Origin of the sequence: Stenotrophomonas sp. As-7 (assembly GCF_030291015.1) — a bacterium.
Lineage (GTDB): Bacteria > Pseudomonadota > Gammaproteobacteria > Xanthomonadales > Xanthomonadaceae > Stenotrophomonas > Stenotrophomonas lactitubi.
The window spans coordinates 1,830,807-1,885,308 of the sequence record NZ_CP127405.1; the positions used below are offsets into that span (position 1 = coordinate 1,830,807).

The window sequence follows — 54,502 nt, forward strand, 5'->3', positions numbered from 1 at the left end:
CCTCGCGGTGTGCGGTTGGTTTCTTGGGGTTGGCCGGGCGGATGGGCTGCGCAGGGGACGCTGCAAGTACGTCCCTGTAAGCTCGGTCGCCGCATCCATGCGGCTCACGCCCCTGCGCAACCCATCCGCCCGGCCACGGACAGGTTCCGTGCACCGCAACCGCGGAATGAAGAAGGAAGAGCAGGAGCGGGTCGCGCGCTGTGCGCGCTCGTAGACTGGGGTCGGATCCCTTTCCCGGCGGGAAAGGGCTCTGACCCCGTAGTGCATCAGTGGCCGCGTACGCGCTTGACGATCTTCGCGGCCTGCGCCGCGCTCTCGCGCACCTTGTCCCACTGGCCGGCGTCGATCCAGTTGCCCGGCACCATCCACGAGCCGCCGATGCAGACCACGTTCTTCTGCTCGAGGTATTCGGCCGCCGTGTTCTCGGTGATGCCGCCGGTCGGGCACAGCTTGAGATCGGCAATCGGGCCGGCCACGCCCTTGATCATGGCCAGGCCACCCACGGCCGTGGCCGGGAACAGCTTGCAGACACGGAAGCCGCGCGCGTAGAGCGACAGCAGTTCGGTCGGCGTTGCCGCACCCGGTACTACCGGCAGCGGTGCCGCAGCCAGTGCATCGGCCAGCACCGGCGGCGTACCCGGGGTCACCAGGAAATCCGCGCCCGCATCGATGGACTGCTGCATCTGCTCCACCGTCAGCACCGTACCGGCGCCGACCACCACATCCGGCAGTTCGCGCTTGAGCATCGCCAGCGCTTTCATCGCCACCGGCGTCCGCAGGGTCAGCTCGATGGCCGGCAATCCGCCTTCCAGCAACGCCGCACTGACCGCACGCGCCTGGTCCAGCGTATGAATCGTCACCACCGGCAGGATGCCGGCCGCATGCAGCAACTCCGCCGCCCGCACCTGATGTTGTTCGATACCCATAGCTCTGCTTCTGCCTTTGCTTTCGCTCTTGTTGTGCTTTCAATGATCACTTCGCGGCGTTGAAGCGCCGGAGAGTGTCAGGAGGGCGCGGTCAGCCCCAGACGGGACCGTGAGCGGCATGGATGCCGCGACCGAGCCCCCATGGATGGGTTTACGGCGTGTCCCGGCTGGGGCTGACCGCGCCCTCAGCCAGGAAATCTACCGCTGCGACAAACCCGCAACGCTCTTCAATCCCTCAAGCGTCCTTCGCCTCATGCGGCGCCGCCGCCGCCGCCGCATCGTGCCCCAGCTCATACTCCGCGTCGTAATCCCACGGCCCACCGTCAGCCGCCGCCGGACCGCACGAAATCGAGATCGCACCCTGATCCGCCGGACCTACCACGCGCCGGTTGATCGCGAACAGGTTGCGGCCCAGGTCATTGGCGGCCGGCGCCGTATTCGGCGCATGCGTACGCGCCGCCCATTCGGCCGCGTCCACCAGCACTTCCAGCGTGCCGGCTTCGCCATCCAGGCGGATGATGTCGCCCTCGCGCACCTTGCCCAGCGGACCACCGCGCGCGGCTTCCGGGGTCACGTGGATTGCCGCCGGAATCTTGCCCGACGCGCCGGACAGGCGACCATCGGTGACCAGTGCCACGCGCCGGCCCTGGTTCTGCAGCAGGCCCAGCAGCGGTGCCAGCGAATGCAGTTCCGGCATACCGTTCGCACGCGGGCCCTGATAACGCACCACGGCTACGAAATGCTCGGGCAGCAGGCCGCCGGCGTGCAGCTTGTTCAATACCTGCGGTGCATCAACCACCACGGCCGGGGCTTCGATGGTGCGGTACTGCGGCTTCACCGCTGACAGCTTGATCAGCGACTTGCCCAGGTTGCCGCGCAGCAGGCGCAGGCCGCCCTGGCTCTCGAACGGGTTGTCGACACCGCGCACCACTTCTTCATCGGCACTGCGTTCCAGGCCCGGCAGATAGACCAGCTTGCCCTCGCGCAGCTGCGGTTCGAGGGCGTAGTCGGCCATGCCGCCACGGGCCACGCTGACCAGATCGCCATGCATCAGGCCGGCCTTGATCAGCTCGCCGAACACGAACGCCGGGCCGCCCGCTGCAGCGAAGCGGTTCACGTCGGCTTCGCCGTTCGGATAGACGCGGGCCAGCAGCGGAATCAGCTGCGACAGCTCGTCGAAGTCGTCCCACGTCAGCACAATGCCGGCCGCACGCGCCACCGCGATCCAGTGGATGGTGTGGTTGGTCGAGCCACCGGTGGCCATCAGCGCGATGACCGCGTTGATGATCGCGCGCTCGTCGATGATCCGGCCCAGCGGGCGGAAGTCGTCGCCCAGCGCAGTGATGTCCAGCGCACGCTCGGTGGCTTCGCGGGTCAGCGCATCGCGCAGCGCGGTGTCCGGGTTGACGAACGATGCGCCCGGCAGCTGCACGCCCATCGCTTCCAGCAATACCTGGTTGGAATTGGCGGTGCCGTAGAAGGTGCAGGTGCCCGCGCCGTGGTAGGAGGCCGATTCGGCTTCCAGCAGTTCTTCGCGGGTGGCTTCGCCGGCAGCATAGCGCTCGCGCACTTCGGCCTTCTGCTTGTTGGGAATGCCCGGCGTCATCGGGCCGGCTGGCACGAACACGGCGGGTAGGTGGCCAAAGGCCAGGGCGCCAATCAGCAGGCCCGGAACGATCTTGTCGCACACGCCGAGGTACACGGTGGTATCGAACATGTCGTGGCTGAGCCCGATCGCCGTGGCCTGCGCGATCACATCACGCGAAAACAGCGACAGCTCCATGCCGCCACGGCCCTGGGTGACGCCGTCGCACATCGCCGGCACCGCGCCGGCCACCTGTGCGGTCGCGCCGAGTTCACGGGCTACCGCGCGGATCTGTTCGGGATAGGTCTCGAACGGCTGGTGTGCCGACAGCATGTCGTTGTAGGCAGTGATGATGCCCAGATTGGCCGTCACGCCACCGCGTAGGCGGCTCTTGTCGGTGCCACCGCAGGCGGCGAAACCGTGGGCGAGATTGCCGCAGCTGAGGCGGCTGCGGAACGGGCCATCGCGCAGGGAGGCGTCGATTGCTGCCAGATAGGCGGCGCGCGAGGCGGCGCTGCGGCGGATGACGCGCTCAGTGATGGCTTGCAGTTGCGGATGGAGGCTCATTGGCTACCGGCGTTCGAGGTGGCGAGAGGCGGGCGGCGGCAGGCCGCCGCCACCGACATCAATCAGCCCAGTGGACGCGCAGGCGCGCGCCGTCCAGGTTGATCGCGTTGAGGATCGGATACTGCTGGGGATCGTTGCTGTCCAATGCCTGGCGCAGCACCTGCAGCTTCTGCTTGCCGCGCAGCAGCAGCAGGCGCTGGCGGCACTGGCCGAGGCCGCGCGGCGTCAGGGTGATGCGCAGCGGCCACTGGTTGGCACCGGGGCAGCCGGTGGCATCCAGCGCGGCATACGGCAGGGTGCTTTCCAGCGCGCGGGTCAGGTCCTTCGAGCCCGGGAACAACGAGGCGGTATGGCCGTCATTGCCCATGCCCAGTGCGACCAGGCTTGGCCGCTGGCTGTGCTGGGCCTGCAGGTTGGCGGTGTACACGCACTCGGGCAGCGGCTTGCCGATCCGCACCAGCGGATCGAAGTGCGCGCCTTCGGCACGCGTGAGCAGGTTCTCGCGTACCAGCCATGCATTGCTGTCGCGATCCTGCGGCGACAACCAGCGCTCGTCGGCCAGGCTCACTTCAACGCGGTCCCAATGCACGTCCAACTCGGCCAGCGCCTGGTACACCGGTGCCGGCGTGGTACCGCCGGACAACAGGATGCGTGCGCGGCCCAGCTCGTTGATGTCGTGGTTGATCGCCTGTGCCATTTCGGCAGCGACCGCTTCGATCCAGCCATCGGCATCGCCATGGTTGATGAACTCGATACGGTCGTCGAAGGTGGGGCTCATGCGGCAACTCCTGGTGCGTCACGTTCGGCGTCGGCAGCATAGGCAGCGGCGCCCAGCAGTCCGGCGTGGGGATGCATCACGGCCAGCGACGGCACCCGCGCCATGATCGAAGAGAACCGGCCCTTGTGTTCGAAGCGCTGGCGGAAACCGGAGTGCTGCAATGAATCGAGCATTTTCGGAGTCAGCCCGCCGGTCAGGAACACGCCGTCCCAGGCGCCCTGGGTCAGCACCAGATCACCGGCAATGGCGCCGAACACCGCGCAGAACACATCCACGGTACGCATCGCCTGTGGATCGCCGTGCAGGGCGCGGGCGGTCACGTCCACCGGTTGCAGTTGGCCCGGGTCGATACCCGCCATCTCGCAGATTGCGCGATGGATGTTGACCAGGCCGGGGCCGCAGATCAGCCGCTCGTTGGAGACGCGCCCGAACTGCTCGGACAGGATCTCCAGGATGCGGATCTCTTCTGGCGTTCCCGGTGGGAAGCTGACATGGCCGCCTTCGGTTTCCAGCGGGTAACAGCGGCCGTGGCGAAGGATCAGGCCGCCGACGCCGAGGCCGGTACCCGGCCCGATCACTGCGTAGTTGCGCGGCTGGCCCGGCTTGCCTGGGACCCAGGCGGCACCGCCGACCTGGACCACGTCATCGGGTTGCAGCAGCGAGATCGCCATCGCCTGCGCGGCGAAGTCGTTGATCAGGTGCAGTTCGTTGAAACCCAGCATCGCGGCTGTGCGGCTGCGCGAGATCACCCACGGGTGGTTGGTGATGCGGGCTTCGTCACCATCGACACGACCGGCGACTGCGAACACGCCACGGCCTGCGGTGGCGCCGATCTGTTCCAGATGGTGGCGCGCGGCATCACCCAGCGACGGGAACTCCGCCACCGCGTATTCGCGGATGCTCTCTTTCAGCAGCGGGGCGTCCTGCGAGGTGTCGGCAAGGGCGAAGCGGGCATTGGTGCCACCGATGTCGGCGACCAGCACCGGCTGCGAGCTGGCACTCATTCCGACGCTCCGCTATCCGGCGCATCCACGCCCTGCGGCAGGAAGTCGACCGCGTTGGCCGGGCCCCACTGGCCGGCAGGGTAGGGTTCCAGCGGCAGGTCGGCCGCCTTCCAGGCATCGGCGACGCTGTCGATCCAGGCCCAGGCGGCGCGCACTTCGTCATCGCGCACGAACAGGGTGTGGTTGCCGTTGAAGGCGTCCAGGAACAGGCGTTCGTAGGCGATACGGCGATGCAGGCCAGTCGGCACCGACAGTTCCAGTTCCAGCGGCTGCAGTTCCAGCGCGCCCCATTCCGGGCCGGCCAGGCTGCTCATCAGGCCCAGCTCGATGTTCTCCTGCGGCTGCAGCTGGAACACCAGACGGTTCGGTGCGGCCTGCGCACGCTGCGGACGCTCGAACAACCAGTGCGTGACCGGCTTGAGGGTCACCACCACGCGGGTGGTGCGCTCGGGCAGGCGCTTGCCGGTGACCAGGTGGAACGGCACGCCGCTCCAGCGCCAGTTGTCGATGTGCGCGGTGACGCCTGCGAAGGTTTCCACATCGCTACCTTCCGGTGGCTGATAGGCCTGTGCGGGCTGGCCGTTGATGCTGCCGGCGGTATAGCGGCCACGCACGCTGTCACGCGCTGCGTGCTTGGCATCCAGCGGGCGCAGCGCACGCAGCACCTTGACCTTCTCGTCGCGGATGCGGTCGGCTTCCAACGACGCCGGCGGCTCCATCGCCACCATGCACAGCAGCTGCAGAATGTGGCTCTGCACCATGTCGCGCAGGGCGCCGGAGCGCGCGTAGTAGGCATCGCGGCCATCCACGCCTTCGCTCTCGGCGACCAGGATGTGCACCGATTCGATGTAGTTGCGGTTCCATACCGCTTCCAGCAGCGTGTTGCCGAAGCGCAGCGCGATCAGGTTCTGTACCGCCGCCTTGCCCAGGTAGTGGTCGAGGCGGAATACGCGGTCTTCGTCGATCCACTGGCCGATGGTGGTGATGATCTCCTCGGCGCTTTCGCTGTCGCTGCCGATCGGCTTTTCCAGCATCAGGCGCGCCGGTGCGGCCAGTGCGCCGCCCTTGGCCAGGCCTTCGCAGGTGGAGATGTACAGGCCCGGCGGGATCGCCAGGTAGCTCACGCAGCGGCGGTCGACGAGGTCGGATACCGCGGCGGCGACCGAGTCGACGTCGCGCAGGTCGACCGAGCGGTAGTCGATGCGACGCAGCAGGGAGGCAATGTCCTCCTGGCTGGCCATCGGCATCGCCTGCTGCAGTCGTGGCCGCAGGATGTCATGGAAGGCTTCGGTGTCGTGGCCCGACAGGGCCAGCGCACGGATGCGGAAATCCTCCGGCAGCAGGCCGTCGCCGAGCAGGCGCAGCAGCGAAGGGAACAGGTAGCGCTGGGCCAGATCACCTGTGGCACCAAACAGGAAGAGTGTGTCGTGCATCGCTCGAGTTTCAGATCCGGGTGACATCGTTGTCAATCGCTTCATGGCTGGGTTCGGGGGACATCCGCGCAACTGCCTGTCCGAGGCTCATCTGGATCGGCTTTCCGGGTTGCCGGAGCACCGTTCCAATCGAAACCACTACAGCGGCAACCCTTCGTTCGGTCGACGATGCAGGTCGGCGCGCACCGACGTTCGGATAGTGCCACGTGAAAACGTTTACATGGCAGAATGGGCAACTGTATTCGATTGCAGTGGTCGCCGTCATGCGGCGACCGCGCAATCATCACTGCCATCGGGAGGGCCGAGGCAGTCCCAAAAGACAGCCCGGCGTCGGGCGGACTGGATGAGTGAAATGGCAAAAGTGCAGTTGCAGGGTGTGCGCAAGGTCTACGACAACGGCCAGGTCGCGGTGAAGGACGCCACCTTCGAGGTCGCCGACGGCGAACTGATGGTGCTGGTCGGCCCGTCCGGGTGTGGCAAGTCGACCCTGCTGCGGATGGTGGCGGGTTTGGAAGAGATCAGCGGTGGCACGTTGACCATCGGTGATCGCGTGGTCAACGACGTGGCACCCAAAGATCGCGACATCGCGATGGTGTTCCAGAGTTACGCGTTGTACCCGCACATGACCGTGGCCGAGAACCTGGCCTTTGGCCTGAAGCTGCGCGGGCATGACAAGGCGACCATCGACAAGCGCATCAGCGAAGCCGCGCAGACGTTGGGTCTGACCGAGATGATGGACAAGCTGCCCAAGGCGATGTCCGGCGGCCAGCGCCAGCGTGTTGCACTGGGCCGTGCGCTGGTGCGTGAGCCGGCGGTGTTCCTGCTCGACGAGCCGCTGTCCAACCTTGACGCCAAGCTGCGCCACAGCGTGCGCACCGAGATCGCGCAGCTGCACCGCAAGCTGGGCACCACCATGATCTACGTGACCCACGATCAGGTTGAAGCGATGACCCTGGGCCAGCGCATCGTGGTGCTGAAGGACGGTGTCATCCAGCAGATCGATACGCCGATGGCGCTGTATGACCGTCCGGCCAACCTGTTCGTGGCCGGTTTCCTCGGCAGCCCGGCGATGAACGTGCTGCGCGGCACGCTGCAGGGCGACGCCGGTGGCGTGACCGTGGTTGATGGCGCGTGGCAGGCTCCGCTGGGGCAGGCGACGATCGATCCGGCGTGGCTGCAGAAGCCGATCGCGGTGGGCGTGCGTCCCGAACACCTGCAACCGGCAGACAGCGAAGACACCCATGCGTTCACCGCGCGCGTCGAAGGCATCGAGCCGGTCGGCAACGAGATCTTCGTCAACATGAGCAGCGGCCAGCACGCGCTGACCATGCGCGTGGCGCCGCAGTCGCTGCCGGGCGTGGGCGAGGACATCCGGGTGGCGATCCACCCGCAGGGCCTGCATTTCTTCAACCCGGAAACCGGCGAGCGCCTGTAAACGGTGGTGCCGGCCAGCGGCCGGCACTACCTTTCCCTAAGGGTTCAGTAGATCCACGTCATGCGTGGATGACGTGCCGGATAGACGCCTCAGCGCGCCAACCCGTCCAGCAGCGGCATCCGCTGTGCGGGCGCATCACCCACCTGCAATTCGCTGTCGCCGGTCTCCAGCGGCAGCACGGCCAGCGCCAGGTCGCCGGCCACGCTGGCCAGGGTGCCGAGCGCGACCCCGTCCTGCTGCACGCCATCGCCGGCCTGCGCCGGTGCTGCGGTGTGCAGCAGCTGCACCGCGCGTTTGGCCTTGCCGAGGAAATGGGTGCGCGCGACGATTTCCTGACCGGGGTAGCAGCCCTTCTTCACGCTGTAGCCGTTGAGGCGGTCCAGGCCCAGCTGCTGCGGGGTCCACACCTCGCGCTGGCTCGCTTCCAGTCGCGGCAGGCCAAAGCGCAGGTCGGCCTGGCGCCAGGCCAGAGCAAAGGCGGCGTCCCCGGCTTCGTCGCTGGCCTCGAAGGCCTCGACCGGACCGATGCGCAGCGTGCGGGGAAGTGCGTCGCTGCCCAGGTCCAGCTCCCAGTCGTGGCTGCCGGCCTGCGCGATGGCGGCGCCGGTGGCGGCTTCCGGCGCAGTAAAGGCCCCGGCCACTGCCAGGTCGGCATGCACCTGCAATTTCACTTTGCGGCGGAACACGAACCGCTGCAGTTGCGACGCAATCGCATCGGTATCGCCGTCGGCGAGCACCAGCAGCACATGGTCATCGGCCAGCCGCAACAGCTGAAACACTGCCAGGGTGCGGCCTTTGGCGCTCAGCCACGCGCTCCACTGCCAGTGCAGCAGGGGCAGGGCGGTCACGTCGCTGCTGAACTGGGCATGGGCAAAAGCCGCTGCATCCACGCCCTGCAGGCTCAGCAATTGATGACCGGGCAGGCGCGGATATGCGACGAAAGCAGGGGGAAGGTTGTCAGGCACGTGAACGAGGTCTAAAATTTGTGCGTTGCGAGACCCATCATGATAGGCCAAACAACCCCCACTCCCGACGCCGAAGCTGAAGCCCCGCTGGTTCCCCCGGTCCCTGTGCCCGTGGAACAACCAGAGGTGGAAGAAGAATTCGGTGGCCGCGGCGGACTCGATCCGGTGCGGTATGGCGATTGGGAAAAAAACGGACGCTGCATCGATTTTTGATCAGCATTGAGCCAACGCGGCCTTATGCCGCCCAGCCGAGACAACGAGCCCAGCGAATGGCGACCAGACAACGTCCCCTTTCTCCGCACCTTCAGGTGTATCGCTGGCAGATTCAGATGGCCACCTCGATCCTGCATCGAGCCACTGGCGTCTTTCTGTCTGTTGGTGCCCTCATCATCGCCGGAGGCCTGTTGGCTCTGATGATGGGGCCCGAATCCTGGAACTGCTTCACCGGCCATGCCGGGGCCTGGTATGGCCGCGTGTTCCTGTTCGCGTGGACATGGTCGTTCGCCTATCACCTGTGCAATGGCATCCGCCATATCGTGCAGGACTTCGCGATCGGATTCCGCATTGCCACCTTCATCCGCAGCAGCTGGATGTCGGTGATCGGCAGCCTGCTGATCACCCTGGCGGTGTGGGCCTATGTGATGTTCGGAGGTGCCGCGTGAGCAAGTTCCGTACCCCGTTGAAGGGCGTGCGCGGTCTCGGTTCGGCCAAGACCGGCACCGAGCACTTCGTGCATCAGCGCCTGACCGCCGCCGCACTGGTGGTGCTGGGCATCTGGTTCCTGGTGTTCGTGCTGGGCCTGCTGGGCTCGGATTACGTGACCGCCACTGCCGCGATCGCCAAGCCGTGGAACGCCGTTCCGCTGATCGGCCTGCTGATCGCCATGTTCTGGCACGCCCAGCTCGGCCTGCAGGTCGTGCTGGAGGACTACATCCACGAATCGCTGCTGGCCCTGGTGCTGCAGACCGCGGTGAAGTTCGTCGCCGTGCTCGGCATGATCGTCAGCGTGTTTGCGGTGGGCCGCATCGCCCTCGGCGTTGCCTGAGCCCAGGCGCCAAGACAGGAATCCAGACTAGATGTCCGCTTACAAGATTACCGAACACAAGTACGACATGGTCGTGGTGGGCGCCGGCGGCGCCGGCCTGCGTGCCACGTTCGGCCTGGCCGCCAAGGGCCTGCAGACCGTGTGCCTGACCAAGGTCTTCCCGACCCGGTCGCACACCGTCGCCGCCCAGGGCGGTATCTCCGCTGCGCTCGGCAACATGGGCGAGGACGACTGGCGTTACCACTTCTTCGACACCATCAAGGGGTCGGACTGGCTGGGCGACCAGGACGCCATCGAGTACATGTGCCGTGAAGCGATTCCGGCGATCATCGAGCTCGAGCACTACGGCGTGCCGTTCAGCCGCACCGCCGAAGGCAAGATCTACCAGCGTCCGTTCGGTGGCATGACCACCCAGTACGGCGAAGGCCCGGCGGCGCAGCGTACCTGCGCGGCGGCCGACCGTACCGGCCACGCGATGCTGCACACGCTGTACCAGCAGTCGCTGAAGCACGACGCACGCTTCATGATCGAGTACTTCGCACTCGACCTGATCTTCGATGACGAAGGTGCCTGCCGCGGCGTGCTGGCGTTGGACATGTCCGACGGCACGCTGCACCTGTTCCGCGCCCAGGGCGTGGTGCTGGCGACCGGCGGCTACGGCCGTGCCTACTTCAGCGCCACCTCGGCGCACACCTGCACCGGCGACGGTGGCGGCCTGGCCATGCGCGCCGGCATCGCCATGCAGGACATGGAGTTCGTGCAGTTCCATCCGACCGGCATCTACGGCGCCGGCTGCCTGATCACCGAGGGTGTCCGCGGTGAAGGTGGCATCCTGCGCAACAGCAGCGGCGAGCGCTTCATGGAGCGCTACGCACCGCACTACAAGGATCTGGCGTCGCGTGACGTGGTCAGCCGTTCGATGACCATCGAAATCCGCGAAGGCCGCGGCGTCGGCGAGCACAAGGACCACATCCTGCTCGACCTGACCCACCTCGGCCCGGGCGTGATCGACGACAAGCTGCCGGGCATCGCCGAGAGCGCCCGCATCTTCGCTGGTGTCGACGTGCACAAGCAGCCGATCCCGGTGATCCCGACCGTGCACTACAACATGGGCGGCATTCCGACCAACTACCACGGCGAAGTGGTGCGCAAGGACGGCGAGAACCCCGACGCGGTCGTGCCGGGCCTGTACGCCATCGGCGAAGCGGCCTGCGTTTCGGTGCACGGTGCCAACCGCCTGGGCTCGAACTCGCTGCTGGATCTGGTGGTGTTCGGGCGTGCGGTGGCCAATCGTTGCGCTGCGACGATCACCCCGGGCGCGGCGCACAAGACCCTGCCGTCCGACGCCTGCGACAAGGCGCTGGGCCTGCTGGACAAGTTGCGCCACGCCAACGGCGATACCCCGACGTCGGTCATCCGCGATCGCATGCAGCGCACCATGCAGGCCGACGCGGCCGTCTTCCGTACCAGCCAGACGCTGAAGGAAGGCTGCGAGAAGATGGACAAGATCTTCGACTCGTTCCAGGACGTGAAGGTCTCCGACCGTTCGCTGGTCTGGAACTCGGACCTGATCGAGACCTACGAGCTGAACAACCTGCTGCTGAATGCGGTGGCGACGATCAACTCGGCCGAGCAGCGCAAGGAAAGCCGCGGCGCACACGCGCACGAGGACTTCCCGGACCGCGACGACGTCAATTGGCAGAAGCACACCCTGGTCAGCGTGGACGAGAAGGGCAAGTGCAGCTTCGACTACCGTCCGGTGCACATGTACACGTTGACTGATGACGTGTCCGTGGTGCCGCCGAAGCCGCGCGTGTACTGATCCGACCCCGCCTAACATGCAATCCGCGCCCTCGGGCGCGGGCCGCCTGAGCCAACGAGAGCAGCCATGGCCGAGTTTTCACTCCCCAAGAATTCCAAGATCACGAAGGGCAAGCACTTCCCCGCCAAGACCGGCGGCAAGAACGTGCGCACCTTCAAGATCTACCGCTGGAGTCCGGACGACGACAGCAATCCGCGCACCGACACCTATGACGTTGATCTGGACGCCTGCGGCCCGATGGTCCTGGACGCGCTGATCAAGATCAAGAACGAGATCGACCCGACCCTGACCTTCCGCCGCTCGTGCCGCGAAGGCATCTGTGGTTCGTGCGCGATGAACATCGACGGCACCAACACCCTGGCCTGCACTCGAGCCATCTCGGACTGCGGCAAGAAGGAAGTGCCGATCTACCCGCTGCCGCACATGAACGTGGTCAAGGATCTGGTTCCGGACCTGACCCACTTCTATGCGCAGTACGCCTCGATCAAGCCGTGGATCCGCACACAGACCCCGGCACCGCCGGACCGTGAGCGCCTGCAGTCGCCGGAAGACCGCAAGAAGCTGGACGGTCTGTACGAGTGCATCCTGTGCGCGTGCTGCTCGACCAGCTGCCCGAGCTACTGGTGGAACGGCGAGCGTTACCTGGGCCCGGCGATCCTGCTGCAGGCCTACCGCTGGATCATCGATTCGCGCGACGAGGACACCGGTGCGCGCCTGGACGATCTGGAAGATCCGTTCAAGCTGTACCGCTGCCACACCATCATGAACTGTGCCCGGACCTGCCCGAAGGGCCTGAACCCGGCACTGGCGATCGCCGAGATCAAGAAGCTGATGATGGAACGCCGCGCCTGATACGGCGCCGGGTAGCTGCATGACCCCAGCAAAGCCACGCCATGCGTGGCTTTGCTGTATCTGGAGAAACACGATGGAAGAAGATGTTCTGCTGAAGAAGCTGCGTTGGCGTTGCCGGCGCGGCATGCGCGAACTGGACCAGTTGTTCGGTCGCTACCTGGACCGCGAATGGAGCAGTGCGCCGACCGAAGAGCGCGAGGTTTTCCTGTTCCTGCTCGACTGCGAGGACGATAAGCTGTGGCGCTGGTTCATGGGCTACGAGGCCTGCCCGCATGCGCACGCCATCCCCCTCATGCACAAGATCCTCGCCCTCAAGCCTTGAGTGGCGCCCGTCGCGGCTGCAGGCCGGTGCTCAGTTGGCCGTAATGCTCGCCGCGCCGTGGCTGCTGCGCGCTTCGGATCTGCCGTCCGTGCATCTGGTTCCCGTACTGATCGGGGTCTGGGTGCTGGGCCTGGCCGAACTGGCCTGGCGCCTGCGGCGGCCCCGCGCGTTGCTGCAGCTGCCGCCCCTGCCTGAGCCGCTGCGCGTGGACGGGCAGGACATTGCCGAGCCGCGACTGGTGGTGCGCGGGCCCTGGCTGCTGCTGCAGTGGCGCGAAGGCTGGCGCCGTCGACGGCTGTTGTTCTGGCCGGACGTGCTCGATCGCGGGCAGCGACGTGAACTGCGACTGGCCGTATCCGCACGCGGCGTTTCCCGTCAGCCCCGGTCGGTGGCACCATAGGCTGAATCGACTGGCGTGCCTGCATGTTCAAACCCATTCCCGTGGCCATTGGCCTGCGCTACCTGCGCGCCAAGCGCCGCAACGGCTTCATCTCCTTCATTTCGATGGCATCGATCCTGGGCATCGCGCTCGGGGTGACGGTGCTGATCACCACACTGGCGGTAATGAGCGGTTTCCAGAAGGAGATCCGCAGCCGCCTGCTGCAGATGACCGCACATACCACCATCAGCCGCGACGGCGAACCGATGCCGGACTGGATGCGCGTGGTCGATGTGGCCAGCAAGGATCCGCGCGTGGCCGGTGCTGCGCCGTATATCGAGATCCAGTCGATGATCAGCGGCCCGCGTGTGCAGGGTGCAATCATCCAGGGTATCGACCCGGCGCTGGAGCCGAAGGTGTCGGTGATCGACAAGAAGGTCACCAAAGGCAGCTACGGCAGCCTGACCCCGGGCAGCTTCAACCTGCTGCTGGGCAAGGAACTGGCCGTCTGGCTGGGCGTGGACGTCGGTGACCAGGTACTGGTGACCTTCGCGGAAGTGCAGGGCACGCCGGCCGGCGCGGTGCCGCGGATGAAACGCTTCACCGTCAGCGGCATCTTCGAGGCGGGTTACAACGAAGTCGATCGCGGTGTGGGTTTTGCCAACATGAAGGACCTGGAGCGCGTACTGCGTTCCGATGGCGCCACCGGCGTCCGCCTGAAACTGCATGACATGGACCGCTCGCTGGAGGTGGGCGTGGACCTGGCGCAGAACCTCGGCGGCGCGTATCGGGTCAGCGACTGGACCCAGCAGAACGCCAACCTGTATCACTCGCTGCGCATGGAAAAAGTGGTGATGGGCATCCTGCTCTCGCTGATCATCGCCATGGGCGCGTTCAACCTGGTGTCCTCGCAGGTGATGCTGGTGACCGACAAGCAGGCCGACATCGCGATCCTGCGCACCCTCGGCCTGACCCCGGGCGGAGTGATGCAGGTGTTCATGGTGCAGGGCTCGCTGATCGGCATCTTCGGCACCCTCGCAGGCCTGATCGGCGGCATTACCTTGACCTTGAACCTGGAGCGCATCCTCGGCGCGATCGAAGCGGTGTTCAAGATCAAGCTGCTGCCGGAGGATGTGTACTACATCACCGGCCTGCCTACCGACATGCAGACCAGCGACATCGTGGTGATCACCCTGATCGCGCTGCTGATGAGCTTCCTGGCCACTTTGTACCCCGCTTGGCGGGCAGCACGCACCCAGCCGGCGGAGGCCCTGCGTTATGAATAAGGTCTTCAATCGCGGTGATGAAGTGATCCGTGCAGAAGCGTTGGGCAAGACCTACGCCGAAGGACGCATGCAGACCCCGGTGTTCGATGGCCTGGACCTGACGGTGACCGCCGGCGAGACGGTTGCGATCATCGGTGCCTCCGGTGCCGGCAAGAGCACGCTGCTGCACCTGCTGGGCGGGCTGGATACGCCCACCGCAGGCGAGGTCTATGTCACCGGCCAGCGCATGTCGGCGCTGTCGGACACTTCGCGCGGCCTGCTGCGCAACCAGGCGCTGGGCTTTGTCTACCAGTTCCATCACCTGCTGCCGGAATTCACCGCGCTGGAAAACGTGATGATGCCGGTGATGCTGGCCGGTACCGCAGTGGCGGAGGCCAGCACGCGTGCGACTGCGCTGCTGGAATCGGTCGGCCTCGGCCATCGCCTGGATCACAAGCCCGGCGAATTGTCCGGTGGCGAACGCCAGCGTGCTGCAGTGGCGCGCGCGTTGGTCAATCACCCGGCCTGCGTGCTGGGTGACGAGCCGACCGGCAACCTGGATGACCGCACGGCGGCGACCGTGTTCGAGTTGATGCTCGAGCTCAACCGTGCCCGCCACACCAGCCTGGTGCTGGTCACCCATGACCGCTCGCTGGCGCGGCGCCTGGACAGGGTGCTGGAACTGCGCGAAGGGCGCCTGCACGCGCTGGCCCACGCCGACGTCTGAGCGCCAACCAAGGTTGGGGACTACCGGATTTCGGCGCGGGACCTGCTTTGGTAGATGCCGACCTTGGTCGGCTGCGGATGGCCCACGCAGGCCAAGCGCCAACCAAGGTTGGCGATTACCGGAGTCCGGCGCGGGACCTGCTTTGGTAGATGCCGACCTTGGTTGGCTGCGGATGGCCCACGCAGTCCAAGCGCCAACCAAGGTTGGCGACTACCGGAGTCCGGCGCGGGACCTGCTTTGGTAGATGCCGACCTTGGTTGGCTGCGGATGGCCCACGCAGTCCAAGCGCCAACCAAGGTTGGCGATTACCGGAGTCCGGCGCGGGATCTGCTTTGGTAGATGCCGACCTTGGTTGGCTGAAGATGGCCCACGCAGGCCGAGCGCCAACCAAGGTTGGCGGCTACCGAATTGGATGCCGGCCCTGGTCGGTTGGGATGCCGCCGACCAACGGCTGAACTGGGCTGCCGGCCGTTGCGCCGGCACCACCCCGGCGGGTGCATGATCGGCACAGTTCCCCCGTGGAGATCGCCATGAAGACCCCGTTGTTGATCGCCGGGCTGTGCCTGGCCCTGGCTGGCTGTGCAACCACTGGCCGCTTGGGTAGTGCCGAGAAGCTGGAGCTGTATCGTGCCCACGCCGGCGCACCGCAGAAGGACATGCAGTTCTTCGGCAGCCTCAATGGCTGGACCGAACTGGGCGACAGCGCGCTGGCGGTCTGGACCAAGCCCAGCGAGGCCTACCTGCTGGAGCTGAGCGGGCCGTGCCCGGATCTGTCCTACGCGCCAGCGATCGGCTTGACCAGCCACATGGGCCGCGTTTCCGCACCGTTCGACAAGGTGCTGGTGCGCGACCCGACCGGTGGCCCGCGCATGCCGTGCTTCATCAAGACCATCCGCAAGCTGGACGTGAAGTCGCTGCGGGCGGAGGAGAAGGAGATGCGTCAGGCGCAGGTGCAGGAGCGCGAAGAATCCACGAAATAGGCCGGTAGCGCCGGGCCATGCCCGGCGGATGCGGAAACGCCGGGCATGGCCCGGCGCTACCTCCAGATCAGGCTTCCGGGGTGAAACCAGCAGGCTTCTCCGCGTCCTTCTCGAACAGGAACTTCACCAGTTCCGTTTCCAGCAATGCGCGATGCTCCGGCTTGCGCGGGGAGAGGCGATTCTCGTTGATCAGCATGGTCTGGTGTGCCAGCCATGCGGTCCACGCCGGCTTGCCGATGTGGTTGAACACGCGCTGGCCCAGCTCACCCGGGTAAGGCACGAAGTCCAGGCCCTCGGCATCGCGTTGTTCGTACTGGCAGAAGACGGTTCGGGGCATGGCACTCACTCGTGGTTGCGGGATTTTGCGGAGGTTCGCTTCGGGGCCTTGATGGGCGTGCCATCAAGCAGTTTTCGGATGGGGGCTGGCAAGCCCAGTGCAGACAGTTCGGCGTCGTCGACCCAGCGCAGCGTGGGTTCTTCCACGCGCAGGCCGTGCACCTGCCGTGACAATACCTGCAGATGCAGCTTGTAGTGGCTGAAGGTGTGCTGCAGCACCGGTAGTTCCTCGGCATCTTCCAGTGAACCATCGACGTGCACGTCGAACCAGTCCTGCAGCTCGCTGCCCGCATCGGCCTGCGGAAGCGTCCACAGCTGCGCCCAGATGCCGGTATCCGGCCGCTTCTGCAGCAGCACGCGCTGCTGCTTGTCGCGCAGCAGCAGGGCCACCGCCTCGCGTTCGGGCAGCACCTTGCTCGGCTTTGCTGTTGGCAGCTCGGCCGTGCGGCCTTCGCGACGGGCTACGCAATCGGCCTGCAGCGGGCAGATCACGCAGGCCGGTCTGGACCGGCTGCAGACCGTCGCACCGAGGTCCATCTGCGCCTGGGTGTAGTCCGCCATGCGCCCGGCCGGTACCTGGGCGACCTGCGCTTCGGCGATGGCCCACAGCTGCTTTTCGACGGCGGGCAGGCCGGGGAAGCCTTCGACGCCGTGATAGCGGCTGAGCACGCGCTTGACGTTGCCGTCGAGGATCGCGAACGGGTCGTTCCAGGCCTGGCTGAGGATCGCGCCGGCGGTGCTGCGGCCGATGCCGGGCAGGTCGTGCAGGGCATCGAAATCACGCGGCAGGTCGCCCCCGTGTTCGCTCACGCAGCGCTTGGCGGCCGCATGCAGATTGCGCGCACGGGCGTAGTAACCCAGCCCGGCCCACTGCGCCATCACCGCGTCGTTGCTGGCGGCGGCAAGGTCGGGCAGGGTGGGGAAGTGCTGCAGGAAACGGTGGAAGTACGGAATGACCGTTGCCACCTGGGTCTGCTGCAGCATGATCTCGGACAACCAGACCCGATACGGGCTGCGCGGATGCTGCCAGGGCAGATCGTGGCGGCCGTGGTCGTCGAACCAGTGCAGCAGGCGGGCGACGAAGCCGTGCTCAGGAGCGGGCGTGGCGCTGGCGTTCGGCTGGCGGGGCATCGGTACTCCAGGAGGCAGCCACCCATGGGGTGGCTCTACTACGGCAGCGGCCGGTCACCCATGGGGTGGCTCTACCGGGTTGCAGTAGAGCCACGCCATGCGTGGCTGCGCGGTGTATCAGGCACCCAGCGCTTCGGGCAACAGTGCGTCGACGAAAGCTTCCGGATCGAACACGCGCAGGTCTTCCGGACGCTCGCCGATGCCGGCGAAACGGATCGGAATGCCGAACTCACGGGCCAGCGCGAACACCACGCCGCCCTTTGCGGTGCCGTCCAGCTTGGTCACCACCAGGCCGGTCACCTTGACCGCGGCATTGAACTGGCGCAGCTGCGAAAGCGCGTTCTGGCCAGTGGTACCGTCGATCACCATCAGCACTTCGTGCGGCGCGTTTTCGTCGATCTTGCCGAGCACGCGGCGGATCTTGCCCAGCTCGTTCATCAGCCCGGACTGGGTGTGCAGGCGGCCGGCGGTATCGGCGATAAGTACCGACGTGCCACGGGCCTTGCCGGCCTGCAACGCGTCGTAGGCAACCGAGGCGGCATCGGCGTTCTGCCCCTGCGCGACCACGGCCACGCCGTTGCGCTCGCCCCAGATCTGCAGCTGGGCCACGGCGGCAGCGCGGAAGGTATCGCCAGCGGCCAGCATCAGGCTATGGCCCTCGTCCTTGAAGCGCTTGGCCAGCTTGCCGATGGTGGTGGTCTTGCCGACGCCGTTGACGCCAACGGTCAGCACCACGAAGGGCTTGGCGTTGCGGTCGATGACCAGCGGCTTGGACACCGGCTGCAGGATCGCGATCAGATCGGCGCGCAGTGCCGCCAGCAGGGCGTTGGCATCGATGAATTCGCGCGCCTTCATGCGCTTGCGCAGGTCGGCGATCAGCTCGGTGGTGGCGGCAACACCGACGTCGGCGGTCAGCAGCGCGGTCTCGATCTCGTCCAGCAGGTCGTCATCGAGCTTGGGATTGCGCGAGAACAGGCCGCCGAAGCTGCGGGCGAATGCGCTGTTGCGCAGGCGCTCGCGCCAGCCGGGCTTGCCGGCCGGGGCAGGCGGGGCATCGACCAGCACCGGCAGGTCGGCGGCCGGGGCGGCCGGTTCCTGCGCGGGGATGACCGGGGCCAGCGGAGCGAGGACCGCAGCGGCGGCGGCCGCTTCGGCGGCGAAGTTCTCCGGTGCCAGCACGCGTTCCGGCAGGGCTTCGGCAGTGGTTTCCTGCGGCGCTTCCGGCGTTGCCTGCGCTGCTGACGTTGCGGGCGCGACGACTTCGGGCGCGGCGGTTGGCACCGGCGCTTCCGCCACGGGCGGGGCTACCGGTGCGGCCGGGGCCTGCTCGGGCGGCGCGGCCGACGGGAATGCCGCCGCCAGCTCTTCAGCCGAGTAGTGCTGGGTCTTGGGCGCGTCCGGTGTGGCGGCGTCCTGGGGCTTCTTGCGGCGGAAAAAACTGAGCATTGGCAAAAGGCGCTGAAATCAGAGGGATATGCTACCACCCGGGCCTGTCTGGCCGGCGTGGACTCAAGGTCGCAGCCGCGCGGCCGTTAACCGGTGCGGAAGGCTGCGTTGGGTGGCCTGGGGGACCCCCCGATGAACGATGTGACCGGTGTTGTCCTCAGCGGGATGCGTGCGGCCCAGCGGGGCGTGCAGGTGGCCGCGCACAACGTGGCCAACCTGGCGACCACGGGTGCACCGCGCCTGCAACTGCAGCGCGAAGCGGCAGCGCAGGGCGGGGTGGACTCCCGCGTGATCTCCACTGGAGGCACCGACCCGTCCGCGCCGCTGGGTGACCTGTTGGCCGCCAAGGCCGAGGTGGTGGCCTTTGCTGCCGATGCTGCGCTGATCCGCCGCGAGGACCAGATGCTGGGCTCGCTGCTGGATCGACAGGCCTGATCCGACCGGCTCTGGGCGGGCCCGGTGGCTGGCCCTGGGCAACCGTGGCGTGCTTCTGCGGAATACCAACCTGGCCCTGCTTCGGGGGACAACCGCGATCCGCTCTGGTAGGTGCCAACCTTGGTTGGCACGCTTTTGCAGTCGAACCAAGCGCCAACCAAGGTTGGCACCTACCAGGGCAGCGACAGCGCCAACCAAGGTTGGCCTCTACCGGGGCAATGGCGGTGCCAACCGGGGTTGGCACCCACCAGTCTGGGCGATACCGGCGTCAATCAGGCCGATAGTTCCAGCAGCAGCTTGTTCAGACGGGCCACGTAAGCACCCGGATCCTTCAGGCTGTCGCCGGCGGCCAGCGCAGCCTGGTCGAACAGCACCCGGCCCAGGTCGTCGAAACGCGCGCCATCGGCTTCCGCATCAAGCTTGGCGATCAGCGGGTGACCCGGGTTGATCTCCAGTACCGGCTTGCTGTCAGGCACCTTCTGGCCGCTGGCTTCCAGGATCTGGCGCATCTGCAGGCCCAGGTCCTGTTCGCCGATGGCCAGCACCGCAGGCGAATCGGTCAGGCGGTGTGACACGCGCACTTCGGCCACGTCATCGCCGAGCACGGTCTTCAGGCGCTCGACCAGGCCCTGCTTGTCCTTCGCTGCAGCTTCCTGTTCCTGCTTGTCCGCTTCGCTCTCCAGCGCGCCCAGGTCGAGGTCGCCACGGGCGATGTCGACGAAGCCCTTGCCGTCGAAATCGGTCAGGTAGCCCATCAGCCACTCGTCGATGCGGTCGGTCAGCAGCAGTACTTCGATGCCCTTCTTGCGGAACACTTCCAGGTGCGGGCTGTTGCGCACCTGGCTGTAGCTCTCGCCGGTCAGGTAATAGATCTTGTCCTGGCCTTCGGCCATGCGGCCGATGTAGTCGGCCAGTGACACGGTCTGTGCATCGCCATCGCCACGGGTGGAGGCAAAGCGCAGCAGGCCGGCGACCTTTTCGCGGTTGTTGTAGTCCTCGGCCGGGCCTTCCTTCAGCACCTGGCCGAATTCCTTCCAGAACGTGGCGTACTGTTCGGGCTTGTCGTTGGAGAGCTTCTCCAGCATGTCCAGCGAACGCTTGGTCAGCGCGGCCTTCATCGAATCAATGACCGGGCCCGACTGCAGGATTTCGCGCGAGACGTTCAGCGACAGGTCGTTGGAATCGACCACGCCCTTGATGAAACGCAGGTACAGCGGCAGGAACTGCTCGGCCTGGTCCATCACGAACACGCGCTGCACGTACAGCTTCAGGCCCTTGGGCGCATCGCGGTGGTACAGGTCGAACGGTGCACGGCCCGGCACGTACAGCAGCGAGGTGTACTCCAGCTTGCCTTCAACCTTGTTGTGGCTCCAGGCCAGCGGATCGCTGTGATCGTGGGCGACGTGCTTGTAGAACTCGGTGTACTCCGAATCGCTGATCTCGGTACGCGGGCGGGTCCACAGCGCGCTGGCGCGGTTGACGGTCTCCCATTCGACGGCAGCACCTTCTTCGCCGCCTTCCTTGGGCATCTGGATCGGCAGGCCGATGTGGTCGGAGTACTTCTTGAGGATGCTGCGCAGGCGCCAGCCTTCAGCGAAGTCGTGCTCGCCATCCTTCAGGTGCAGCACGATGCGGGTGCCGCGCTCGGCCTTGTCGATGGTGGCAACGTCGAAATCGCCTTCGCCACGCGAGGTCCAGCGCACGCCTTCACTGGCGGCCAGGCCGGCACGACGCGAAGTGACTTCGACTTCGTCGGCGACGATGAAGGCGCTGTAGAAGCCGACGCCGAACTGGCCGATCAGCTGCGAATCCTTCTTCTGGTCGCCGGAGAGCTGGCGCAGGAAGTCGCCGGTGCCGGACTTGGCGATGGTGCCGAGGTGGGTGATGGCGTCGGCGCGGCTCATGCCGATGCCGTTGTCTTCGATGGTGATGGTGTGCGCGGCCGGATCGAAGCTGACGCGCACGCGCAGTTCGCTGTCGCCTTCCAGCAGCTCGGGCTGGGTCAGGGCTTCGAAGCGCAGCTTGTCGGCGGCGTCGGCGGCATTGGAGACCAGCTCGCGGAGGAAGATCTCCTTGTTGGAGTACAGCGAGTGGATCATCAGCTGCAGCAGCTGCTTGACTTCGGTCTGGAAGCCAAGGGTTTCGGTCTGGACGGTTTCGGTCATCGGGTAGGGCTCCATGTGCGGTGCCGCGTCAGCGCGTGCGGCCTCGCCAAGGGGTAAGGGTGATTGTCCCGAAATCAAGGGGTTGGTCGGGCAGGGCGGCGCCCTGCACCCGCAGAGGCCAGGGCAGCAGCAACAGCGGGCATTCCGTGGGATGGCGGGGCGGTGTGGGTGGGCAGGACACGCCGTAAACCCATCCATGGGGGCTCGATGGCGCCTTGCTCGTGTGCGCTGTCCTGCGCACACGGCAAGACCGGGGTTGGGCATCCTGCCCAACCCGCCCGAGGCATGCCTCGGGCCCATGGCGCCAACGGTCCTGCCAACCCACACCGCCCCGCCTCTGACAGTTTCCCGGTGACGGTGACAACGGCTGGGCATCTGATTTCATCAATTCCTTCGATACCTGACAGATGTTCATCAACGCATGGCGTGGATCTACTGCAGATTGCAGGAAACTGTCGAAGGCGGGGTGGGTCCGGTTGAGGGGGCGTGAGCCGCATGGATGCGGCGACCGAGCTTACATGGACGTACTTGCAGCGGCCCCCTCAACCGGACCCACCCCGCCAACCCACAGGAAACCAGCTTTTGACGTTGCTCCGGCCCTTGCTTCGGCCTCTGCGGGTGCCGGGCGCAGCCCGGCCGAACTACAATCCCGCTCATGCTGAAATTCTCGAATACCTCCCGCCGGGGGCGGCGATGAGCGGCCGTGGTGGCAATGACGGCCAGGTGCGCATCATCGGCGGGCGCTGGCGCAATACCCGCCTGCCGGTGCCGACCCTGCCGGGCCTGCGGCCCAGCAGCGACCGCGTGCGCGAAACCCTGTTCAACTGGCTGATGCCCAAGCTGGGCGGGGCCCGCGTGCTGGACCTGTTCGCCGGCAGCGGCGCGCTGGGGCTGGAAGCCGTCTCGCGCGGTGCCGCGCATGCCACCCTGGTCGAGCGCGATGCGCAACTGGCGCGCAATCTGTCCGCGGCCGTATCCAAACTGCAGGCGGGCGACAGCGTCACGGTCGCCCAGGCCGACGCGCTGCGCTGGCTGCAGGCCGCGCCGGCGCAGCAGGCCGATCTGGTGTTCATCGACCCGCCGTTCGCCGATGGTCTGTGGCAGGACGTGCTGGCCCAGCTGCCGCGGCATCTGGCCGCCGATGCCTGGCTGTACCTGGAGTCGCCAGCCAGCCACGTGCCGGTGCTGCCCCCGGAATGGCTGCTGCACCGCGATGGCAGCACCCGCGAGGTGCGCTTTGCCCTGTACCGCCGTGCCGCTGCTACACTTTGACCTCATCTGAACATCTGCAACCGCCCATGACCGTGGCCAACCGCCGCATCGCCGTCTATCCCGGCACGTTCGACCCCATCACCAACGGTCACATCGACCTGGTGAGCCGGGCCGCGCCGCTGTTTGAAAAGGTCGTGGTGGGCGTGGCGCAGAGCCCCTCGAAGGGACCGGCACTGCCGCTGGAACAGCGCGTGCAGCTGGCGCGTGGCGCCCTGGGCCACCACAGCAACGTCGAGGTCATCGGCTTCGATACGCTGCTGGCCCATTTTGTACGTTCGGTGCAGGGCGGGGTGCTGCTGCGCGGGCTGCGCGCGGTGTCCGACTTCGAGTACGAATTCCAGATGGCGAGCATGAACCGCCACCTGATCCCGGAGGTCGAGACCCTGTTCCTGACCCCGGCCGAGCAGCACAGCTTCATCTCGTCCTCGCTGGTCCGCGAGATCGCACGCCTGGGTGGTGATGTGTCCGGCTTCGTGCCGGCCGCCGTGCTCGAGGCGCTGCGCAAGGTCCGCGAAGCGAAGTCGGCGCAGTCGTAAGCCCTGCCCAGCAGTAGATCCTGTAGTACCACGCACCCCATTACGCACACCAACACGCAACATTCCGGGAGGAAACCCATGAACAACACCATGCGCGCGATGCTGATCGCCTCGTTTGCCCTGGCTTTCACCGCCTGCAAGAAGGAAGAAGCCGCTCCGGTCGACGAAGCCAAGCAGGCGCTGGTCGCCCCGGCCAAGGAAGACGACGCAGGCTGGAAGAAGTACCTGCAGGAAGTGGCCATCCAGAACATGGGCAACATCACCAACAGCCCGTTCCTGTACTACCTCTCGCCGGAAACCGACCCGGACTTCCAGGCCAAGTACGAGCGCCAGACCGAGAGCGCGACCCAGGCCGTGGCCCGTGGCGTGCAGCCGGGCAACATGCTGGCCTTCGGTTCATCGGCCTCGGGCAAGATGGCTGACATGATCCAGGTCGTGTTCAAGGACGTCTCGCCGGATTCCATGAAGGGCGTGCGCGTCGTGTTCATCGGCCAGTCCGCCGACAACGCCCGCGTCCAGGCCGTGGTCCAGCCGACCGGTGCCGAGTACATTTTCGTCGAAGCCAAGTAAGACCGAGCCGAGGCGGTCGTGCTTCGGCACGACCCGGGCGGCGCCCTGCGATGGGCGCCGCTGATGACCTGACCGGCCCGCGCGCCCGCGCAGGCCGGCCTTTGTCCCAAGGCGCGGGCGTGGAGTATCGCCATGTCGCTGAAAATCAATGAGCTCTGCGTCAACTGTGACGTATGCGAGCCGGCCTGCCCGAACCAGGCCATCACGATGGGTGAAACCATCTACGTGATCGACCCCGCCCGCTGTACCGAGTGCGTGGGCCATTTCGACGAACCGCAGTGCGTGGTCGTGTGCCCGGTCGAGTGCATCGACCCCGATCCGGACATCGTCGAAACCGAAATCGAGCTGCTGGCCAAGTTGCGCCAACTGCAGCACGATCATCCCGAACTCTATGCGGAGCCCCCATCCGAATGAAGCCGTTCGCCCGCCCCCTGTTGTTGCTCGGCCTGCTGCTGAGCCCCTTTGCCTGGGCTGATGCCCCGGCCCGCGCCGAGCGCCCTGATGGCGCCGCGATCGCCAGCGGCCACGCTTTGGCCACCCAGGCCGGTGTCGACATCCTGGCCCAGGGCGGCAACGCCTTCGATGCGGCGGTGGCGGTGTCCTCCACCCTGGCCGTGGTCGAGCCGATCAGTTCTGGACTGGGCGGCGGCGGCTTCTTTCTGCTGCACGATGCGGCCACCGGCAAGGACGTGATGCTGGACGCGCGCGAGACCGCACCGGCCGCGGCCACGCCGCAGGCCTTCCTCGACAAGAAGGGCGACCTGGACCGCGATCGTTCGGTCAACGGACCGTGGTCGGCCGGCATTCCCGGCTTGCCGGCGGCGCTGGTCGAACTGTCGGCCAAGCACGGCAAGCTGCCGCTGGCGGCCTCGCTGCAGCCGGCGATCCGCATCGCGCGTGAAGGCTTCCCGGTCTATGAGCGCATGGCCAAGGGCTATGCCTCGCGCCGCGAAGTGATGGAACGTTATCCCGGTACGCGCGAGGTCTACCTGCGCAATGGCAAGCCGATCGCCACCGGTGACCTGTTCAAGCAGCCGGAACTGGCGCAGACCCTGGAGCGCCTGGCAGCCGGTGGCTTCGATGGCTTCTACAAGGGCCAGACCGGCAAGCTGCTGTTGGCCGGCGTGAAGCAGGCCGGTGGCAAGTGGACTGCCGAGGAACTGGCCGGCTACCGCGTCAAGCAGCGCGCGCCGATCGTCTTCAACTACAACGGCTGGAAGATCACCACCGCGCCGCCGCCGTCCTCCGGTGGCATCGCCCTGGCCAGCATGCTGCAGATCCTGGAAGGCTGGGACATCAAGCAGATGGATGCGGCGCACCGCACCCATCTGGTGGTGGAGTCGATGCGCCGTGCCTACCGCGACCGCACCTTCTTCCTCGGTGATCCGGATTTCGTGCAGATCCCGCAGAAGGTGCTGGCCAGCAAGGATTACGCGCAGGGCCTGCGTGCGACCATCCACCCGGAAAAGGCCACCCCCAGCGACCTGCTGTCGGGCAACCCGACGCCGCTGGAAGATGACGAGACCACCCATTTCTCGATCATCGACCGTGACGGCAACCGTGTCGGCGCCACCCAGACCGTCAACCTGCTGTACGGCTCGGGCCTGATTCCGAAGGGAACGGGTGTGCTGCTGAACAACGAGATGGACGACTTCGCGCTGAAGCCGGGCACGCCAAACGCCTTTGGCGTGATGGGCTACGCCGCCAATGCACCGAAAGCGGGCAAGCGCATGCTCAGCTCGATGACGCCGACGTTCATGGAGAACGACGACAAGGTGATCGTGCTGGGCACGCCTGGTGGCAGCCGCATCATCACCATGGTGCTGCTGGGCATCCTCGGCTACGACGCTGGCCTGGATGCGCAGCAGGTCGCCGCGCTGCCGCGCTACCACCACCAGTGGCTGCCGGACCTGATCGAGGCCGAGAGCAACGCATTCGACGCTGGCACCATCAAGCAGCTGCAGGCGATGGGCCACAAGATCGACCTGCCGGGCGAGGTCGCCGCCGGTGGTCGTGGTTCCAGCCATGTGTGGGGCAACCTGCAGACGGTGGAGTGGGACCGCAAGGCCAACAAGCTGTTTGGCGGCAGCGATCCGCGCAACCCGGTCGGCAGCGCCCAGGTCGTGCCGGCTCCCTGATCCGGCTGTAGCGCCGGGCCATGCCCAGCGGACGCAGACCTGAGAACCCCGCCCGCAACGGCGGGGTTTTTCATTTCCCCGCTAGCGATTATTTAACGAGCGGCGACCGATAATTGCGCCATGAAACTATGGTCGATCCGCGGTAATACCCAGCGCCTGGATGGCGGTGCGATGTTCGGCAATGCACCGCGTGCGTTGTGGGAGAAATGGGCAGCACCGGACGAGCTCAACCGCATCGAGCTGGCCTGTCGTGCGTTGTTGGCGAGCCCGCTTGAGGGCAAAACGGTGCTGTTCGAAACCGGCATCGGTGCGTTTTTCGATCCGCGCATGCGCGAGCGCTATGGCGTGCAGGAAAGCCAGCATGTGCTGATCGATTCACTGCGCGAAGCCGGTTTCGAGCACGAAGACATTGACGTGGTGGTGCTCAGCCATCTGCATTTCGACCATGCCGGTGGCCTGCTGGCGGCGTGGCGCGAAGGCCGTGAACCGGAACTGCTGTTCCCCAATGCGACGTACGTGGTCGGTGCGCAGCACTGGCAGCGCGCGTTGCAGCCGCACCCGCGTGATCGTGCCAGCTTCATTCCGGAACTGCCGGGCCTGCTGCAGGCCAGTGGGCGCCTGGAAGTGGTGGACGGTGAATATTCGAAAGTGCTCGGCCACAGCGTGCGTTTCAGCTACAGCGACGGCCACACGCCGGGGCTGATGCTGGCCGAGATCGTAGGGCAGGGGCGCGCAGGCGCAGGGGCGCACGGCGGTGTGGTGTTCTGCGCCGATCTGATTCCCGGTCGTTCGTGGGTGCACGTGCCGATCACGATGGGCTACGACCGCAATGCCGAGCTGCTGATCGACGAGAAGCGGCAGTTCCTGGAAGACAAGCTGGCGCGCAACGTGCATCTGTTCTTTACCCATGATCCGCAGGTGGCGCTGGCGCAGGTCGGGCGGGATGAGAAGGGGCGTTTCGTTACGCTGCATGAGCAGGGCGAGCTGAAGGCGCGGGCGTTGGGGTGAGGTTTGCCGGCAGGGCTGCGCCCTGCACCTGCCGAATCAACGGCAGCAGCAACAGCAACAGCAACAGCAACAGCAACAGCAACAGCGGGCTATCCGTGGGGTGGCGGGGCGGTGTCGGATTGCGGGGCATCCGCGCCATGGATGGCGCGGCTGAGCCTACAAGGACGTACTTGCGGCGTCCCCGCCATCCGACACCGCCCCGCCTTCGACAGGTTCCAGGTGACGGATGGGACACCCGCTGGATCTATCGGGCTCTGACCCCGTTCAACGACGGTCAGTAGATCCACGCCATGCGTGGATGGGCCTTTCTTCGCTGTTTTTTACTATGCCTTGAGGCAGCTGCTCATGAAGGTCTTGCGGGCGTCGCCGGCGAGCTTCCTGGTGGCGGCGTCGGCGTTGCACTTCTTCATGCGTTCCTGCGGCGTGGTGGGGGCTGCCGGCGCGGCTGCGTGCGAGCTCAGGCAGGTGCTCTGCGCGGACTTGTAGGCGTCGCCTTTCAGCCCTTTGTTCTTGGCCGAACAGTCGGCCATGCGCTGCTGCTGCGGGGTGCCGGCGTTGGCGGCAAGCGGGAGGCTGAGCAGCAGGGCGGCGGCGAGCAGGAATGATGCTTTCATGGTGGCTCCAGGGCAGGGCGGGTGCGCGGAGCATTCGCCCGTCGCCGCAAAGCCGGCGTGAAGGTGCCTGGAGCAGGTGGAGCACTTCCTTTCGAAAGCGCTCCGACCTGGGTTGATCTCAGCCCACGCGGGTACCGAAGATGCGGTCGCCGGCATCACCCAGGCCCGGCAGGATGTAGCCCTTGTCGTTGAGCTGCGCGTCGATCGCAGCGGTGTAGATCTCCACGTCCGGGTGCACGGCCTTCACTGCTTCGATGCCCTCCGGCGCGGCAACCAGGAAGATGCCCTTGATCCGGCGGGCACCGGCGCGCTTGAGCATGTCGATGGTGGCGATCAGGGTGCCGCCGGTGGCCAGCATCGGGTCGAGGATCAGCGCGTCGCGCTCTTCCAGGCGGCCGGTCAGGCGCTCGAAGTAGGGCACCGGCTGCAGGGTTTCTTCATCGCGCTGCAGGCCGACCACGCTGACGCGGGCGGCCGGGATCAGCGACAGCACGCCGCTGAGCATGCCCAAGCCGGCGCGCAGGATCGGCACCACGGTGATCTTGGCGCCGGCGATGCGCTGCACGGTGACCGGGCCGGACCAGCCCGGCAGGGTGTGCGGCTCGGTTTCCAGGTCGGCGGTGGCCTCGTAGGCCAGCAGCGTGCCAAGTTCGTTGGCCAGTTCGCGGAAATCCTTGGTGCTGAGCGCGGCGTTGCGCATCAGGCCGATCTTGTGCTGCACCAGCGGGTGGCGCACTTCGACGATCTTCATGGGAGGGTCTGGCAGAAGGGGAGAGCCCCATTTTAAGCGGAATGCGCGATGGTGCCGAGCCGGGGCCGGCAGGCCAGGCTCCACCGGTGTCATGCCCATGAAACCTCGCGGACATACCGTGCTGACCCAATCTTTACACCGTTGGGGATAGCTGTGCAGAAGAAGAACACGTTGGGCCTGGCAATCAGCCTCTCGCTGCTGGTGACGGCCAGCCCGTCGGTACTGGCAGCCGAAACTGCTGCAGCGACCGGCGGCGGCGCTGCGGCGACCGATCTGGACCGCATCGAAGTACGTGCGCAGCTGGAATCGCAGGTGCGCGCGGTTGACCTCAAGCGCAGCAGCGACGCCATCGAAGACGCCGTGTCCTCCGACGCGCTGGGCCAGTACCCGGACAAGAACGTGGCCGAGTCGCTGCAGCGCCTGCCGGGCATCAGCGTGACCCGCGACCAGGGCGAAGGCCGTTTCGTGGTGGTGCGTGGCCTGGATGCCAACCTCAACAGCGTCAGCGTCGACGGCATCGCCATCGGCACCCCGGAAGATTCCAGCCGTGCCGCGCCTCTGGATGTGATTCCGTCCGATTCGACCGAGCGCCTGCGCGTGGTCAAGTCGCCGACCCCGGACATGCCGGGCGACGCCATCGGCGGCGCGATCCTGGTTGAATCGGCCTCGGCCTTCGATCGTGACGGCCGCAGCCTGCGCGGCAAGATCGAAGCCAGCCACCAGCAACTGTCCGGCGAAACCAGCCCGAAGGCCGCTTTCAACTACAGCGAAGTGTTCAACGACACCTTCGGCGTGGCGCTGGGCGTGAACTACCAGAAGCGCAAGTTCGAATCGGACAACACCGAAGTGGAGTACGACGGCGAAGACGATGCCGCGCCGGGCGACGTCACCGCGATCAACCTGCAGCACCGCAAGTATGAGATCGAGCGCAAGCGCATCGGCGCCAACCTCAACCTGGACTGGCGCCCGAACGAGGACAGCAAGTACTACCTGCGTGCGCTGTACAGCCAGTTCGACGACGCCGAAACCCGCCAGCGCGTGATCTTCAACTTCGACGACGCGAAGATGGTCAAGACCGGTGCCGACCAGTACCGCCTGGACGGCATGCCGAAGGATTCCATCGACAAGCGCATGCGTTACCGCACCAAGGAAGAGAACACCTTCGCGGCCAGCGTGGGCGGCGAGAACAAGTTGACCAACGCCGTGGTCGATTACAAGCTCGGCTTCACCCGGACCGAAGAGCGGGTGAACGATGAGATGGAGGCGCGCTTCAAGCTCAACGGCAAGGCGTTCAACGGCACGCTGGACCAGAGCAGCCGCCTGCCCAGCTACAGCTTCGACAACCCGCAGTGGCTGGACAACGGCAACTACGCGTTCGATCGCTTCGTGATCTCGCCCAAGCAGGTGAACGACAAGGAACACAGCGCACAGGTCAACGTGCGCTTCGACGGCGACAACAGCAGCATCAAGTTCGGCCTGCTGGGGCGCTGGCGCGACCGCGACGTCAACGTCGACGAAAGCGAACTGCGTGTCGGCCCGAAGGTCGCGCTGTCGAGCTGGACCACCGGCTCGCCCGACTACCGTCATGGCACGCTGGGCGATGGCATGGATTCGGATGCCATGCGCGCGTACTGGGCGGCCAACGGCGGCCAGTTCAGTGCCCGTCCTCAGGACGTCGGTGCCAATGCGATGACCTCGCTGGAAGAGGACTACACCGCCAGCGAAGACATCTTCGCCAGCTACGCCATGGGCACCTGGGATGTCGGTGCGCTGCGCATCATCGGCGGCGTGCGCGTGGAGAACACCCGCTTCAAGGCCGAGGGCAACCAGGTCGATGTGGCTGCCAACGGCCGCAGCTACACCGTGACCCCGCGCGTTGCCAACAGCAGCTACACCAACGTGCTGCCGGGCCTGCACCTGCGCTACGACGCGGCCGATGACTGGGTGCTGCGTGCCTCGGCCAACAAGACTGTTTCGCGCCCGTCCTTCGGCGATATCTCGCCGCGCGTCGGCTACAGCCGTGGTGACGAGGAAGTGCGCCTGGGTAACCCGGAGCTGGACCCGTACGAGTCGAAGAACATCGATCTGTCGGTGGAGAAGTACCTCGGCAGCACCGGCATCGTCTCGCTCGGTCTGTTCCACAAGTCCATCGACGGTTACATCGTCGAGACGGTACGCACCAACGATCCGGCGTACGGCGGTTTCGACGTGACCCAGCCGATCAACGGCCGCAAGGCGACGGTGCGTGGTGCGGAGCTGAACTGGCAGCAGCAGCTGGCCTTCCTGCCCGCCGGCCTGGACGGCCTGCTGGTGGGCGCCAGCGGCACCTGGCTGGACACCGAATTCGACGCGGGCATCGAGGATCGCGCCGGAGAGGACTTCACCTTGCCGCGCGCCTCCAAGCACGTGTACAGCGCACACATCGGCTATGAAAAGTACGGCCTCAGCACGCGCCTTGCGGCGGTGTACCGCAGCGAGTACCTGGACACCATCGGCAAGGGCCGTGCATTCGATATCTACGTGGCACCCAACACCCAGCTCGACTTCTCGCTGGACTACAAGTTCAACGCGAACGTGAGCGTGTACTTTGAAGCGCAGAACCTGCTGGACAAGCCGTTGGAGCTGTACCAGGGCACGCGCTCGCGCACCCTGCAGCTGGAAGAGTATGGTCGCACCTACGCCGTTGGCCTGAAGGTGGCACTGTGATGGTGCGCGGCATGACCCTGATGGCCGCCTCGCTGGCCGCCGTTCTTGCCGCCGGCTGCACACCGGCAGCGGACAAGGCGCCGGCCGTGGCTGCAGCGACGGGCGCTGTGGCACCGGTCGAGCGCAAGGTGGCGACCATCGCCGAGGCGTTCCTGACCCCGATGACCCCGGCCGACAACATCGATTCACCGGCTTCCTGGCAGGCACCGGATGGCAAGACCTGGCTGATCGCCACGGCCAAGGCCACCGACAAGCTGGTGGTCTACGACGGCAGCAATGGGCAGCACCTGCGTGATGTCGGCAGCACCGGCACCGGCCTGGGCCAGTTCGATCGCCCCAATGGCATCGCGGTGATCGATGACCTGCTGTGGATCGTCGAGCGCGACAACCACCGTGTGCAGGTGCTTTCGCTGCCGGACTTCACGCCGTTGGCCACCTTCGGTGCCGACGACCTGCGCAAGCCCTACGGCCTGTGGGTGGACCGCCGCGCCGATGGCTACAGCGTCTACGTCACCGACTCCTGGGACAACGGCGAGGACGGACAGGGCAAGGACATCCTGCCGCCGCTGGCGGAGCTGGACAAGCGCGTGCGCCAGTACCACGTGACCCGCGAAGGCTCGAAGATCAATGCAACGCTCACCGCCAGCATCGGAGATACCAGCGAAGCCGGCGCGCTGCGCGTGGTCGAATCGATCTGGGGTGATCCGGCCAATGATCGCCTGCTGATCGCCGAAGAGGACGAAAGCTACGCCAGCGAATTCAAGGTCTATACCCTTGCGGGCCGCTTCACCGGCACCACCTTCGGCCGCGACGTGTTCAAGGCGCAGGCCGAAGGCGTGATGCTGCGCACCTGTGGCAAGGACGGCTGGTGGATCACCACCGAGCAGGGCAAGCAGCGCAGCGTGTTCCATCTGTTCGACCGCCATACGCTGAAGCCGGTGGGCGCGTTCCAGGGCAATGCCGTGGCCAACACCGATGGCATCTGGATGATGCAGCAGCCGACACCGCGGTTCCCGCACGGCGCCCTGTACGCGGTGCACGATGACCAGGGCGTGGTGGCCTTCGACTGGGAGAGCATTGCCAAGCAGCTGGCCCTGCCGCTGGAGTGCGGTTCGTGAGCGCGCGTTTGATGCGCTTGCTTGCGGTCGGCCTGCTGTTGGCATTGCCATCGCTGGCGATGGCGGCGGCCGAGCCCAACACCCAGGTGCCGTCGGGCAGCCGTTACTACGCAGCCGCATCGGTGCCGGACCGCATCGTCGCCTCTCCGTCGGTCGACCCCAGCCACGGTTTCGCGGTGGCCTGGCGCACCGACGGCAGCGTGCAGTCGCCGCTGCTGGAAATCGCACTGGCCGACGATTCGCCGGCCATTGAGGGCATCCGCCAGGTGCGTGCGAGGACCCAGGTGCTGCAGACCGAGAACGGCCTGTCGCATCATCATCGTGCCGACATCGATGGCCTGCAGCCGGACACCCTGTACGTCTATCGCGTACAGGGCAATGGCAGCTGGAGCGCGTGGAACCAGCTGCGCACGCTGGCCGCTGCCGACCAGCCGCTGACCCTGCTGTATTTCGGCGATACCCAGAACAAGAACGTGAGCCATGTCAGCCGCGTGGTGCGGGCTGCACAGAAGGCTGCACCGGATGCGCGGATCAGCCTTTTTGCCGGTGACCTGGTCAGTGGTGGCGACAACATGGACGACAGCGAATGGGGCGAGTGGTTCGCCGCCACCAGCTGGCTGGCGCAGGAGACGCTGGTGGCGCCGGCGATCGGCAACCACGAGTATTTCGAGGAATTCGAGGATACCCCGCAGGAGCGCCGCGTGCTGGGCCGTCATTGGCCGGTGACCTTCGCCCTGCCGGGCAACGGTGCCAATGCAGCGGCGGGTACCAGCTACTGGTTCGATGCGCAGGGTGTGCGCGTGGCCGTGGTCGATGGCACTTCGGCGCTGGATCTCGGCACCGCCAAGGCGCAGGCGCAGTGGCTGGACAAGGTGCTGGCCGGCAACCGGCAGCCGTGGACGATCGTGCTGCTGCACCAGCCGTTCTATTCACCGCGCGAGGGCCGCGAGAACGCCGCCCTGCGCGACGTGCTGCTGCCGGTGGTGCGACGCCACAAGGTGGATCTGGTGCTGCAGGGGCATGACCACACCTACGGCCGTCGCGGTGAAGGGCAGGCGGCAACGCCACAGTACGTGGTGACCGTAGCCGGGCCGAAGCAGTACCGGCTGTCGGACGAAGCACGCAGGACGATGGAACCTGTGGGCGAGGACACCCAGCTGTTCCAGGTGTTGCGCATCGACCCGCAGCATCTGCGCTACGAAGCGCGCACAGTCACCGGACGCCTGTACGACGCCTTCGAGTTGAAGCGCGATGATAGTGGCAGCAAGCAACGGGTGGAATTGCAGGAGGGGCGGATTGCTCCGCGTGATTGCGCGCGCGCCCAGACCGCCAAGGGTCGCACCGATCGCTGCTGGGAGTGAGGACAGACCGATGAGCACGCGCCCGCGCATGGTTCCGGTAGCCGCCATTGCCGTTGCCCTGCTGCTGATGGGCAGCGCGGTGACCGCAGCAGACTCGGTGCTGCACCCGTTCCTGACCGCACTGCTGAAGCAGGCGCCGCTGAAAAGAGAAACGGGCGGGTGATCAGGGAAGGCATGAAGTAGATCCACGCCATGCGTGGATTGAACCTTCCCGTGCACCATCCACGCATGGCGTGGATCTACTGCATCGCGTCCAGGAACAGTTCTGCTTCATCCATGCCGCCCAGCACTGCAGCGACAGCGCGCAGCGCCGCTTCGCGGTGTTCGGGACGGATCCCGCCATCATCGTCATCGCTGTACAGATCCTCATCGGCCTCGAGGTAAACGCTGCCCGCTGCCGCCAGCGCGGCCATCAAGGTCGGTACGTCGGCGACGAACTCGTCGGCGTCCCAATGCCCCGCGCCATGACGGGCGAACAACACGCGGCCATCGTTGATGTCGAGGATGAGGGGATCGGCGCCACGGTCGGCGATCACCAGCCAGTGCGCCGGCCAGTCGCTGATCGGCTCGCCATCAATGCCATTCCAGCGGTAGCCCGCCTGATACGCCCACAGGCGCTGCAACGGCGGCAGCCACACCTCCAGCCCCGGTACGGTGATGCCGCTGGGGCCCTTGGCAGGATTGGACACCTCACCGAACGGGCCGACGCGTGCATAGAATCCGGCCAGCGCGTCCGGCAACGGGAACGGCCCTTGCCACGCGTCGGCGGATTGCTGTTGCAGGGTGCCGAAGCGGGCAAACGTGGCGCGAAGATCATCCATGACGAGGGCAGGGCGGAAGCAGGAGAGCACGCAGCCTAGCAGAGCCGGTCGCACGCATCGCCTTCACCGCCACTGGCTATCATGGCTGCCCAGCAACAGAGAGGCAGTGCACGTGTCGGTAGCGTTGGTATGGTTCCGTCGGGACCTGCGGTTGCAGGACAATCCGGCGCTGCAGGCGGCGCTGGACGCGGGCCACGATGTGGTGCCGGTCTACATCCACGCCCCGCACGAAGAGGGCGACTGGGCGCCGGGTGCCGCGTCGAACGCCTGGCGCCACCGCTCGCTGGCATCTCTGGATGGCGACCTGCGTGCACGCGGCTCCTCGCTGGTGCTGCGCACCGGCGACAGCCTGCCGACCCTGCAGGCGCTGATTGATCAGACCGGCGCCGAGGCGGTGTACTGGAACCGCAAGTACGAACCGGCGACGCAACCGCGCGATGCCGCCATCAAACGCACGCTGCGCGAGCAGGGCATTGATGCCCAGAGCTGCAACGGCAGCCTGTTGTTCGAGCCCTGGGACATCGCCACCCAGCAAGGGCAGCCCTACAAGGTATTCACTCCGTACTGGCGCAACGTGCTCAGCCATTGGCGATTGCCGGCCCTGCAGGAGGCGCCGCGCACGTTGGCCGCACACACGGTTGAAGGCCTGGCGCTGGACGCGCTGCAGCTGGCGCCGTCGTTGCAGTGGGACTCCGGCTTCTGGGAGCACTGGCAGCCGGGTGAGGCCGGTGCGCTCGAGGCGCTGTCCGTGTTCGAGGAGGGTGCGCTGCGCGGCTATCGCGAGCAGCGCGATCTGCCGGACCGGGTAGGTACCTCGCGGCTGTCGCCGCACCTGCATTTCGGCGAAATTGCCCCGTGGCGCATTGCCCACGCGCTGGAAGGCCTGCGCAGCGCCGGGACCGATGCCGACATCGACGGCTACCTGCGCCAGCTCGGCTGGCGTGACTTCGCCTACCACCTGCTGCACCACTTCCCGAAAACGCCAACCGACAACCTCAATCCACGCTTCGATCGCTTTCCGTGGGCCAACCCCAGTGCTGCCCAGCTGCAGGACTGGCAGCGCGGCAACACCGGCGTGCCCATCGTCGATGCTGGCCTGCGTGAACTCTGGCATACCGGTTACATGCACAACCGGGTGCGGATGATCGTCGCCAGCTACCTGTGCAAGCACCTGCGTGCGCATTGGCTGCACGGCGCCCACTGGTTCTGGGACACGCTGGTGGATGCGGACCTGGCCAACAATACGATGGGGTGGCAGTGGGTGGCCGGTACCGGTGCCGACGCGGCTCCCTATTTCCGGGTATTCAATCCCGTTACCCAGGCCGAGAAGTTCGATCCACAAGCGAGTTACATCAGTCGTTGGGTGCCGGAGCTGGCGGCGCTGCCGGTGAAGGCGCGCTTCGCTCCCTGGCAGCACCCGCAACTGTTGGCCGAACGCGCGCCCGGGTATCCGCGTACGCCGCTGGTGGACCTGGCGGCAGGCCGTGACGCGGCGCTGGCCGCCTACCGTCAGTCGGCGGCGGGGTAAAGCGCTGGCTGAGCGGTCCAGACAGCTAGCTGAACACGTCCCTGTCGGCCGGTGCGATCATCATGCCGACATCGCGTCCGGCTGTTTATCCTCGTTGCCGCCCGCAAGCCGCCGGCCCGACCGGAAACCAAGGAGAACACCATGATCCGCAATACCACCCGCAACGTCGCACTGGCCCTGATGAGTGCGGCCGTCCTGTCGGCCTGCGCCACCGGCGGCTCCTACGTGCAGAGTGATCCGTACGGCAACCCGACCGAGCAGCAGAACCGCACCGGCCGCAATGCCCTGATCGGTACCGCCATCGGCGTGGCCGCGGGCCTGCTGACCGGCGACAGCGCCACCGAGCGTCGCCAGCACGCGCTGATCGGCGCGGGTATCGGTGCACTCAGCGGCGCCGCCGTGGGTCAGTACCAGGATCGCCAGGAGCGCGCGCTGCGCGAGCGCACCGCCAACACCGGCATCGATGTGCAGCGTCAGGGCGACAACATCACGCTGAACCTGCCGGACGGCATCACCTTCGACTTCGGCAAGTCGGCACTGAAGCCGCAGTTCTACGGCTCGCTCAATGGCGTTGCCGGCACCCTGCGCGACTACAACCAGACCATGATCGAAGTGGTCGGCCACACCGACAGCATCGGCAGCGACGCGGTCAACAACCGCCTGTCCAAGGAGCGTGCTGATTCGGTGGCGCAGTACCTGATCGGTCAGGGCGTGCAGAGCGTGCGCATCGAGACCCTGGGCGCCGGCAAGTCCTATCCGATTGCCGACAACAGCACCGATGCCGGCCGTGCCAAGAACCGCCGCGTCGAGATCCGAGTGATTCCCCTCAAACAATAATGCCTGGCGTTGTTGCTTGAGCCGGTCAGGCCATCGGCCGGAACGAAAATGCCGCCCTTGAAGGCGGCATTTTTGTGGGTGCCGGTCTTGCCCGGCACGCCGATAGCGCATGTGGAGAGCCGTGCCGACCAAGGTCGGCGACTACCAGGAGATTGGAGGCGGCATTGTTGTGGACTACGCCGCCGACGCAGCCACCTTCTCCAGGATCCGCTTGCCGCTGCTCGCCAGTGCTGCTTCTTCCTGTTCCTGCTGCTGCCGCGCCAGCTTCGCGCCGGGGCACTGCGCCAGCATGTAGTTGGCGTCGAAGTTGAGCTTCTCCACCAGGAAGTCGACGAACGCGCGTACCTTCGGCGAGACCAGGCGGCCACCGGCGAACACCGCATTGAAATCCACTTCCGGCCCGGTCCAGCCGGCCAGCACGCGGCGCACCATGCCCGACTCGACGAACGGCTTGGCCATCACGTCGCCGGTCAGCAGCAGACCTTCGCCGCACACCAGCGCACCATTCAGCGCCGACATGTCGTTGGCCGTCATCAGCGGCGTCACCGGGAAGTCGCGCAGCTCGCCACCGTTCTCGCCCAGCTGCCAGGTAAAGCGTGGCGAATTGCCGGTGTGGTACGGCTTGCGCATGGCCAGGATGCGGTGGAACTGCAGTTCTTCCGGATGCAGCGGCTCGCCGTAGCGCTCGATGTAGGCCGGGCTGGCGAACACCTGCGTGCGCAGGCTGCCAAGCTTGCGCGCCACCAGGTTGGAATCGGGCAGGGCACCCACGCGCAGGGCGAGATCGGCCTCGCCGGCGATCAGGTCCAGCTTCTCGTTGCCCATGTGCATGTCCAGGCGGATCTCCGGGTACTGCGCATGGAACTGGCCCAGCAGCGGCGCGATCCAGGTGATGCCGATCGAATAGGGCACGGTGAAGCGCAACCAGCCGCGTGGGCCGGACTGCAGCTGGCTGACCGCGCTTTCGGCTTCTTCAAGCTCGCGCGCGATGCGCTGGCAATGCTCGTGATAGATCGAGCCGGCCTCGGTGAGGCCGAGGCGGCGCGTGGTCCGGTGCAGCAGGCGCGCACCGAGGCGCGTTTCCAGTTCCTGCACCTTGCGGCTGACCGTGGTCTTGGGCAGGCCGAGCGATTTGGCAGCCGCGATGAAGCTGCCTTGCTCGACCACTTTGACGAAGATCAGCGTCTCGTTGAGATCGTGGGACATGGTCAGGAATCCTGGACGTCGGGGATGGGGCAATCGTGACAGAACGATTGGACCGGGGGCGGGATGATTATTCCCCTTAATCAGGACTAATCAAGTAGGGGTTTGAGGTCTATCGTGGCGCCATTCGCTAATTGGAGCCCGTCCGCCATGAGCCTGCGCAACATTCTTGCCCGCTTCCGGATCGCCGGCCAGAACGCCCTGGACCTGGCGATGACCGTCGAATCCCGCCCTAGTTCCTTGGTACACAATGACTTTCGTGAGTTTACCGCACCCATGCGTCAGCAGCGTGGCGGTGCCTTGCGCCTTGCTTCGCAGAAGGGTGACCGACTGCGTCGAATCGGGACTATCCCGGATTTGGGAGGAAATGTCCCGTGAATGGGATTCTGACCCCCGAAGTCCTGGTTCTCGGCGGCACCGGTGCCGTCGGCCAGGGTGTGGTCGGCGCCCTGCTGGAGGCCGGCAGCCCCGTGCTGGTGGTCGGCCGCGATCCGCGCCGCCTGGCTGCATTGCACGAGCAGTTCGCCGATGAGCCGGGCCTGCAGACGATGCTGGGTTCGCTGAGCGATGACAGCTCTGCGCGTGTGGTGGCCGAACGCGTGGCGCAGCGTCCGCGTCCGCTTGCGGCAGTGATCGCGGCAATGGGTGGTCCGTACAACCGCGGTCGTGTGGTCGAGCGCGGCGGTGACGCACTGGCGGCGGCATTGCAGGCTGACCTGATGCCGCATGTGCACGCGGTGCGGCATCTGTTGCCGCTGCTGCAGGACAACGTGCACGCCCGTCGCTACGTGATGATCGGCAGTCCGGCCGGGCTGAAGCCCTGGGCCGGTTATGGCGAGACCTCGATCACCACGGCCGCGCTGCGCATGTACGCGCAGGTGGTGCACCAGGAAGCGCAGGCCGTGGGCGTTCGCGCGCAGATGCTGGAAGTGTGCAGCCCGGTATGCACCCCGGCCAACGCCGCCAACGCCTGCATCGAATGGCCCAGTTCGCTGCTGGTCGGTCGCCGCGTGGTGTCCCTGCTCGATGGTTGCCGCGACAACCGCGCGATCGTCCGTTGCGACAGCAGTGATGCCGAACTGCCGCGCGGGCTGCTGCACCTGGAAATACCGCCGCTGTGGCGCGACACCGCAGGCGTTGCTTGACCTCAGCCTTGGTTGAGGTCGCAGGATACGCCGCCAAAAGTTGATAGCAATTCTCAAATAGCTGTACCACCCCTCCGTACGGATGCATGCCATGACTTCCCCCAACACCACTCCACATCGTTTCCGTCATCGCCTGGCGATGGCTGGCGTGTCGATCCTCGCTGCCGCCGTTCTGGCTGCCTGCAGCGGTGGCCATGCCGAAGAAGCTGGCGCACCGCCCCCGCCGCAGGTCTCAGCTGCCCCCGTGCTGCTCAAGCAGGTCAGCCAGTGGGACGAATTCAGCGGTCGTGTCGAGGCCGTGCAGAGCGTCGAGCTGCGCCCGCGCGTGTCCGGCTACATCGACAAGGTCAACTACGTTGAAGGCGAAGAAGTGAAGAAGGGCGCCGTCCTGTTCACCATCGATGCCCGCAGCTACCAGGCCGAGTACGATCGCGCCAACGCCGAACTGGCCCGTGCCCGCACCCAGGCGTTGCTTGCCCGCAGTGAGTCCGAGCGTGCCAAGCGCCTGGCCGAGCAGCAGGCGATCTCCACCGAGACGGCTGAACAGCGTCGCGCAGCCGCCGACCAGTCCGGTGCGGCAGTGCAGGCTGCGCAGGCCGCGCTGGATGCAGCCCGCCTCAACCTTGAGTTCACCAAGGTGCGTGCGCCGATCGACGGCCGTGCCGGTCGCGCGATGGTCACCGCCGGCAACCTGGTCACCGCCGGTGACAGTGCCAGCGTGCTGACCACGCTGGTCTCGCTGGATACGGTGTTCGTCTATTTCGATGCCGACGAAAGCACCTTCCTGCGGTACGCGCAGATGGCACGCAAGGGCGAGCGCCCGAGCGAGCGCGACAGTGAGCTGCCGGTGAAGGTCGGCCTGTCCGGTGAAGAAGGCTACCCGCACACGGGCAAGGTCGACTTCCTCGACAACCAGGTGACCCGCAGCACCGGCACCATCCGCGTCCGCGCGCTGCTGGACAACGCCGATCGCCAGTTCACCCCGGGCCTGTTCGCCCGCGTGCAGCTGCTCGGCAGCGGCCAGTTCCAGGCGATGCTGATCGACGACAAGGCCGTGCTGACCGACCAGGACCGCAAGTACGTCTACGTGGTCGACAAGGATGGCAAGGCCCAGCGTCGCGACATCCAGCTTGGCCGCACCGCCGAAGGCCTGCGCATTGTCGAGAAGGGTCTGGCCGCCGGTGACAAGGTGATCATCGATGGCGTGCAGAAGGTCTTCATGCCCGGTATGCCGGTGCAGGCGAAGGCGGTGGCGATGCAGCCCACCGCTGCGCTGGCGCCGGGTCGCGATGCAACTGCCGCACTGAACCACTGATCCGCGTCCCCGCTTAGCTGCCGGTGCCAGCGGCAGCCGTCACTGCCTTCGCCAGATTGGCGAGGGGCAGGGCGGCTGTTGCCCGCCGACGGCCTTTTCCAGGAATTCTTCCATGGACTTTTCCCGTTTCTTCATCGACAGGCCGATCTTCGCGGCGGTGCTGTCGATCGTGATCTTCGCCGCCGGCCTGATCTCGATTCCGATGCTGCCCATCGGCGAGTACCCCGAAGTGGTGCCGCCGTCGGTCGTGGTGCGTACCGTGTATCCCGGCGCCAACCCCAAGGTGATCGCCGAAACCGTGGCCACCCCGCTGGAGGAGGCCATCAACGGCGTTGAGGGCATGATCTACCTCAAGTCGGTGGCCGGCTCTGACGGCGTGCTGCAAATGACCATCACCTTCCGCCCGGGCACCGACCCGGACGAAGCGGCGGTGAAGGTGCAGAACCGTGTCGCCCAGGCCCAGGCGCGACTGCCCGAGGACGTACGCCGGCAAGGCGTGACCACCCAGAAGCAGTCGCCCACCTTCCTGATGGTGGTGCACCTGACCTCCCCCAACGGCAAGTACGACACCCTGTACCTGCGCAACTACGCCCGCCTGCACGTCAAGGACGCGCTGGCACGTATCCAGGGCGTGGGCGACGCGCAGATCTTCGGTGGTGGTGACTACGCCATGCGCGCCTGGCTGGACCCGGACAAGGTTGCCTCGCGCGGCCTGACCGCCAGCGACGTGGTGCGCGCCATGCGCGAGCAGAACGTGCAGGTCTCGGCCGGCCAGCTCGGCGCCGAGCCGATGCCCAACAGCCAGTTCCTGACCCTGATCAACGCCCAGGGCCGCCTGCGCAGCGAGCAGGAGTTCGGCGACATCGTGCTCAAGAGCGGCGTAGACGGTGAAGTGGTGCGGTTGTCGGACGTGGCCCGGGTTGAACTGGGTGCCGGCGACTACACCCTGCGCTCGCAGCTGGACGGCAAGAACGCGGTGGGTATCGGTATCTTCCAGGCCCCCGGCGCCAACGCGCTGGAGATCCGCGATGCGGTGATGGCCAGCATGGACGAGATGCAGAAGACCATGCCGGCCGACGTGAAGTACGAAGCGGTGTATGACACCACCATCTTCGTGCGCGACTCGATCAAGGCGGTGGTCTCGACCCTGCTGGAAGCCATCGCGCTGGTGGTGCTGGTGGTGATCCTGTTCCTGCAGACCTGGCGTGCCTCGATCATCCCGCTCATCGCAGTGCCGGTGTCGATCGTCGGTACGTTCGGCGCGCTGTACCTGCTGGGCTTCTCGATCAACACGCTGAGCCTGTTCGGCCTGGTGCTGGCCATCGGCATCGTGGTCGATGACGCGATCGTGGTGGTGGAAAACGTTGAACGCAACATCGAAGAAGGCCTGACCCCGCTGGCCGCTGCGCATCAGGCGATGCGCGAAGTGTCCGGGCCGATCATCGCCATCGCGCTGGTGCTGTGTGCAGTGTTCGTGCCGATGGCGTTCCTGTCGGGCGTCACCGGTCAGTTCTACAAGCAGTTCGCGGTCACCATCGCCATTTCCACGGTGATCTCGGCGATCAACTCGCTGACCCTGTCGCCGGCCCTGGCTGCCCGCCTGCTGAAGCCGCATGGCGCGCCGAAGGATGCGCCGACCCGCATCATCGACCGTCTGTTCGGCTGGGTGTTCCGTCCGTTCAACCGCTTCTTCAAGTCCAGCTCGGAAAAGTACGAGCGCGGCGTGTCGAAGATCCTCGGCCGTCGTGGTGCGGTGTTCGTGGTGTACGCGGTGCTGCTGGTGGGTACCGGCTTCATCTTCAAGCTGGTGCCGCCGGGCTTCATTCCGACCCAGGACAAGCTGTACCTGATCGCGGGTGTGAAGCTGCCGGAAGGGTCGTCGATCGCGCGTACCGATGAAATGCTGCGCAAGGTCGCCAAGATCGCCCAGGAAACCGACGGTGTGGCGCACACCATCTCGTTCCCGGGCCTGAATGCCCTGCAGTTCACCAACACGCCCAACACCGGTGTCGCGTTCATTCCGCTCAAGCCGTTCAGCGAGCGCCATGGCCGCACCGCCGCGCAGATCAATGCGGAGATCAACCAGAAGATCGCCGGCCTGCAGGAAGGGTTTGCCTTCGCCATGATGCCGCCGCCGATCCTTGGCCTCGGTAACGGCAACGGCTACCAGATGTTCATCCAGGACCGTGGCAACCTCGGCTATGGCGCGTTGCAGAACGCGGTGCAGTCGATGCAGGGTGCGGTTGCACAGACCCCGGGCATGGCCTTCCCGATCACCAGCTACCAGGCCAACGTGCCGCAGCTGGATGCCGAGGTGGACCGTGTCAAGGCCAAGGCCCAGGGCGTACAGCTGACCGAGTTGTTCGACACGCTGCAGACCTACCTGGGTTCGGCCTACGTCAACGACTTCAACCAGTTCGGGCGTACCTGGCAGGTGATCGCACAGGCCGATGGCCAGTTCCGTGACAGCGTCGAGGACATCGGCAAGCTGCGCACCCGCAACGATCGTGGCGAGATGGTGCCGATCGGCTCGATGGTTACCGTCAAGGAAACCTACGGTCCGGACCCGGTGCTGCGCTTCAACGGCTACCCGGCCGCTGACCTGGCCGGTGAAGCCGACCCGCGTGTGCTGTCCTCGGCCGAAGCGATGAACAACCTCACCGCCATCGCCGCCAAGGTGCTGCCGGTCGGCATGGCGACCGAATGGACCGACCTGAGCTACCAGCAGGCGACCCAGGGCAAGGCGGCCTTCATCGTGTTCCCGGTGGCGATCATGCTGGCGTTCCTGGTGCTGGCCGCGCTGTACGAAAGCTGGTCGCTGCCGCTGGCGGTGATCCTGATCGTGCCGATGACCCTGCTGTCCGCGCTGTTCGGTGTGTGGATGACCGGCGGCGACAACAACGTGTTCGTGCAGGTCGGCCTGGTGGTGCTGATGGGCCTGGCGTGCAAGAACGCGATCCTGATCGTCGAGTTCGCCAGAGAGCTGGAGATGGGCGGCAAGGGCATCGTCGAAGCGGCACTGGAAGCCTGCCGCCTGCGTCTGCGCCCGATCGTGATGACCTCCATCGCCTTCATCGCCGGCACCGTGCCGCTGGTGCTGTCGCATGGTGCTGGCGCCGAAGTGCGCTCGGTGACCGGTATCACCGTGTTCGCCGGCATGCTGGGCGTGACCCTGTTCGGCCTGTTCCTGACCCCGGTGTTCTACGTGGCACTGCGCAAGTTCGTCACCCGCAACGGTGGTGGCCAGCTGGTGCAGCACGGCGAGCCGACCATCCACCACTGACATGGAAAACAGCGGCGCCGGCAACCACCGGCGCCCGCTTCCCCCTACCAAGGCAATGAATCCATGAACACCCATCAGAACAAGATCGCGCTGGTCACCGGCGCAACCCGCGGCATCGGCCTGGAAACCGTGCGTCAGCTGGCGCAGGCCGGCGTGCATACGCTGCTGGCCGGGCGCAAGCGCGAGACCGCCGTCGAACTGGCGCTGAAGCTGCAGGCCGAGGGCCTGCCGGTGGAGGCACTGCAGCTGGACGTCAACGATGACGCCAGCATCGCCGAGGCGGTCGAGCAGGTGCGTCAGCGCCATGGCCGTCTGGACATCCTGGTCAACAACGCCGGCATCATGATCGAGAACCCGGCACAGCTGCCGTCGGAACAATCGCTGGACACCTGGCGTCGCACCTTCGACACCAACGTGTACGCGCTGGTGGCAGTGACCCAGGCCTTCCTGCCGCTGATCAAGCAGGCCAAGTCCGGCCGCATCGTCAACGTCTCCAGCATGCTCGGCTCGCAGACGCTGCATGCCGATCCGACCTCGGGCATCTACGACTTCAAGATCCCGGCGTACAACGCGTCCAAGGCCGCAGTGAACAGTTGGACGCTGGCCCTGGCCCATGAGCTGCGCAGCACGCCGATCAAGGTCAACACCGTGCACCCCGGCTACGTGAAAACCGATATGAACGGTGGCAACGGCGAGATCGAAATCGCCGAGGGCGCACGCTCCAGCGTGCAGATGTCGTTGATCGGCGAGTCCGGTGCCAGCGGCAGCTTCACTTACCTGGGCGAGGTGCTGCCATGGTGATCCGCACCCTGGCGATGGCCGTCTCCAGCCTGGTGCTGGCGGGCTGTGTCAGCGTCGGCCCCAACTACAAAGCACCGGTGCAGGAGCCCGTCGTCCTGCAGGGCGCGCAGCAGCCGGTGTTCAGCACCACCTCGCCGGTGGCCAGCTGGTGGGCGCAGTTCGATGATCCGGTGCTTGAAGAGCTGGTGCACGGCGCGCTGTCGGACAACCTGGACCTGCGCGTGGCTGTTGCCCGTGTCAGCCAGGCCCGTGCAGTGTTCGTCGAGAGCCGCTTCGACCAGGCGCCACACGTTACCGCTGGCGGCAGCTACGATCGCCGCAAGCAACCCGATCCGCAGCTGGGTGGGCAGCGGGTGTTCAGTGAAAGCTACCAGCTCGGCTTCGATGCGGGCTGGGAGCTGGATCTGTTCGGCCGCAAGCGCCGTGCTGCAGAGGCCGCGCGTGCCGACCTGGACGCCGAGCAGGCCAACCTCGCCGACGCGCAGGTGCTCATCGCTGCCGAAGTGGCACGCAACTACTTCGAGTTGCGTGGCACCCAGAAGCGCATCGCAGTGGCCCAGCGCACCCTGGTCAACCTGCGCGATACGCAGCGGCTGACCGAGGCACGCTGGGAGCTGGGTGCCGGCAGCGAGCTGGACGTGCAGAGCAGCCGCGCACGGTTGAAGGCCATCGAGGCCGACATCCCGCTGCTGGAAGTGGCCGAGACGCAGTCGCGCAACCGGCTCGCCGTGCTGCTTGGGCAGCGCCCGGAAGTGCTGACCGCCATGCTTGCGCCGCACGAAGTGCCGGCGTTTGCCAAGGCATTGCCGCTGGGCGATACCCGCGAACTGCTGCGTCAGCGTGCCGACGTGCGGGTCGCCGAACGTCGCCTGGCTGCCGCCACCGCGCGTGTCGGTGTTGCCACCGCCGATCTGTTCCCACGGCTGTCGTTGTCTGGTTTCGTCGGCTTCCTCGGTGGCGATGCCAGTGGCCTGGTCAACGGCAACAACAAGGCCTGGTCGCTGACTCCGTCGCTGAGCTGGGCGGCATTCGACTTCGGTACGGTCAAGGCACGCCTGCGTGCCAGCAAGGCCGAGGCCGAGGGCGTAGCCGCGCAGTACGAACAGGCGGTGCTGCTGGCGCTGGAAGACACCGAAAACGCGTTGACCCGCTATTCCAAGCAGCAGGCCCGGCTGGCCATTGTGGTCGAGCAGGCGCAGGCGGCGCGACGTGCCGAATCGCTGGCGCAGATCCGCTACCGCGAGGGCTCGGAAGACTTCCTGACCCTGCTTGACGCGCAGCGCACGCAACTGGTGGCCGACGATGCACTGGCGGCCGCCGAATCGGAGGTCAACGTCAGCGTGGTGGGCGTGTACAAGGCACTCGGTGGCTGGGGCCAGTCACCGCAGGCGCCGAGCGTGGCCCAGGCGCGCTGATCGGCAGGGGACGGGAGCATCTGCTTCCGTCCCCTTTTTTCGCTATGGCCAGAGGTTGGCCGGGGCATCGTGATCGCGCATGCGCACGATGCAGAAACGATGACCGGTGGGCGCTTCCATCACCCACCAGCGTTTGACGAAACCGACCCGGCGCGCACCGAGTTTTTCCAGCCGTTCGACTTCGGCGTCGATGTCGTCGCTTTCGATATCCAGATGCACCCGCGACGGGTGATCGACCCGCTGCACCTCTACGTTCAAGCCTGCCGGCGCACCTGTCAGGTCGGCGTACTCTGCGTCGCCTTCGGCACGGGCGGGCTCAGCCTGCAGGCCCAGCGCTGCGGCCCAGAAGCGGGCGCTGTCTGCGGCAGGCGTGTCTTGGCAATCGATGATGAAACCGGCCAGTCGGCTGCGATGGGTCATGTGCCGTCTCCGCTCAATGAGGGTGCCGGCAGGGTAGCGCGTGCGCCGCCGCGCGCGTTGTCGCGGTCATGACGTTTCTGACTCTGCCGGAACTGCGGCCCACCGTGTAACTAGTGGGGAAACCAAGGGAGGACGGGACATGAGCGAACAGAAGCAATCGACCCAACGGACGCTGCTGGGCGATCCCGGCCTGCCGGGGGCCGGCCTGTCGGTCGCCGTGGTGATGCTGCTGGTACTGGCGGCAATGGCTGCGGTGATCGGCTTCCTGCGCCTGCCCGACTCACTGCTGGGTATTGGCCTTGTCGGCATTGCGGTGTTCCTGGCCATCGGCGCACGCATCTGCCAGGCGCGCGACCAGCACCAGGCGCTGTACCGGCTGCTGGGCAAGCGACCCCCGCCGTAGCGAGGGCCGCTGCAGTGCTCAGGGCTTCGGCCAGTCCAGCTCAACCACCAGCGGGAAGTGGTCGGAGGGCAGCACGCCGTCGATGCGGCGGTCATCGGTCAGGAAGCTGCGGGCGTGCAAGCCACGTACCAGCACCCAGTCCAGCTGCGAAGTCGCCGTGCCGGTGAAGTCGTGGAAGGTCAGGCGCGGACCCTTCGGTGTTTTGACCTGGGGGCGCGTGTCCTGCAGCACCCGGGTGAAGGCCTGATAGGTGCCGCCGCCGGGCTCGCTGTTGAAATCACCGGTCAGCACCACCGGCAGATCGGAAGGCAGCGCGGCCACGCGCGTGGCGATCAGTTCGGCACCCTTGATCCGTCGCGGTTCGTCCTCGTCGCGGTAGGGCAGGTGGGTGTTCATGAAGTAGAAGCGACGGCCATCATCCAGACGACGGAACACTGCCCAGGTGACCATGCGCGGGAACAGGTTGCCCCAGCTGATGCTGCCAGCGACCCCGGGCGTATCGGACAGCCAGAAGTTGCCGGATTCTTCCACCGCCAGCACCTTGCTGTCGTAGAACACGCCCATGTGTTCGTCGCCACTGCCACCGCGCCGGCCTTCGCCGAACCAGCGATAGTCGGGCAGGTGCTCGGCCAGGTAGTTGGCCTGCTCCAGCACCAGTTCCTGGGTACCGATCACCGCCGGGTGCGCCTGCTGGATCACCTTGACCATGGCATCGCGGCGGTCTTGCCAGCGCTTGCCAGGGTCGGTATCGGCCGGCGTACGCACGTTGAAGGACATCACCTTCAGCGGCGCGGGCGAGGCTGCCCAGGTGACGGCAGGCAGTGCAAACGCCAGGAGTGCGCAGAGCGCGGACGTGCGGAAGCGTGACAACATCGTGGAATCCCTCCATTCCATGAAAGCGGTTTCATGGAGGATGCCATGGAAGGCAAGGGCAGCGGTATGCCGGGACGGGCGGCTGCAAGGGCCGGGCGGACGGCGTGCGACCGCCCGGCGGATGCCGCTGGGCGATCAGGGGTCGTACATCATCCCGTTCTCGTCGCGGTTGTAGTGGTCGCTGGCCACGCGGGTGCCATCGTCATAGACCACGTACAGCGTGCAACGCTGGTGGATGCCGAAGCCGGCACGGAAGGGTACGCACTCTTCCTGCAGGCCGACCTCTTCGGCGGCAGTTGCCGGCGCTGAGGGCACCAGCCCGGCAAGCGCCAGCACGGCACCGAATGAACACGCGAACAGTTTCTTGTGCAGCATCATTGATCACTCTCCTTGTAGTCGAGGTGCTGTGCAGATCAGTCTGCCGGGAGGTACCACTGGCCGTTCTGGTCGATCCAGTACACCGACGTGAAAACGGTGCCATCTGCCAGAGTGCGGGTAACTGTGCAGCGCTGATGCACGAGGTTTGGCCCCAGTCTTACGGGCACGCAATCGGTCGTCGATCCGGGAGACCCGGCCGCGTGGCTGCTTGCCGGTACCATACTGCCCACTGCCAACATCAATGCGGCCATCGAGGCCAGTTGCAGTTTCATCAGCATCATCCTTGCTTCTGCAATCGCGCACATGCGCCTGGCCTGTTTAGCATGCGACCGCAGCAGCCGGAAGTGTCGCGCCTCGTTCAGTCGCCGATCTCACCGCGCCGGCTGGCCGCGCGCACTGCCTGCGCCGTGGTCGCCACGCCCAGCCGCTGGCGTGCCCTGCGCAGGTGGTTTTCCACCGTGCGTGTGGACAGCCCCAGGGTGGCAGCAATATCGGCCTGGCGACGACCGGCCGCAACCCAGCGCAGGACCTCACGCTCGCGCGCGCTGAGTGTGCCGGCAGGCACAACCGCCGGGGCGACAGAGAGCCGATGCGCCGCACGGAAGGCGGCGGTGCCGATCAGCTCCAGCAGCAACCGTGCCGATGGAGATGCGTCGATCGTGCGCCCGCCCCAGCTGACCGCCCCTTCCAGGCCGGTTGCACCGAACACCGGCACCTGCAGGCCGTGCAGTCCTTCGCCCCGCGGTTGCCGCACGACCCGGTAGCGCTCGCCGCGCACGCCTTGCTGCTTGCTCCAGAAGAAGGGCGCATCGCTGTCCAGCACATGGCGATTGACCGGGCATGCATGCAGGTAGTGCGCCATGTCAGTGCTGGCGGTCTCACCGAACCAGTCGCCATCGATCCAGTACAGGCGCTGCGCGCCGCGTTCCAGATCGGTGCCGGTGGCGAACATCAACGTGCGGTCATAGCCCAGCGGCGCGCCGGTGCTGCGCAGCAACGCGCCGATCGCCGCCAACGAAGGTGCGCGTTCCAGCACCAGCAATGACTGCACGGTGGTGTCCATGCCGGTCAGCGCGTTGCCAACGCATCCAGCAGGGTGCGTGCGGCCAGCTTGCCCAGCGCATTGCCCGCCAGCGGGCTGTCGCCGGTCAACAGCAGGCGGTCCTGCATCACGCTGCCATCGATGCCTTCGTTGACGATCTGCACGCCCTGCTGGGCCAGGCGTTCACCGAAGAACCACGGCAGTTGACCAGGCATGTAGCCGATATCCGGTGTCTGCCGGTCCATCGCATCGGGGAACGCGCAGATCCGATGGCCGCGGAACAATGAGCCGCCATCGGCTTCATCCACGCCGGCCGCCAGCAGCGCGGCAGGGCCGTGGCAGAGGGTGATGATGTGGCGCTGATTGTCCATCGCCCACTGCAGGGTGGCCTTCACTGCGCGACTTTCCGGCAGGCCGATCAACGCACCGTGGCCACCGGGAATGAACACTGCGGCATAGTCCGAACTGGCGTCGAGCGCGGCCGCCACGTCGTCCAGGTGCAGGGGCTGGCGGAAGCGGGGTTCGTAGCGCTCGTACAGGCTGCCGATCTCGCGGTCCTCGCGTGGGAACGCCCACCATTCAAACTTCACCGGGTTGCCCGACTGCGTGGCCACGTCGATTTCGAAACCGGCCTTGTGCAGGTGATACATCGGCAGCAGCGTCTCCACCGGATGGTTGCCGGTGGAGAACAGATGGCCGTTGGCGGTCGGCAGATAACGTTCGTCGGCGGCGATCATCAGCACCTTCCAGCGCCCGTCACGGCGGGCGTCCGGATAGTCCGCGCCGGACAGATCGGTGGTTGCCGAAGTGAACTGGGACAGTGAGTACGGCGACGGGAAAAACGCATCGCGCTCGGCCGGATCGGGGCTGGGCTGGCGGCTGGGCTCTGACGTGTTCATGTGGATCTCCTGCGGGGATGTCGGGCCAGCATAGGAGGGTGGATGCGTACACGCGATGAGGGATTTCCCGCAACCAGGATGCGAAGGAAGCGGCTTCGCCCGCGAATGCCGGCGTTACTTCGCCCGCAGCGGATGAGCCTCCATGTCCTCATGCAGGATGCGGCGGAGTTCGACGATGGCCGGTGTAGCTTCCTGCACGCTGTGGCCGGACACGATCACCTTTTCCGAGACGGCATCGGGCAGGTGCGAGCTCCAGTACGGGACCAGTCCATCGTCGGTCTTTTCCAGCGGACCTTCTGCCTGGGTGCGCGCGATGATCGAGTGGTAACGCACCTTCGGCGATATCGGCAGATCGGCCACGGCCTTGACGAAGGCATCGTCCTTGTCCAGGTTCTGGATGCTGTTCATCTGGTAGCCGTGCTTGTCGTCGTTGCGCTCGACCTTGCCGTCGTTTGCCAACGTCGCGACATCCTCCAGCACGGTCAGCGGCAGGCGCACGAAGCGGCCCAGCCAGCGTCCCAAGCGCGTGCCTGCGACATCGGTGCCGCGATGCGGGGTAGCGATGAACACCACTCGCGAGATTTCCGGCTCCGGCAGGAATGTCAGCACCGGTGCGCCCTTCGTACGCAGCAGTTCGCGCTGCGCCGGGGTCATCTGCGCGTTCGCCAACAGGGTATCGACCAGATGGTCGCCGGAGGAGGACACCATCAGCCGCGAAATCACCCCGCCCATGCTGTGGGCGACCACCACCATGTCGTGCGAGGCGAGCGCCTGGCCGCTCGGGTCGAAGTGCCGCAGCGTGTCGTGCAGGATCCGCCGGATCTCATCGTGGCTGAGCGCGATCGGCATGTTGGTCGGGTAGTAGAACTGCCAGATCTGGAAATCGCCGCGGATCTCATCGTCGCGCATCAGTTCGTTGGCCACGTTCACCCACGCTTCCGGGCTGCTGGCCAGGCCATGGATCATCAGCAGCACGCGGCGGTTCGGATCGTAGGGCTGCATCATGAACAGGTGCGGTTTTTCGATGCCGCCCTTGCCACCGAACAATGTACGCAGCGATTGCCGGCTGAAGTTGGAGCGGGCCAGCCACAGCGCGTAGCCGGCGGTGAAGTTCGCCGCCAGCGGCACCTGCTCGCCATGCAGTTCCACCACCGCCACCTGGTAGGGGTCGTGGATCTCCAGTTCCGGCTCGTCATCGTGCAGCACTTCCCACAGGTTCTTTCCCGAGAAGCGCAGCAGCACAGTCATCGACGGCGACGGCATCTCGCTCCAGTCGCGCTCGGCCGTCGGTGCGGTGCCTGCAGCGGCCGCTGCCAGCCCGGTGCTGGCCGGGTCGGTCATCACTGCCACCAGTTCGGCACCGAAGCCATCGCGGCGATGCACGCTGCGCAGGGTGCCGGTGAAGGACATCGATGCCGCTGGTACCAGTTCGATCGGTTCGCGCGTGTCCGCTGCCGCGCCGTCGTCGGCAGGCGCCAGCACGAAGGTCCACCGACCCAACTGGAATCGCCCGTTGTCGTTGCGCACCTGCTTGCTCGAATAGGCCTCGAACAGCAGCACGGCGGATTCCTGCACGGCCAGGTTGTAGTAGTCGCGAACCTGGGTCTGGCGGTCTTCGAAGCCACGCTGGTTGGCGGTGCGTTCGGTGAAGAACAGATACGCATAGGACTGCCGTGCGATCTGCATCCACGCATCCAGGCGTGGTTGGAAAGTCGGGTCGGGCTGGGCGGTCGCGGCCTTGCTGCGCGCCACCGACGCTGACTCGCGCTTCGGCGCCGGCATCGTCATCGCGTACTGCACCCACAGCTCGGCCAGCGACGAGCGCTTGTCCTCCTCACGGACGACGATGCTGGCCTCCATCGCTTCGATGCAGGGCAGGCCCGGCTTGGCGCAGGCGCCTTCGTCCAGGCCTGCCACGCGCAGGGTCTCCATCGTGGCCGCGCTGAGCTTGCCGCTGGTGAGGATGTCACCGCGCTTGAGCGCGATGTACTGGCCCGGTGTGACCGTGCCCACCTGCACCGATGGGCCGAACTGGCGCAGCGTCGCGCACCCGCTCAGCGTCAGCAGGGCAATGAGGACGAAGGTGGTGTGGCCGATGAAGCCGATGCCTGTTCTTGCCATGTGGACTCCCTGCGCTGGCGCCACTCTAGCGGCAGCCGTGTCAACGCGGAAGCAGGGCTCAGCTGGGTCATTGCGGGCCGACGTGTGGGGCCAGCGTCGGCGTGTGACACTGGTTCGGACATCCGACGCCGGGACGGCCGATGCGATTGCTGGAAACCCGTATTCCCCCACCTCTTGTAATGCTGCTGTGCGGTCTGCTCGGTCTCGGCATCAGCCACTGGCTGCCCGCAACGGAATTGCCCACGCCATGGTGGGCTGCGGTGGCGGTGATGGCCGCGGGACTGGCGATGAACCTGTTGCCCAAGTTGGCATTCCAGCGTGCGGGTACCACGGTCAATCCGATGCGGCCGGCATCATCCACGGCGCTGATCACCAGAGGGGTCTATCGCTATACGCGCAACCCCATGTATCTGGGACAGGCGGCGTTCCTGCTCGGAGGCATGCTGTATCTGCAGAACCTCCTGGCACTCGCAGTGGTGCCGTTGTTTGTCCTGTTCATCACGCGCTTTCAGATCCATCCGGAAGAGCGCGTTCTTGGCGAGCGTTTCGGCGCCCAGTACAAAGCGTTCCGGCAGCAGGTCCGGCGCTGGCTGTAGCGCCGGCAGGCGCTTCAGTTGATCATCGGTCCGGTCACGGATGGATCTGGCAGGTCACCGAGGCCGAATAGCCCTCGTAGTCGTCAGCGGCGCCGACATGCCGGGTGTGACGGGCGTCGGTCTGCTTGACGTACGACGGTTCCTCCGTCTGGGCGGCATCGTCGACGGTGGTCACCGACCACGCTTTAGCCAGGCGCTTGTGGTCGACGTTGTTCAGGTACACGTGCAGGCTCTTGTGGACATTTGACACGCTCACATCCGCGCTGGCCACGGTTCCACCGAACAGCGCCACGGGCTTGTCCTTCGGCTCGAACACGCTACCGGGGTCGCGGCTCAGGCCGGCGGCATGGAATGCCTGGTCCACCTGCGCTTCAGTGAAGTCGGAGCCGGCCTTGCAGGCCAGCAGGGCTTCCAGTGCGGCGGTGCTATTCGTGGCCGGCGCGGCGAGTGCACCGTTCGCGGTGGCCAGGCCTAGCATCAGGGCAATCAGCGGCTTGTTCATTGCAGATCCTTCTGTATCGCGGAGGAGCGTGGGCGCCGGCACGAAGTCCGGGCAGACAGCCGGAAGTGTGGGGCAGGGCAGCGTTGTCGGCTAGGCCCCCATGCTGGGCTGCCAGGAGGTTCCCCGATCAAGCGCATCCAGTGCCAGTTGTGCCCAGTTGCGTACCTCTTCCAGCGGATGCTGCAGCTCAGCCTGTAAAGTCGGGATGACGGCGCTGTCGCCTGATTCGCCGAGCAGTTCCAGCAGTTTTCCACGCGAGTAACCATCGTGCGCAGCCGCCAGGCGGGCGAGCAGGTGCGGTACCGCAATGGCCGCGGCAGGGCGAAGACCCCAGTAGGCGCCTTCGAAGGTCGCCGGGTCCTGATCCAGGATCTGGTCGAGCCAGGAAACAACGTCGATTCTGTCGAGATCCATGGCAGCTCTTCCTGGAGCCAAGGATTACACCATCTGCACGCCAGAGGCGTCGGTTTCCACCGTGATCATTTCCACCAGCGCCCACAGGCCGGTGATCATCACGCCGATCAGGAGCCAGCCCAACAGCAGCGTGATCAGTAGTTGGCAGATCGCACGTCCGTGGTAACCGGCGTAGAAGTTGTGGGCGCCGAAAATGCCCAGGAACAGGGCGAGGAGGATGTAGATTGCCCGGTTCCTGGCGATCGGCAGCGCTTGCGATACCGGTGCCGCATAGACGGCGTCGATCGGCCGCTGAATGGCCGGCGGGGCAGTTGCATCGCAGAGTGGGCAGTTCGTCGTGTCGCTGCGTGCCTTGCAATTGCATTCGGAGCTGTTCATCAACGCCACGGTGTTTCTCCCTGTCGAAGCGGCGGTTCTGGACCTGATGCGGCCAACAAAAAAGCCAGATCCCAATCGACGGGAGATCTGGCTTTTCGTGCCCCGAAGGGCGGTACAAATGGTGGAGGTGGGCGGAATTGAACCGCCGTCCGAAGGCACTCCATCCCCAGCACTACATGCTTAGCTCACCGTTGAATCTCATCCCGGGACAGCACGGCGTGCAAAGCGCATCCAAGGACCAGCCTGTTGTGTTCTTGTGCCGGACTGACAGGCAGCCGCCCAGCGCGATTCCATGATAATGACTCTACGCTGCGAGCATGGACACAAGCAGTTTCGAGGCTCCGCCTAAGTCGGCAGAAGGTCACGCACCGCAGTTTTTAGGCTGCGAGGGCGACCGGAGCGTAGTTGTCGTCGTTGGCAACTAGAGTTTTGCAGCTGGATTTACGAGGAAAGCTA

The 54,502-nt window shown here is 66.1% G+C and carries 56 protein-coding genes and 1 other RNA gene (1 of these 57 running past the window's edge); 32 read left to right on the plus strand and 25 right to left on the minus strand.

Annotated features, from left to right (window positions below):
- Window positions 1-266 precede the first annotated feature (266 nt).
- The 5 genes from eda to zwf form a co-directional block, all read right to left on the minus strand.
- The gene (gene eda / locus QP457_RS08630) at window positions 267-926 is read right to left on the minus strand and encodes a bifunctional 4-hydroxy-2-oxoglutarate aldolase/2-dehydro-3-deoxy-phosphogluconate aldolase (protein WP_205404695.1); all 660 of its coding nucleotides are present in this window, start codon (window positions 924-926) and stop codon (window positions 267-269) included.
- A gap of 235 nt (window positions 927-1,161) precedes the next feature.
- Window positions 1,162-3,078 (minus strand): phosphogluconate dehydratase, encoded by a 1,917-nt coding sequence (edd, locus tag QP457_RS08635; RefSeq protein WP_205404694.1) that lies wholly within the window; start codon window positions 3,076-3,078, stop codon window positions 1,162-1,164.
- A gap of 58 nt (window positions 3,079-3,136) precedes the next feature.
- Window positions 3,137-3,856 (minus strand): 6-phosphogluconolactonase, encoded by a 720-nt coding sequence (gene pgl / locus QP457_RS08640; protein ID WP_205404693.1) that lies wholly within the window; start codon window positions 3,854-3,856, stop codon window positions 3,137-3,139.
- Window positions 3,853-4,860 carry a glucokinase gene (gene glk, locus QP457_RS08645; RefSeq protein WP_099820143.1) on the minus strand — a complete coding sequence of 336 codons (1,008 nt, stop codon included), beginning with the start codon at window positions 4,858-4,860 and terminating at the stop codon, window positions 3,853-3,855. The genes pgl and glk overlap by 4 nt, the downstream gene beginning before the upstream one ends.
- Window positions 4,857-6,293, minus strand: coding sequence for a glucose-6-phosphate dehydrogenase (zwf, locus tag QP457_RS08650; protein WP_089240355.1), 1,437 nt, complete (start codon window positions 6,291-6,293; stop codon window positions 4,857-4,859). Before zwf ends, glk begins: the two co-directional genes overlap by 4 nt.
- A gap of 352 nt (window positions 6,294-6,645) precedes the next feature.
- On the opposite strand from zwf, the gene ugpC reads away from it, so the two are divergent.
- Window positions 6,646-7,728, plus strand: coding sequence for a sn-glycerol-3-phosphate ABC transporter ATP-binding protein UgpC (ugpC, locus tag QP457_RS08655; protein ID WP_089240356.1), 1,083 nt, complete (start codon window positions 6,646-6,648; stop codon window positions 7,726-7,728).
- A gap of 89 nt (window positions 7,729-7,817) precedes the next feature.
- Here ugpC and QP457_RS08660 read toward each other — a convergent pair whose 3' ends face one another.
- Window positions 7,818-8,693, minus strand: coding sequence for a folate-binding protein YgfZ (locus QP457_RS08660; protein WP_205404692.1), 876 nt, complete (start codon window positions 8,691-8,693; stop codon window positions 7,818-7,820).
- A 39-nt stretch (window positions 8,694-8,732) separates the two neighbouring features.
- On the opposite strand from QP457_RS08660, the gene QP457_RS08665 reads away from it, so the two are divergent.
- The 10 genes from QP457_RS08665 to QP457_RS08710 all read left to right on the plus strand — a co-directional run bounded on the left by QP457_RS08665 (window position 8,733) and on the right by QP457_RS08710 (window position 16,085).
- Window positions 8,733-8,906, plus strand: a complete 174-nt coding sequence (locus QP457_RS08665; RefSeq protein WP_080149151.1) for a DUF1674 domain-containing protein — start codon at window positions 8,733-8,735, stop codon at window positions 8,904-8,906.
- A 56-nt stretch (window positions 8,907-8,962) separates the two neighbouring features.
- Entirely contained in the window at window positions 8,963-9,355 is a 393-nt protein-coding gene (gene sdhC, locus QP457_RS08670; protein WP_089240360.1) for a succinate dehydrogenase, cytochrome b556 subunit, read from the plus strand.
- Window positions 9,352-9,738, plus strand: coding sequence for a succinate dehydrogenase, hydrophobic membrane anchor protein (gene sdhD / locus QP457_RS08675; RefSeq protein ID WP_025878813.1), 387 nt, complete (start codon window positions 9,352-9,354; stop codon window positions 9,736-9,738). The genes sdhC and sdhD overlap by 4 nt, the downstream gene beginning before the upstream one ends.
- Before the next feature lie 31 nt (window positions 9,739-9,769).
- A complete protein-coding gene (gene sdhA / locus QP457_RS08680; RefSeq protein WP_205404691.1) occupies window positions 9,770-11,560 on the plus strand; it encodes a succinate dehydrogenase flavoprotein subunit in 1,791 nt (596 codons plus the stop codon).
- Between the two features lie 66 nt (window positions 11,561-11,626).
- A complete protein-coding gene (locus QP457_RS08685; RefSeq protein WP_025878815.1) occupies window positions 11,627-12,412 on the plus strand; it encodes a succinate dehydrogenase iron-sulfur subunit in 786 nt (261 codons plus the stop codon).
- Window positions 12,413-12,485: 73 nt separating this feature from the next.
- Window positions 12,486-12,734, plus strand: coding sequence for a succinate dehydrogenase assembly factor 2 (locus tag QP457_RS08690; protein WP_100552185.1), 249 nt, complete (start codon window positions 12,486-12,488; stop codon window positions 12,732-12,734).
- Complete coding sequence (locus QP457_RS08695) at window positions 12,685-13,134, plus strand: hypothetical protein (protein WP_205404690.1); 450 nt, start codon at window positions 12,685-12,687, stop codon at window positions 13,132-13,134. Before QP457_RS08690 ends, QP457_RS08695 begins: the two co-directional genes overlap by 50 nt.
- A 23-nt stretch (window positions 13,135-13,157) precedes the next feature.
- Window positions 13,158-14,399, plus strand: a complete 1,242-nt coding sequence (locus QP457_RS08700) for a lipoprotein-releasing ABC transporter permease subunit (RefSeq protein ID WP_100464876.1) — start codon at window positions 13,158-13,160, stop codon at window positions 14,397-14,399.
- Entirely contained in the window at window positions 14,392-15,105 is a 714-nt protein-coding gene (gene lolD, locus QP457_RS08705; protein WP_089240372.1) for a lipoprotein-releasing ABC transporter ATP-binding protein LolD, read from the plus strand. Before QP457_RS08700 ends, lolD begins: the two co-directional genes overlap by 8 nt.
- A 530-nt stretch (window positions 15,106-15,635) precedes the next feature.
- Window positions 15,636-16,085, plus strand: a complete 450-nt coding sequence (locus QP457_RS08710) for a DUF6491 family protein (protein WP_093820190.1) — start codon at window positions 15,636-15,638, stop codon at window positions 16,083-16,085.
- Between the two features lie 67 nt (window positions 16,086-16,152).
- Here the strand turns inward: QP457_RS08710 and QP457_RS08715 are convergent, their stop codons facing one another.
- From QP457_RS08715 to ftsY, 3 genes are all read right to left on the minus strand, one after another.
- On the minus strand, window positions 16,153-16,422 hold the full coding sequence (locus QP457_RS08715) for an oxidative damage protection protein (RefSeq protein ID WP_093820188.1): 270 nt from the start codon (window positions 16,420-16,422) through the stop codon (window positions 16,153-16,155).
- A gap of 5 nt (window positions 16,423-16,427) precedes the next feature.
- Window positions 16,428-17,552, minus strand: a complete 1,125-nt coding sequence (mutY, locus tag QP457_RS08720; RefSeq protein WP_205404689.1) for an A/G-specific adenine glycosylase — start codon at window positions 17,550-17,552, stop codon at window positions 16,428-16,430.
- Window positions 17,553-17,669: 117 nt separating this feature from the next.
- Window positions 17,670-18,998, minus strand: a complete 1,329-nt coding sequence (ftsY, locus tag QP457_RS08725; RefSeq protein WP_205404688.1) for a signal recognition particle-docking protein FtsY — start codon at window positions 18,996-18,998, stop codon at window positions 17,670-17,672.
- Between the two features lie 132 nt (window positions 18,999-19,130).
- On the opposite strand from ftsY, the gene QP457_RS08730 reads away from it, so the two are divergent.
- A complete protein-coding gene (locus QP457_RS08730) occupies window positions 19,131-19,433 on the plus strand; it encodes a flagellar basal body protein (protein WP_205404687.1) in 303 nt (100 codons plus the stop codon).
- A 272-nt stretch (window positions 19,434-19,705) separates the two neighbouring features.
- Here the strand turns inward: QP457_RS08730 and htpG are convergent, their stop codons facing one another.
- Window positions 19,706-21,598 carry a molecular chaperone HtpG gene (htpG, locus tag QP457_RS08735; RefSeq protein ID WP_205404686.1) on the minus strand — a complete coding sequence of 631 codons (1,893 nt, stop codon included), beginning with the start codon at window positions 21,596-21,598 and terminating at the stop codon, window positions 19,706-19,708.
- A gap of 693 nt (window positions 21,599-22,291) precedes the next feature.
- On the opposite strand from htpG, the gene rsmD reads away from it, so the two are divergent.
- The 6 genes from rsmD (at window position 22,292) to QP457_RS08765 (ending at window position 27,122) form a co-directional block, all read left to right on the plus strand.
- On the plus strand, window positions 22,292-22,870 hold the full coding sequence (rsmD, locus tag QP457_RS08740) for a 16S rRNA (guanine(966)-N(2))-methyltransferase RsmD (RefSeq protein WP_205404685.1): 579 nt from the start codon (window positions 22,292-22,294) through the stop codon (window positions 22,868-22,870).
- Between the two features lie 26 nt (window positions 22,871-22,896).
- Window positions 22,897-23,406 carry a pantetheine-phosphate adenylyltransferase gene (gene coaD / locus QP457_RS08745; RefSeq protein WP_008267036.1) on the plus strand — a complete coding sequence of 170 codons (510 nt, stop codon included), beginning with the start codon at window positions 22,897-22,899 and terminating at the stop codon, window positions 23,404-23,406.
- 78 nt (window positions 23,407-23,484) lie between these two features.
- On the plus strand, window positions 23,485-23,976 hold the full coding sequence (locus tag QP457_RS08750; RefSeq protein WP_089240385.1) for a hypothetical protein: 492 nt from the start codon (window positions 23,485-23,487) through the stop codon (window positions 23,974-23,976).
- Between the two features lie 132 nt (window positions 23,977-24,108).
- Complete coding sequence (locus QP457_RS08755) at window positions 24,109-24,390, plus strand: YfhL family 4Fe-4S dicluster ferredoxin (RefSeq protein ID WP_025878828.1); 282 nt, start codon at window positions 24,109-24,111, stop codon at window positions 24,388-24,390.
- Window positions 24,387-26,114: a gamma-glutamyltransferase gene (gene ggt / locus QP457_RS08760; protein ID WP_191078102.1), complete on the plus strand. Its 1,728-nt coding sequence runs from the start codon at window positions 24,387-24,389 to the stop codon at window positions 26,112-26,114. Before QP457_RS08755 ends, ggt begins: the two co-directional genes overlap by 4 nt.
- Before the next feature lie 120 nt (window positions 26,115-26,234).
- The gene (locus QP457_RS08765; protein ID WP_089240389.1) at window positions 26,235-27,122 is read left to right on the plus strand and encodes an MBL fold metallo-hydrolase; all 888 of its coding nucleotides are present in this window, start codon (window positions 26,235-26,237) and stop codon (window positions 27,120-27,122) included.
- A 323-nt stretch (window positions 27,123-27,445) separates the two neighbouring features.
- Here the strand turns inward: QP457_RS08765 and QP457_RS08770 are convergent, their stop codons facing one another.
- Window positions 27,446-27,736 carry a PsiF family protein gene (locus QP457_RS08770; RefSeq protein ID WP_205404684.1) on the minus strand — a complete coding sequence of 97 codons (291 nt, stop codon included), beginning with the start codon at window positions 27,734-27,736 and terminating at the stop codon, window positions 27,446-27,448.
- 118 nt (window positions 27,737-27,854) lie between these two features.
- On the minus strand, window positions 27,855-28,487 hold the full coding sequence (gene upp / locus QP457_RS08775) for a uracil phosphoribosyltransferase (RefSeq protein ID WP_025878832.1): 633 nt from the start codon (window positions 28,485-28,487) through the stop codon (window positions 27,855-27,857).
- 153 nt (window positions 28,488-28,640) lie between these two features.
- On the opposite strand from upp, the gene QP457_RS08780 reads away from it, so the two are divergent.
- Genes QP457_RS08780 through QP457_RS08795 form a run of 4 tightly spaced genes read left to right on the plus strand, consistent with a single transcriptional unit; the run spans window position 28,641 to window position 33,835 of the window.
- Window positions 28,641-31,193, plus strand: a complete 2,553-nt coding sequence (locus QP457_RS08780; protein WP_205404683.1) for a TonB-dependent receptor — start codon at window positions 28,641-28,643, stop codon at window positions 31,191-31,193.
- On the plus strand, window positions 31,193-32,311 hold the full coding sequence (locus tag QP457_RS08785; protein WP_205404682.1) for a phytase: 1,119 nt from the start codon (window positions 31,193-31,195) through the stop codon (window positions 32,309-32,311). Before QP457_RS08780 ends, QP457_RS08785 begins: the two co-directional genes overlap by 1 nt.
- An 11-nt stretch (window positions 32,312-32,322) precedes the next feature.
- Window positions 32,323-33,672 carry a metallophosphoesterase family protein gene (locus QP457_RS08790; RefSeq protein WP_205404800.1) on the plus strand — a complete coding sequence of 450 codons (1,350 nt, stop codon included), beginning with the start codon at window positions 32,323-32,325 and terminating at the stop codon, window positions 33,670-33,672.
- Window positions 33,673-33,682: 10 nt separating this feature from the next.
- Window positions 33,683-33,835: a hypothetical protein gene (locus QP457_RS08795; protein ID WP_205404681.1), complete on the plus strand. Its 153-nt coding sequence runs from the start codon at window positions 33,683-33,685 to the stop codon at window positions 33,833-33,835.
- Window positions 33,836-33,911: 76 nt separating this feature from the next.
- Here QP457_RS08795 and QP457_RS08800 read toward each other — a convergent pair whose 3' ends face one another.
- Window positions 33,912-34,493: a hypothetical protein gene (locus QP457_RS08800; RefSeq protein ID WP_205404680.1), complete on the minus strand. Its 582-nt coding sequence runs from the start codon at window positions 34,491-34,493 to the stop codon at window positions 33,912-33,914.
- Window positions 34,494-34,605: 112 nt separating this feature from the next.
- Between QP457_RS08800 and QP457_RS08805 the strand changes: the two genes are divergently transcribed.
- Together QP457_RS08805 and QP457_RS08810 are read left to right on the plus strand one after the other, a co-directional pair.
- Window positions 34,606-36,021 carry a deoxyribodipyrimidine photo-lyase gene (locus QP457_RS08805; RefSeq protein WP_205404679.1) on the plus strand — a complete coding sequence of 472 codons (1,416 nt, stop codon included), beginning with the start codon at window positions 34,606-34,608 and terminating at the stop codon, window positions 36,019-36,021.
- Window positions 36,022-36,162: 141 nt separating this feature from the next.
- Complete coding sequence (locus QP457_RS08810; protein WP_100464910.1) at window positions 36,163-36,858, plus strand: OmpA family protein; 696 nt, start codon at window positions 36,163-36,165, stop codon at window positions 36,856-36,858.
- A 174-nt stretch (window positions 36,859-37,032) separates the two neighbouring features.
- Here the strand turns inward: QP457_RS08810 and QP457_RS08815 are convergent, their stop codons facing one another.
- A complete protein-coding gene (locus tag QP457_RS08815; RefSeq protein ID WP_025878839.1) occupies window positions 37,033-38,064 on the minus strand; it encodes a LysR family transcriptional regulator in 1,032 nt (343 codons plus the stop codon).
- A gap of 147 nt (window positions 38,065-38,211) precedes the next feature.
- Between QP457_RS08815 and QP457_RS08820 the strand changes: the two genes are divergently transcribed.
- The 6 genes from QP457_RS08820 to QP457_RS08845 all read left to right on the plus strand — a co-directional run bounded on the left by QP457_RS08820 (window position 38,212) and on the right by QP457_RS08845 (window position 46,020).
- Window positions 38,212-38,439, plus strand: coding sequence for a hypothetical protein (locus tag QP457_RS08820; protein WP_205404678.1), 228 nt, complete (start codon window positions 38,212-38,214; stop codon window positions 38,437-38,439).
- A complete protein-coding gene (locus QP457_RS08825; protein ID WP_100552200.1) occupies window positions 38,436-39,206 on the plus strand; it encodes an SDR family NAD(P)-dependent oxidoreductase in 771 nt (256 codons plus the stop codon). Before QP457_RS08820 ends, QP457_RS08825 begins: the two co-directional genes overlap by 4 nt.
- Window positions 39,207-39,297: 91 nt before the next feature.
- Window positions 39,298-40,521, plus strand: coding sequence for an efflux RND transporter periplasmic adaptor subunit (locus QP457_RS08830; protein WP_205404677.1), 1,224 nt, complete (start codon window positions 39,298-39,300; stop codon window positions 40,519-40,521).
- 112 nt (window positions 40,522-40,633) lie between these two features.
- Window positions 40,634-43,804, plus strand: coding sequence for a multidrug efflux RND transporter permease subunit (locus tag QP457_RS08835; RefSeq protein WP_100464918.1), 3,171 nt, complete (start codon window positions 40,634-40,636; stop codon window positions 43,802-43,804).
- 63 nt (window positions 43,805-43,867) lie between these two features.
- Complete coding sequence (locus QP457_RS08840; RefSeq protein WP_205404676.1) at window positions 43,868-44,605, plus strand: SDR family oxidoreductase; 738 nt, start codon at window positions 43,868-43,870, stop codon at window positions 44,603-44,605.
- Window positions 44,599-46,020, plus strand: a complete 1,422-nt coding sequence (locus QP457_RS08845) for an efflux transporter outer membrane subunit (protein WP_025878845.1) — start codon at window positions 44,599-44,601, stop codon at window positions 46,018-46,020. Before QP457_RS08840 ends, QP457_RS08845 begins: the two co-directional genes overlap by 7 nt.
- A 42-nt stretch (window positions 46,021-46,062) precedes the next feature.
- Here QP457_RS08845 and QP457_RS08850 read toward each other — a convergent pair whose 3' ends face one another.
- On the minus strand, window positions 46,063-46,440 hold the full coding sequence (locus QP457_RS08850) for a VOC family protein (RefSeq protein WP_180167534.1): 378 nt from the start codon (window positions 46,438-46,440) through the stop codon (window positions 46,063-46,065).
- A 139-nt stretch (window positions 46,441-46,579) separates the two neighbouring features.
- Between QP457_RS08850 and QP457_RS08855 the strand changes: the two genes are divergently transcribed.
- Window positions 46,580-46,843: a hypothetical protein gene (locus QP457_RS08855; RefSeq protein WP_180167533.1), complete on the plus strand. Its 264-nt coding sequence runs from the start codon at window positions 46,580-46,582 to the stop codon at window positions 46,841-46,843.
- Window positions 46,844-46,861: 18 nt separating this feature from the next.
- Here the strand turns inward: QP457_RS08855 and QP457_RS08860 are convergent, their stop codons facing one another.
- The 6 genes from QP457_RS08860 to QP457_RS08885 all read right to left on the minus strand — a co-directional run bounded on the left by QP457_RS08860 (window position 46,862) and on the right by QP457_RS08885 (window position 52,156).
- On the minus strand, window positions 46,862-47,716 hold the full coding sequence (locus QP457_RS08860) for an endonuclease/exonuclease/phosphatase family protein (protein WP_205404675.1): 855 nt from the start codon (window positions 47,714-47,716) through the stop codon (window positions 46,862-46,864).
- A gap of 135 nt (window positions 47,717-47,851) precedes the next feature.
- Complete coding sequence (locus tag QP457_RS08865; RefSeq protein WP_240196786.1) at window positions 47,852-48,091, minus strand: hypothetical protein; 240 nt, start codon at window positions 48,089-48,091, stop codon at window positions 47,852-47,854.
- A gap of 38 nt (window positions 48,092-48,129) precedes the next feature.
- Window positions 48,130-48,366 carry a hypothetical protein gene (locus tag QP457_RS08870; RefSeq protein ID WP_099820216.1) on the minus strand — a complete coding sequence of 79 codons (237 nt, stop codon included), beginning with the start codon at window positions 48,364-48,366 and terminating at the stop codon, window positions 48,130-48,132.
- An 86-nt stretch (window positions 48,367-48,452) separates the two neighbouring features.
- A complete protein-coding gene (locus QP457_RS08875) occupies window positions 48,453-49,157 on the minus strand; it encodes a PA1136 family autoinducer-binding transcriptional regulator (protein ID WP_205404674.1) in 705 nt (234 codons plus the stop codon).
- 5 nt (window positions 49,158-49,162) lie between these two features.
- On the minus strand, window positions 49,163-50,035 hold the full coding sequence (hchA, locus tag QP457_RS08880) for a glyoxalase III HchA (RefSeq protein ID WP_205404673.1): 873 nt from the start codon (window positions 50,033-50,035) through the stop codon (window positions 49,163-49,165).
- 114 nt (window positions 50,036-50,149) lie between these two features.
- The gene (locus QP457_RS08885) at window positions 50,150-52,156 is read right to left on the minus strand and encodes an alpha/beta hydrolase (protein WP_205404672.1); all 2,007 of its coding nucleotides are present in this window, start codon (window positions 52,154-52,156) and stop codon (window positions 50,150-50,152) included.
- Window positions 52,157-52,296: 140 nt separating this feature from the next.
- Between QP457_RS08885 and QP457_RS08890 the strand changes: the two genes are divergently transcribed.
- Entirely contained in the window at window positions 52,297-52,752 is a 456-nt protein-coding gene (locus QP457_RS08890) for an isoprenylcysteine carboxylmethyltransferase family protein (protein WP_205404671.1), read from the plus strand.
- A gap of 34 nt (window positions 52,753-52,786) precedes the next feature.
- On the opposite strand, the gene QP457_RS08895 is transcribed toward QP457_RS08890, so the two are convergent.
- The 4 genes from QP457_RS08895 to ssrA form a co-directional block, all read right to left on the minus strand.
- Window positions 52,787-53,230, minus strand: coding sequence for a hypothetical protein (locus QP457_RS08895; protein WP_205404799.1), 444 nt, complete (start codon window positions 53,228-53,230; stop codon window positions 52,787-52,789).
- Window positions 53,231-53,344: 114 nt separating this feature from the next.
- Window positions 53,345-53,668 (minus strand): HEAT repeat domain-containing protein, encoded by a 324-nt coding sequence (locus tag QP457_RS08900; protein ID WP_205404670.1) that lies wholly within the window; start codon window positions 53,666-53,668, stop codon window positions 53,345-53,347.
- Window positions 53,669-53,692: 24 nt separating this feature from the next.
- The gene (locus QP457_RS08905; RefSeq protein WP_205404669.1) at window positions 53,693-54,046 is read right to left on the minus strand and encodes a TM2 domain-containing protein; all 354 of its coding nucleotides are present in this window, start codon (window positions 54,044-54,046) and stop codon (window positions 53,693-53,695) included.
- Window positions 54,047-54,165: 119 nt separating this feature from the next.
- Window positions 54,166-54,502: a transfer-messenger RNA gene (gene ssrA, locus QP457_RS08910) on the minus strand (it continues 56 nt past the right edge of the window).

Bases quoted from the DNA above. Each gene is read 5' to 3' on its own strand.
- QP457_RS08830 (WP_205404677.1), top strand. From the start codon at position 39,298: ATGACTTCCCCCAACACCACTCCACATCGTTTCCGTCATCGCCTGGCG.
- QP457_RS08765 (WP_089240389.1), top strand. From the start codon at position 26,235: ATGAAACTATGGTCGATCCGCGGTAATACCCAGCGCCTGGATGGCGGT.
- QP457_RS08800 (WP_205404680.1), bottom strand. From the start codon at position 34,493: ATGGATGATCTTCGCGCCACGTTTGCCCGCTTCGGCACCCTGCAACAG.
- pgl (WP_205404693.1), bottom strand. From the start codon at position 3,856: ATGAGCCCCACCTTCGACGACCGTATCGAGTTCATCAACCATGGCGAT.
- rsmD (WP_205404685.1), top strand. From the start codon at position 22,292: ATGAGCGGCCGTGGTGGCAATGACGGCCAGGTGCGCATCATCGGCGGG.
- QP457_RS08885 (WP_205404672.1), bottom strand. From the start codon at position 52,156: ATGGCAAGAACAGGCATCGGCTTCATCGGCCACACCACCTTCGTCCTC.
- QP457_RS08750 (WP_089240385.1), top strand. From the start codon at position 23,485: ATGAACAACACCATGCGCGCGATGCTGATCGCCTCGTTTGCCCTGGCT.
- hchA (WP_205404673.1), bottom strand. From the start codon at position 50,035: ATGAACACGTCAGAGCCCAGCCGCCAGCCCAGCCCCGATCCGGCCGAG.
- QP457_RS08715 (WP_093820188.1), bottom strand. From the start codon at position 16,422: ATGCCCCGAACCGTCTTCTGCCAGTACGAACAACGCGATGCCGAGGGC.
- QP457_RS08795 (WP_205404681.1), top strand. From the start codon at position 33,683: ATGAGCACGCGCCCGCGCATGGTTCCGGTAGCCGCCATTGCCGTTGCC.
- ugpC (WP_089240356.1), top strand. From the start codon at position 6,646: ATGGCAAAAGTGCAGTTGCAGGGTGTGCGCAAGGTCTACGACAACGGC.
- upp (WP_025878832.1), bottom strand. From the start codon at position 28,487: ATGAAGATCGTCGAAGTGCGCCACCCGCTGGTGCAGCACAAGATCGGC.
- coaD (WP_008267036.1), top strand. From the start codon at position 22,897: ATGACCGTGGCCAACCGCCGCATCGCCGTCTATCCCGGCACGTTCGAC.
- QP457_RS08690 (WP_100552185.1), top strand. From the start codon at position 12,486: ATGGAAGAAGATGTTCTGCTGAAGAAGCTGCGTTGGCGTTGCCGGCGC.
- QP457_RS08695 (WP_205404690.1), top strand. From the start codon at position 12,685: ATGCGCACGCCATCCCCCTCATGCACAAGATCCTCGCCCTCAAGCCTT.
- QP457_RS08770 (WP_205404684.1), bottom strand. From the start codon at position 27,736: ATGAAAGCATCATTCCTGCTCGCCGCCGCCCTGCTGCTCAGCCTCCCG.
- sdhC (WP_089240360.1), top strand. From the start codon at position 8,963: ATGGCGACCAGACAACGTCCCCTTTCTCCGCACCTTCAGGTGTATCGC.
- QP457_RS08890 (WP_205404671.1), top strand. From the start codon at position 52,297: ATGCGATTGCTGGAAACCCGTATTCCCCCACCTCTTGTAATGCTGCTG.
- QP457_RS08685 (WP_025878815.1), top strand. From the start codon at position 11,627: ATGGCCGAGTTTTCACTCCCCAAGAATTCCAAGATCACGAAGGGCAAG.
- QP457_RS08815 (WP_025878839.1), bottom strand. From the start codon at position 38,064: ATGTCCCACGATCTCAACGAGACGCTGATCTTCGTCAAAGTGGTCGAG.
- QP457_RS08710 (WP_093820190.1), top strand. From the start codon at position 15,636: ATGAAGACCCCGTTGTTGATCGCCGGGCTGTGCCTGGCCCTGGCTGGC.
- ftsY (WP_205404688.1), bottom strand. From the start codon at position 18,998: ATGCTCAGTTTTTTCCGCCGCAAGAAGCCCCAGGACGCCGCCACACCG.
- QP457_RS08840 (WP_205404676.1), top strand. From the start codon at position 43,868: ATGAACACCCATCAGAACAAGATCGCGCTGGTCACCGGCGCAACCCGC.
- QP457_RS08875 (WP_205404674.1), bottom strand. From the start codon at position 49,157: ATGGACACCACCGTGCAGTCATTGCTGGTGCTGGAACGCGCACCTTCG.
- QP457_RS08790 (WP_205404800.1), top strand. From the start codon at position 32,323: ATGCGCTTGCTTGCGGTCGGCCTGCTGTTGGCATTGCCATCGCTGGCG.
- QP457_RS08665 (WP_080149151.1), top strand. From the start codon at position 8,733: ATGATAGGCCAAACAACCCCCACTCCCGACGCCGAAGCTGAAGCCCCG.
- QP457_RS08870 (WP_099820216.1), bottom strand. From the start codon at position 48,366: ATGAAACTGCAACTGGCCTCGATGGCCGCATTGATGTTGGCAGTGGGC.
- QP457_RS08900 (WP_205404670.1), bottom strand. From the start codon at position 53,668: ATGGATCTCGACAGAATCGACGTTGTTTCCTGGCTCGACCAGATCCTG.
- eda (WP_205404695.1), bottom strand. From the start codon at position 926: ATGGGTATCGAACAACATCAGGTGCGGGCGGCGGAGTTGCTGCATGCG.
- QP457_RS08835 (WP_100464918.1), top strand. From the start codon at position 40,634: ATGGACTTTTCCCGTTTCTTCATCGACAGGCCGATCTTCGCGGCGGTG.
- QP457_RS08905 (WP_205404669.1), bottom strand. From the start codon at position 54,046: ATGAACAGCTCCGAATGCAATTGCAAGGCACGCAGCGACACGACGAAC.
- QP457_RS08785 (WP_205404682.1), top strand. From the start codon at position 31,193: ATGGTGCGCGGCATGACCCTGATGGCCGCCTCGCTGGCCGCCGTTCTT.
- QP457_RS08730 (WP_205404687.1), top strand. From the start codon at position 19,131: ATGAACGATGTGACCGGTGTTGTCCTCAGCGGGATGCGTGCGGCCCAG.
- QP457_RS08895 (WP_205404799.1), bottom strand. From the start codon at position 53,230: ATGCTAGGCCTGGCCACCGCGAACGGTGCACTCGCCGCGCCGGCCACG.
- htpG (WP_205404686.1), bottom strand. From the start codon at position 21,598: ATGACCGAAACCGTCCAGACCGAAACCCTTGGCTTCCAGACCGAAGTC.
- mutY (WP_205404689.1), bottom strand. From the start codon at position 17,552: ATGCCCCGCCAGCCGAACGCCAGCGCCACGCCCGCTCCTGAGCACGGC.
- QP457_RS08860 (WP_205404675.1), bottom strand. From the start codon at position 47,716: ATGTTGTCACGCTTCCGCACGTCCGCGCTCTGCGCACTCCTGGCGTTT.
- edd (WP_205404694.1), bottom strand. From the start codon at position 3,078: ATGAGCCTCCATCCGCAACTGCAAGCCATCACTGAGCGCGTCATCCGC.
- QP457_RS08810 (WP_100464910.1), top strand. From the start codon at position 36,163: ATGATCCGCAATACCACCCGCAACGTCGCACTGGCCCTGATGAGTGCG.
- lolD (WP_089240372.1), top strand. From the start codon at position 14,392: ATGAATAAGGTCTTCAATCGCGGTGATGAAGTGATCCGTGCAGAAGCG.
- sdhA (WP_205404691.1), top strand. From the start codon at position 9,770: ATGTCCGCTTACAAGATTACCGAACACAAGTACGACATGGTCGTGGTG.
- QP457_RS08755 (WP_025878828.1), top strand. From the start codon at position 24,109: ATGTCGCTGAAAATCAATGAGCTCTGCGTCAACTGTGACGTATGCGAG.
- glk (WP_099820143.1), bottom strand. From the start codon at position 4,860: ATGAGTGCCAGCTCGCAGCCGGTGCTGGTCGCCGACATCGGTGGCACC.
- QP457_RS08850 (WP_180167534.1), bottom strand. From the start codon at position 46,440: ATGACCCATCGCAGCCGACTGGCCGGTTTCATCATCGATTGCCAAGAC.
- QP457_RS08865 (WP_240196786.1), bottom strand. From the start codon at position 48,091: ATGCTGCACAAGAAACTGTTCGCGTGTTCATTCGGTGCCGTGCTGGCG.
- QP457_RS08855 (WP_180167533.1), top strand. From the start codon at position 46,580: ATGAGCGAACAGAAGCAATCGACCCAACGGACGCTGCTGGGCGATCCC.
- ggt (WP_191078102.1), top strand. From the start codon at position 24,387: ATGAAGCCGTTCGCCCGCCCCCTGTTGTTGCTCGGCCTGCTGCTGAGC.
- QP457_RS08820 (WP_205404678.1), top strand. From the start codon at position 38,212: ATGAGCCTGCGCAACATTCTTGCCCGCTTCCGGATCGCCGGCCAGAAC.
- QP457_RS08845 (WP_025878845.1), top strand. From the start codon at position 44,599: ATGGTGATCCGCACCCTGGCGATGGCCGTCTCCAGCCTGGTGCTGGCG.
- zwf (WP_089240355.1), bottom strand. From the start codon at position 6,293: ATGCACGACACACTCTTCCTGTTTGGTGCCACAGGTGATCTGGCCCAG.
- QP457_RS08700 (WP_100464876.1), top strand. From the start codon at position 13,158: ATGTTCAAACCCATTCCCGTGGCCATTGGCCTGCGCTACCTGCGCGCC.